Source organism: Roseivirga sp. (assembly GCF_965216855.1).
Taxonomy (GTDB): Bacteria; Bacteroidota; Bacteroidia; order Cytophagales; family Cyclobacteriaceae; genus Roseivirga.
The window spans coordinates 2,291,983-2,349,653 of sequence record NZ_OZ244204.1 but is presented as its reverse complement, the minus strand read 5'-3'; the positions used below and the strand labels follow the sequence as shown (position 1 = coordinate 2,349,653).

The 57,671-nt window shown below is 43.1% G+C and carries 55 protein-coding genes (2 of these 55 only partly in view); 29 read left to right on the top strand and 26 right to left on the bottom strand.

The window, feature by feature from the left end:
• The 3 genes in view from ACOOEY_RS10520 to ACOOEY_RS10510 are tightly spaced (at most 10 nt apart) and all read right to left on the bottom strand, a layout consistent with a single transcriptional unit that may run on beyond the window.
• A protein-coding gene (locus ACOOEY_RS10520) for an ABC transporter ATP-binding protein (RefSeq protein WP_420384667.1) crosses the window boundary here: on the bottom strand, positions 1-422 show its 5' portion. The gene continues 277 nt to the left of window position 1, outside the view; only the first 422 of its 699 coding nucleotides appear in the window; its start codon is at positions 420-422; the stop codon falls past the left edge of the window.
• Between the two features lie 10 nt (positions 423-432).
• Positions 433-1,908 (bottom strand): DUF5687 family protein, encoded by a 1,476-nt coding sequence (locus ACOOEY_RS10515; protein WP_420384666.1) that lies wholly within the window; start codon positions 1,906-1,908, stop codon positions 433-435.
• A gap of 6 nt (positions 1,909-1,914) precedes the next feature.
• Positions 1,915-2,820 carry a M20/M25/M40 family metallo-hydrolase gene (locus ACOOEY_RS10510; protein ID WP_420384665.1) on the bottom strand — a complete coding sequence of 302 codons (906 nt, stop codon included), beginning with the start codon at positions 2,818-2,820 and terminating at the stop codon, positions 1,915-1,917.
• A gap of 82 nt (positions 2,821-2,902) precedes the next feature.
• Between ACOOEY_RS10510 and ACOOEY_RS10505 the strand changes: the two genes are divergently transcribed.
• Both ACOOEY_RS10505 and ACOOEY_RS10500 read left to right on the top strand, forming a co-directional pair.
• Positions 2,903-3,958, top strand: a complete 1,056-nt coding sequence (locus ACOOEY_RS10505; protein WP_420384664.1) for a hypothetical protein — start codon at positions 2,903-2,905, stop codon at positions 3,956-3,958.
• Positions 3,959-4,069: 111 nt separating this feature from the next.
• Positions 4,070-5,584, top strand: a complete 1,515-nt coding sequence (locus ACOOEY_RS10500; protein ID WP_420384663.1) for a M20/M25/M40 family metallo-hydrolase — start codon at positions 4,070-4,072, stop codon at positions 5,582-5,584.
• 156 nt (positions 5,585-5,740) lie between these two features.
• On the opposite strand, the gene yjjX is transcribed toward ACOOEY_RS10500, so the two are convergent.
• From yjjX to ACOOEY_RS10485, 3 genes are all read right to left on the bottom strand, one after another.
• Positions 5,741-6,277 (bottom strand): inosine/xanthosine triphosphatase, encoded by a 537-nt coding sequence (gene yjjX / locus ACOOEY_RS10495; protein ID WP_420384662.1) that lies wholly within the window; start codon positions 6,275-6,277, stop codon positions 5,741-5,743.
• Complete coding sequence (locus ACOOEY_RS10490; RefSeq protein WP_420384661.1) at positions 6,264-7,439, bottom strand: hypothetical protein; 1,176 nt, start codon at positions 7,437-7,439, stop codon at positions 6,264-6,266. Before ACOOEY_RS10490 ends, yjjX begins: the two co-directional genes overlap by 14 nt.
• Before the next feature lie 268 nt (positions 7,440-7,707).
• The gene (locus ACOOEY_RS10485) at positions 7,708-11,016 is read right to left on the bottom strand and encodes a WD40/YVTN/BNR-like repeat-containing protein (protein WP_420384660.1); all 3,309 of its coding nucleotides are present in this window, start codon (positions 11,014-11,016) and stop codon (positions 7,708-7,710) included.
• 184 nt (positions 11,017-11,200) lie between these two features.
• On the opposite strand from ACOOEY_RS10485, the gene ACOOEY_RS10480 reads away from it, so the two are divergent.
• From ACOOEY_RS10480 to ACOOEY_RS10445, 8 genes are all read left to right on the top strand, one after another.
• Positions 11,201-12,250, top strand: coding sequence for a PA0069 family radical SAM protein (locus ACOOEY_RS10480; RefSeq protein ID WP_420384659.1), 1,050 nt, complete (start codon positions 11,201-11,203; stop codon positions 12,248-12,250).
• 98 nt (positions 12,251-12,348) lie between these two features.
• Positions 12,349-14,313, top strand: a complete 1,965-nt coding sequence (locus ACOOEY_RS10475) for an alkaline phosphatase family protein (RefSeq protein WP_420384658.1) — start codon at positions 12,349-12,351, stop codon at positions 14,311-14,313.
• Between the two features lie 152 nt (positions 14,314-14,465).
• Positions 14,466-14,999, top strand: coding sequence for a GNAT family N-acetyltransferase (locus ACOOEY_RS10470; RefSeq protein ID WP_420384657.1), 534 nt, complete (start codon positions 14,466-14,468; stop codon positions 14,997-14,999).
• Positions 14,999-15,865, top strand: a complete 867-nt coding sequence (locus ACOOEY_RS10465; protein ID WP_420384656.1) for an ATP-grasp domain-containing protein — start codon at positions 14,999-15,001, stop codon at positions 15,863-15,865. Before ACOOEY_RS10470 ends, ACOOEY_RS10465 begins: the two co-directional genes overlap by 1 nt.
• A complete protein-coding gene (locus ACOOEY_RS10460) occupies positions 15,862-16,758 on the top strand; it encodes a hypothetical protein (protein WP_420384655.1) in 897 nt (298 codons plus the stop codon). Before ACOOEY_RS10465 ends, ACOOEY_RS10460 begins: the two co-directional genes overlap by 4 nt.
• An 8-nt stretch (positions 16,759-16,766) precedes the next feature.
• Positions 16,767-17,309 carry a GNAT family N-acetyltransferase gene (locus tag ACOOEY_RS10455; RefSeq protein WP_420384654.1) on the top strand — a complete coding sequence of 181 codons (543 nt, stop codon included), beginning with the start codon at positions 16,767-16,769 and terminating at the stop codon, positions 17,307-17,309.
• 34 nt (positions 17,310-17,343) lie between these two features.
• The gene (locus ACOOEY_RS10450; RefSeq protein WP_420388624.1) at positions 17,344-18,195 is read left to right on the top strand and encodes an ATP-grasp domain-containing protein; all 852 of its coding nucleotides are present in this window, start codon (positions 17,344-17,346) and stop codon (positions 18,193-18,195) included.
• Entirely contained in the window at positions 18,192-18,935 is a 744-nt protein-coding gene (locus tag ACOOEY_RS10445; protein WP_420388623.1) for a class I SAM-dependent methyltransferase, read from the top strand. The genes ACOOEY_RS10450 and ACOOEY_RS10445 overlap by 4 nt, the downstream gene beginning before the upstream one ends.
• Here ACOOEY_RS10445 and ACOOEY_RS10440 read toward each other — a convergent pair whose 3' ends face one another.
• Positions 18,936-19,472 carry a GNAT family N-acetyltransferase gene (locus tag ACOOEY_RS10440; protein ID WP_420388622.1) on the bottom strand — a complete coding sequence of 179 codons (537 nt, stop codon included), beginning with the start codon at positions 19,470-19,472 and terminating at the stop codon, positions 18,936-18,938.
• A complete protein-coding gene (locus ACOOEY_RS10435) occupies positions 19,469-21,013 on the bottom strand; it encodes a glycine--tRNA ligase (RefSeq protein WP_420388621.1) in 1,545 nt (514 codons plus the stop codon). Before ACOOEY_RS10435 ends, ACOOEY_RS10440 begins: the two co-directional genes overlap by 4 nt.
• A gap of 136 nt (positions 21,014-21,149) precedes the next feature.
• On the opposite strand from ACOOEY_RS10435, the gene ACOOEY_RS10430 reads away from it, so the two are divergent.
• Positions 21,150-21,692: a DUF2911 domain-containing protein gene (locus ACOOEY_RS10430; RefSeq protein WP_420388620.1), complete on the top strand. Its 543-nt coding sequence runs from the start codon at positions 21,150-21,152 to the stop codon at positions 21,690-21,692.
• Here the strand turns inward: ACOOEY_RS10430 and ACOOEY_RS10425 are convergent, their stop codons facing one another.
• The gene (locus ACOOEY_RS10425) at positions 21,693-23,618 is read right to left on the bottom strand and encodes a cation:proton antiporter (RefSeq protein WP_420388619.1); all 1,926 of its coding nucleotides are present in this window, start codon (positions 23,616-23,618) and stop codon (positions 21,693-21,695) included.
• Positions 23,619-23,759: 141 nt separating this feature from the next.
• Here ACOOEY_RS10425 and ACOOEY_RS10420 point away from each other — a divergent pair, with 141 nt between their 5' ends.
• Entirely contained in the window at positions 23,760-24,242 is a 483-nt protein-coding gene (locus ACOOEY_RS10420; RefSeq protein ID WP_420388618.1) for a hypothetical protein, read from the top strand.
• Positions 24,243-24,349: 107 nt separating this feature from the next.
• Here ACOOEY_RS10420 and ACOOEY_RS10415 read toward each other — a convergent pair whose 3' ends face one another.
• The gene (locus tag ACOOEY_RS10415; RefSeq protein WP_420388617.1) at positions 24,350-25,711 is read right to left on the bottom strand and encodes an amidohydrolase family protein; all 1,362 of its coding nucleotides are present in this window, start codon (positions 25,709-25,711) and stop codon (positions 24,350-24,352) included.
• 11 nt (positions 25,712-25,722) lie between these two features.
• Positions 25,723-26,934, bottom strand: a complete 1,212-nt coding sequence (locus ACOOEY_RS10410) for an alpha/beta fold hydrolase (protein WP_420388616.1) — start codon at positions 26,932-26,934, stop codon at positions 25,723-25,725.
• Between the two features lie 302 nt (positions 26,935-27,236).
• Here ACOOEY_RS10410 and hemH point away from each other — a divergent pair, with 302 nt between their 5' ends.
• Positions 27,237-28,256, top strand: a complete 1,020-nt coding sequence (hemH, locus tag ACOOEY_RS10405; RefSeq protein ID WP_420388615.1) for a ferrochelatase — start codon at positions 27,237-27,239, stop codon at positions 28,254-28,256.
• Between the two features lie 36 nt (positions 28,257-28,292).
• Here the strand turns inward: hemH and ACOOEY_RS10400 are convergent, their stop codons facing one another.
• The 4 genes from ACOOEY_RS10400 to ACOOEY_RS10385 all read right to left on the bottom strand — a co-directional run bounded on the left by ACOOEY_RS10400 (position 28,293) and on the right by ACOOEY_RS10385 (position 31,446).
• Positions 28,293-28,595: a hypothetical protein gene (locus ACOOEY_RS10400; protein ID WP_420388614.1), complete on the bottom strand. Its 303-nt coding sequence runs from the start codon at positions 28,593-28,595 to the stop codon at positions 28,293-28,295.
• Entirely contained in the window at positions 28,595-29,734 is a 1,140-nt protein-coding gene (locus ACOOEY_RS10395) for a cysteine desulfurase family protein (protein WP_420388613.1), read from the bottom strand. Before ACOOEY_RS10395 ends, ACOOEY_RS10400 begins: the two co-directional genes overlap by 1 nt.
• A 10-nt stretch (positions 29,735-29,744) precedes the next feature.
• The gene (glmM, locus tag ACOOEY_RS10390; RefSeq protein ID WP_420388612.1) at positions 29,745-31,130 is read right to left on the bottom strand and encodes a phosphoglucosamine mutase; all 1,386 of its coding nucleotides are present in this window, start codon (positions 31,128-31,130) and stop codon (positions 29,745-29,747) included.
• An 85-nt stretch (positions 31,131-31,215) separates the two neighbouring features.
• Positions 31,216-31,446 (bottom strand): hypothetical protein, encoded by a 231-nt coding sequence (locus tag ACOOEY_RS10385; protein WP_420388611.1) that lies wholly within the window; start codon positions 31,444-31,446, stop codon positions 31,216-31,218.
• A gap of 84 nt (positions 31,447-31,530) precedes the next feature.
• On the opposite strand from ACOOEY_RS10385, the gene mazG reads away from it, so the two are divergent.
• The 4 genes from mazG to ACOOEY_RS10365 all read left to right on the top strand — a co-directional run bounded on the left by mazG (position 31,531) and on the right by ACOOEY_RS10365 (position 35,816).
• Entirely contained in the window at positions 31,531-32,340 is an 810-nt protein-coding gene (gene mazG / locus ACOOEY_RS10380) for a nucleoside triphosphate pyrophosphohydrolase (RefSeq protein ID WP_420388610.1), read from the top strand.
• Positions 32,337-34,106: a chloride channel protein gene (locus tag ACOOEY_RS10375; protein WP_420388609.1), complete on the top strand. Its 1,770-nt coding sequence runs from the start codon at positions 32,337-32,339 to the stop codon at positions 34,104-34,106. The genes mazG and ACOOEY_RS10375 overlap by 4 nt, the downstream gene beginning before the upstream one ends.
• A 600-nt stretch (positions 34,107-34,706) precedes the next feature.
• Positions 34,707-35,189, top strand: a complete 483-nt coding sequence (locus tag ACOOEY_RS10370) for a TlpA disulfide reductase family protein (protein WP_420388608.1) — start codon at positions 34,707-34,709, stop codon at positions 35,187-35,189.
• A 12-nt stretch (positions 35,190-35,201) separates the two neighbouring features.
• On the top strand, positions 35,202-35,816 hold the full coding sequence (locus ACOOEY_RS10365; protein ID WP_420388607.1) for a thioredoxin family protein: 615 nt from the start codon (positions 35,202-35,204) through the stop codon (positions 35,814-35,816).
• 6 nt (positions 35,817-35,822) lie between these two features.
• Here ACOOEY_RS10365 and ACOOEY_RS10360 read toward each other — a convergent pair whose 3' ends face one another.
• From ACOOEY_RS10360 to fumC, 5 genes are all read right to left on the bottom strand, one after another.
• Entirely contained in the window at positions 35,823-37,358 is a 1,536-nt protein-coding gene (locus tag ACOOEY_RS10360; RefSeq protein ID WP_420388606.1) for a GH3 auxin-responsive promoter family protein, read from the bottom strand.
• Positions 37,358-38,089, bottom strand: coding sequence for an LPS export ABC transporter ATP-binding protein (gene lptB, locus ACOOEY_RS10355; protein WP_420388605.1), 732 nt, complete (start codon positions 38,087-38,089; stop codon positions 37,358-37,360). The genes ACOOEY_RS10360 and lptB overlap by 1 nt, the downstream gene beginning before the upstream one ends.
• A 10-nt stretch (positions 38,090-38,099) precedes the next feature.
• Positions 38,100-39,803, bottom strand: a complete 1,704-nt coding sequence (gene recJ, locus ACOOEY_RS10350; RefSeq protein WP_420388604.1) for a single-stranded-DNA-specific exonuclease RecJ — start codon at positions 39,801-39,803, stop codon at positions 38,100-38,102.
• An 87-nt stretch (positions 39,804-39,890) separates the two neighbouring features.
• Positions 39,891-40,544 (bottom strand): Ezrin/radixin/moesin family protein, encoded by a 654-nt coding sequence (locus ACOOEY_RS10345; RefSeq protein WP_420388603.1) that lies wholly within the window; start codon positions 40,542-40,544, stop codon positions 39,891-39,893.
• Between the two features lie 47 nt (positions 40,545-40,591).
• Positions 40,592-41,992, bottom strand: a complete 1,401-nt coding sequence (fumC, locus tag ACOOEY_RS10340; protein WP_420388602.1) for a class II fumarate hydratase — start codon at positions 41,990-41,992, stop codon at positions 40,592-40,594.
• 298 nt (positions 41,993-42,290) lie between these two features.
• Here fumC and ACOOEY_RS10335 point away from each other — a divergent pair, with 298 nt between their 5' ends.
• The 3 genes from ACOOEY_RS10335 to ACOOEY_RS10325 all read left to right on the top strand — a co-directional run bounded on the left by ACOOEY_RS10335 (position 42,291) and on the right by ACOOEY_RS10325 (position 45,040).
• Positions 42,291-42,986 (top strand): LiaF transmembrane domain-containing protein, encoded by a 696-nt coding sequence (locus tag ACOOEY_RS10335; RefSeq protein WP_420388601.1) that lies wholly within the window; start codon positions 42,291-42,293, stop codon positions 42,984-42,986.
• Between the two features lie 174 nt (positions 42,987-43,160).
• On the top strand, positions 43,161-44,216 hold the full coding sequence (locus tag ACOOEY_RS10330; protein WP_420388600.1) for a sensor histidine kinase: 1,056 nt from the start codon (positions 43,161-43,163) through the stop codon (positions 44,214-44,216).
• An 83-nt stretch (positions 44,217-44,299) separates the two neighbouring features.
• Entirely contained in the window at positions 44,300-45,040 is a 741-nt protein-coding gene (locus ACOOEY_RS10325) for a LytR/AlgR family response regulator transcription factor (protein WP_420388599.1), read from the top strand.
• On the opposite strand, the gene ACOOEY_RS10320 is transcribed toward ACOOEY_RS10325, so the two are convergent.
• The 4 genes from ACOOEY_RS10320 to ACOOEY_RS10305 all read right to left on the bottom strand — a co-directional run bounded on the left by ACOOEY_RS10320 (position 45,037) and on the right by ACOOEY_RS10305 (position 46,796).
• Entirely contained in the window at positions 45,037-45,225 is a 189-nt protein-coding gene (locus ACOOEY_RS10320; protein WP_420388598.1) for a hypothetical protein, read from the bottom strand. The two genes, ACOOEY_RS10325 and ACOOEY_RS10320, sit on opposite strands and share 4 nt — an antisense overlap.
• Positions 45,226-45,353: 128 nt before the next feature.
• Entirely contained in the window at positions 45,354-45,563 is a 210-nt protein-coding gene (locus ACOOEY_RS10315) for a hypothetical protein (protein WP_420388597.1), read from the bottom strand.
• A 5-nt stretch (positions 45,564-45,568) separates the two neighbouring features.
• Positions 45,569-46,288, bottom strand: coding sequence for a hypothetical protein (locus tag ACOOEY_RS10310; RefSeq protein ID WP_420388596.1), 720 nt, complete (start codon positions 46,286-46,288; stop codon positions 45,569-45,571).
• Between the two features lie 4 nt (positions 46,289-46,292).
• Positions 46,293-46,796, bottom strand: a complete 504-nt coding sequence (locus ACOOEY_RS10305) for an RNA polymerase sigma factor (RefSeq protein ID WP_420388595.1) — start codon at positions 46,794-46,796, stop codon at positions 46,293-46,295.
• Between the two features lie 200 nt (positions 46,797-46,996).
• Here ACOOEY_RS10305 and ACOOEY_RS10300 point away from each other — a divergent pair, with 200 nt between their 5' ends.
• The 8 genes from ACOOEY_RS10300 to ACOOEY_RS10265 all read left to right on the top strand — a co-directional run bounded on the left by ACOOEY_RS10300 (position 46,997) and on the right by ACOOEY_RS10265 (position 54,263).
• On the top strand, positions 46,997-49,162 hold the full coding sequence (locus ACOOEY_RS10300) for a TonB-dependent receptor (RefSeq protein WP_420388594.1): 2,166 nt from the start codon (positions 46,997-46,999) through the stop codon (positions 49,160-49,162).
• A gap of 12 nt (positions 49,163-49,174) precedes the next feature.
• Positions 49,175-49,609, top strand: coding sequence for a DUF2141 domain-containing protein (locus ACOOEY_RS10295; RefSeq protein ID WP_420388593.1), 435 nt, complete (start codon positions 49,175-49,177; stop codon positions 49,607-49,609).
• Positions 49,610-49,703: 94 nt separating this feature from the next.
• Positions 49,704-50,348 (top strand): tetratricopeptide repeat protein, encoded by a 645-nt coding sequence (locus ACOOEY_RS10290; protein WP_420388592.1) that lies wholly within the window; start codon positions 49,704-49,706, stop codon positions 50,346-50,348.
• A 4-nt stretch (positions 50,349-50,352) separates the two neighbouring features.
• Entirely contained in the window at positions 50,353-51,045 is a 693-nt protein-coding gene (locus tag ACOOEY_RS10285) for a hypothetical protein (RefSeq protein WP_420388591.1), read from the top strand.
• Between the two features lie 20 nt (positions 51,046-51,065).
• Entirely contained in the window at positions 51,066-52,091 is a 1,026-nt protein-coding gene (locus ACOOEY_RS10280; protein ID WP_420388590.1) for a sensor histidine kinase, read from the top strand.
• The gene (locus tag ACOOEY_RS10275) at positions 52,088-52,846 is read left to right on the top strand and encodes a LytR/AlgR family response regulator transcription factor (protein ID WP_420388589.1); all 759 of its coding nucleotides are present in this window, start codon (positions 52,088-52,090) and stop codon (positions 52,844-52,846) included. The genes ACOOEY_RS10280 and ACOOEY_RS10275 overlap by 4 nt, the downstream gene beginning before the upstream one ends.
• 22 nt (positions 52,847-52,868) lie before the next feature.
• Complete coding sequence (locus ACOOEY_RS10270; RefSeq protein ID WP_420388588.1) at positions 52,869-53,588, top strand: hypothetical protein; 720 nt, start codon at positions 52,869-52,871, stop codon at positions 53,586-53,588.
• A gap of 63 nt (positions 53,589-53,651) precedes the next feature.
• A complete protein-coding gene (locus ACOOEY_RS10265; RefSeq protein ID WP_420388587.1) occupies positions 53,652-54,263 on the top strand; it encodes a YkgJ family cysteine cluster protein in 612 nt (203 codons plus the stop codon).
• 61 nt (positions 54,264-54,324) lie between these two features.
• On the opposite strand, the gene ACOOEY_RS10260 is transcribed toward ACOOEY_RS10265, so the two are convergent.
• Positions 54,325-56,670 carry a M1 family metallopeptidase gene (locus tag ACOOEY_RS10260; RefSeq protein WP_420388586.1) on the bottom strand — a complete coding sequence of 782 codons (2,346 nt, stop codon included), beginning with the start codon at positions 56,668-56,670 and terminating at the stop codon, positions 54,325-54,327.
• A gap of 14 nt (positions 56,671-56,684) precedes the next feature.
• A complete protein-coding gene (locus tag ACOOEY_RS10255; protein WP_420388585.1) occupies positions 56,685-57,266 on the bottom strand; it encodes a HupE/UreJ family protein in 582 nt (193 codons plus the stop codon).
• Positions 57,267-57,349: 83 nt separating this feature from the next.
• Here ACOOEY_RS10255 and ACOOEY_RS10250 point away from each other — a divergent pair, with 83 nt between their 5' ends.
• Positions 57,350-57,671 carry the 5' portion of a DUF6702 family protein gene (locus tag ACOOEY_RS10250; RefSeq protein ID WP_420388584.1) on the top strand. The gene runs 170 nt beyond the window's last position, so the window shows 322 of its 492 coding nt (coding positions 1-322); it begins with the start codon at positions 57,350-57,352; its stop codon lies off the right edge, out of view.

Below are 57,671 nucleotides of genomic sequence, written 5' to 3'. Positions count from 1 at the left end.
ACCTTCTTCTGGTTTCCTTTAGAGAGGTCTCTGATATACTTGTTTTTGCCTACAATTTCTCCATTGAATAAGGCTTCGAACTGATTAAGGAACTCTTTCAGGTCGCCCTGAGAATAGTCGTGCAGACTGGCCACAAATTCGAAGTATTCATCAGGAGTCAGGTAGTCGATAAGGAAAGACTCATCAAGAAAAGAGCCGGTGTAGTACTTCCAGTCTTCAGACTTGCTGACATTAACTTCCTTGGTCAATACTTCTCCTGAACTTGGTCTCACCAGGTCTAAAATCATGCGGAAGAAAGTAGTTTTTCCAGCACCGTTGTTTCCTACAAGGCCGAAACTCTCTCCTTTGGCAATACTTAACTCAGGGATGTTGACCACGGTAACTCCCTTATATTGTTTGGTAAGTTGGTTTACTTGAATCATAGTTGAGAAATTATTGTGCCCTGAATCCTGCGGCAATTTTATGTCTGTTTTTAATAAATGCGTTTGTGATATAGTCAATCCATTTGTCCCTTAAAAGGAATCCGACCAGCCCTACAACCCCCAGTAGTAATAAGCCATACTTTCCGATTCCCAATATCAGGAAAGGAGCATAAATGACATAAGGCAATAATAAAACCGGGAGGGCGATCAAAAACTGAGCGGCACCTACTCCTTCATAGTTGAAGGCCGCCCTTTTGCTCAAGTCAATCTTTTTAGGATTGAACAATGCTATTCGCATGACCAGGAATACATTGACACCAATGTTGAATAAGAAGGCTGCCAGGTTGATAAATACAATGTCGATTCCGAAATAGGCGTAGCCCAGGGAAAGCGTGAAAGCAATCGTAGAAGTTGCTACGAACAAATAGTATTTAGCCTCGAAATATTGCTTGAAGGTTACTTTTCGGGTGAGTACGAAATCGAAGTAGCCTCCTTCCCAGCTCAATAAGAATTGTCCATACTGAATGAAAAAGAGTCCTGTGATGAATATGCCGACAAATAGAAAGATCCAGTTCATTTCCTGATAAACCTCCTGTGGATAAAAAATCAATCCATAAAAGAGGAGGAAGCCCGCCAGCATAATGGTGTTTTTGGGCCTTTTATGTCTCAGGATCAGTTTCAACTCAAGCGCAATTAACTCGCCTGTTTTGCCAAACTTCTTCAGGAATGCAAAGTCACCCGAGATCTTAGACTGTTTCTTTTTAGTCGCAATTTCTTCAGGATAAGTATTATTGATGAGAAAGGTATAGTTGGCTCTGTAGATCAAAAACCATAGCACAACCGGAATAGCAGCAAATGCCGGTTGCTCAATAATTGCCTGAAACAAATTTCCTGAAATCACAGAAAGGGAGAAGTATCCATAGAAATCAAGCAGGCCCACCACCAGGAAGAATCCAGCAATTATAATCAATAGGTTAGGGTACTCGTTCAGCTTCTTTTTAAATAGGATCGTCAGGAAGTGTACAGTGAATACAAGACCCAGCATAGTTACTATCCACCCCAAAGCCGGGATCAGCCCATATTCAGGCATGATTTCTACAAAGGCAAAAGGAGTGAATAAGAGTAGTGCCAATAGGTTGAAAACACTGATCTGACTCTTCCTAAGCATGAAATGCACAATCTTTCGCTTGCGCATGGGCAGGTGTAAATAAGGCTGAATAGCCAATACGGGTACATTTTGCAGGAAAAAGCGAATGAAAAATTCAAAAGCAAAATAGTATATGATAATGCCATTGAGCACCTCAATATGGTTACTCTCAGGTTGAATGATTTCTATCAACTTGTTGAGCACCAATCCCAGTAGCAGCACATAAACTGTAAGTACCACAGCGGCAAATCCCAGAAAGACGTTGGCAATCAGATTTTTCGCCCAGACAGGCGACCTGTATTGTTGCTTAAAAGAGTGGCTGATGAGTGTCTTTATCATTTTCTTTTAGTTCAATGAGGCATCAAGTGCCAGAATGCAATCGAGGATGGCATGTGCGGCTTTGATGTAGAAGTCTTGATTTACATTTTCAAAATCATCTGTAGGCTTATGGTAGTTGGCATGATCCTCTACTCCGAAATACAAAAATGGAATACCTTTCTGATGGAAGGGGCCATGATCCGATGCATTGGTCCAGTCATCATTTCCCAGGTCAGGAGTATCGTGGCCAAATTTGAGCTGAAGAGGAAGTACATCTACTTTTTCTATAATAGGCTTTAGATTGGGGTAGTGTGAGGTACCGGCTACGTAAAGTTCATTCTTATCATTCATGCTGATCATATCCATATTGATATTCAGCTTCAGCAATTCCTGAGGAATGCTCATATCGTTTACAAAGGCTTTAGCTCCCTGCAGCCCCATTTCTTCTCCATCAAGCGCTGCAAAAACCAGTGTATGTCGAGGCTTATTGCTTTTGAAGTATTCAACCAGAGCAAGCAGGGCTGCAACACCCGAGGCATTATCATCAGCTCCATTGTAAACCTCTCCATTTCTCACACCCAAATGGTCATAATGCGCTGTGATCACAAAGGCAGTTTGCTCTTCACCCTTGATGTAGGCTACAATGTTTTCTCCCTGAATGGTATCACCTCTGGAAGTGGTAAAAGTAAAAGGATGTCTGTAGTCGTCCTGAAGGCTTTTGGCTCTCATATCTTCCAGCTGCTTAATGATAAATCTTCTCGCGGCTTCGGCTCCTTTAGTGCCGGTTCTTCGGCCTTCGGCAGCATCATGAGAAAGCTTCCTTAAATCTTCCAGCATAAACTCTGTATCAAGCCTGTCCAGTTGGGCATGCCCAGGTAGGTAAATGAGCGTGAACAGAAGAGTAATGAGAATGAAATTTGAATACCTTTGCATCGTTACGTTTGTTAAAGAAAGCTTGTGCTATCTGGTTGTTGAACAGTTACTTTCTTAAACTTAATCAATACCTAAAGAAGATTTGCGCTCCATCACCTACAAATTTGGTCTACTCCTTTTTCTGCTTTGCGGCCCTCTTGGAGCTCTTGCTCAGAGCAGTATTGATGAGTATTTGAAGACACTTAATCTTAATCAGGCTTTATATCCTCCTGAAGATATTCTCAAAACCAGGAGCCTGGTGCTCATTTCTGTGCCGATGGACGATGCTCCAAACGAGTGGCAGGAAATTCTGGATGAGATGCAGCAGTTTTTTGCTGAATACGGAGTTGATGCCGTGGCCTACTTAATGGCAGATCGTTTTGATGTAGCACAGAACATACCCCAGGCCTTTCCTGACTTTACCTTTAAGAGAGGCATTCAAAACCTTATTATTCTTTCAGCTCATCAGGTAGAAGGGCCCATATTCATTGCCATTACGCCATTCAATAATCAGGAGAGCATGTACTCCAAAGGAGCTTCAGCTTTTGCAAGATTGACTTCAGACCTGAGTAGCGTTTGGCAGGAATTAGGCACCTCATTTAGAACGGATCAGTTTCAGCGCACGAATTTGCTGGTGAATGAAAATCCTGAGTTTTTCTATCCAAAGGTTGAACCAGGCATTGTGGCCAGGTCCGTCCCTCCTCAGGTGGCTGAGTTTAAGATAGCTATGAAACCTGTAGACGCGAATAAATATGAGGCTTTGCCTGTCTATAAAATTCAGCATGACTATTTATTCAGGCGAGATTCAATGCTTCAAACAATCCGTGAACAGAACCAGACACTGGAGGCTCTTTCGGTAGATTCTACCAATACTATGTCACTGGTCGCATTGGATGAGAATGATGCTACCTTGAGAAGAGCCGGATTCATCTATGAGTTAAAAATGGTAAAGGGTCCCGAAGCATTGGTTTATGACTGGATTTCATTTCCAGATCGCCCGAAACCATCCAACCGAATGGTCTACAAGTTTTACCTCGATGACCTGAGAACCAATACCATCTTTATTGGCAGGGAGTGGGATGCGGCTGCCAGCTGGCAGGAGGCTTTGGCTGCTTTTGTGGCTCAAATTCGTGAAGCGGCAGCAGCAAAAGGCAACTAATACTCGAAAATCTCCATATATCCCAAATCTGAAGTCTCATTACCTGAGTATGGTTATATTGAGAAAAAACTATTTTCGACAATGAGGACAATCAAAGTATTTTTTGCGTGCATGCTCTTGTGCACTTTCTCTGCATTTGGGTTTCAAAACACCCAAATCGACTATGATGCCCTTTACAAGATAAAGGACGAGGGACTAAACAACAGTCAGGTAATGGATATAGCCTGGAACCTGACAGATAAGATTGGCCCAAGATTAACAGGTTCTGAAGGACTTCAAAAAGCTTATGAGTGGACTTCTTCTCAAATGAGAGAATGGGGTTTGACCAACGTAAAGGTTGATTCATGGGGTGAGTTTGGTAAAGGATGGGATGTTAGAAAGAACTATCTCGCCATGACTGCTCCTTATTATCAGGCCATGATCGGTATTCCAAAGGCCTGGACTCCGGGTACCAATGGTGTATTGAAGGCCGAGGCTGTCTATGTTGATATTCAGTCTGAGTCTGATATGGCTAAGTACAAAGGTAAGCTGAAGGGGAAAGTGGTTTTAATGCCAACCACTGTAGAGGCTACCAACAACTTCGAAGCTGATGCCAGAAGATTGACAGAAGAGGAATTAGATGGCATGACCGAAGAAACTGTAAGAGGTGGAGGCAGTTCATTTAGCGCAGCCAGAATTGCTGAATTCAGAAGAGCGGCTCAATTGAGAAATGCTGCCAGCCAATTCTTTAAAGATGAAGGAGTAGCGATGATCTTAAGCACCAGAAGAGGTGGTCAGGGTACTTTCTTTACTTCAAATGGTTCAAGAAATGATCCGGATGCGCTTCCTGAAATGGAGATTGCTCCTGAGCATTACAACAGAATGGTTAGACTTCTGACCAAAGGTGAGCCTGTAAGTATCGAAGCAGAAACAGAAACAGATTTCCACGATACCGATCTTAAAGCCTACAATGTATTCGGTGAAATTCAGGGTTCTGACCCTAAACTGAAAGACGAAATTGTTATGATTGGTGCTCACCTGGATTCATGGTTTGCCGGAACAGGGGCTACTGATAATGCAGCGGGTTCTGCAGTGATGATGGAGGTAATGAGAATCCTGAAGGAATCAGGTGTGCCGCTCAAAAGAACAGTAAGAATTGGTCTTTGGAGTGGTGAAGAGCAAGGTATTTATGGTTCAAGAAACTATGTACAGAATGAGTTCATGAACAATGGACTTCCAAATAAAAAGCATGAGCAATTCTCAGCTTACTACAACATGGATAATGGTACGGGTGCTATCAGAGGTATTTACCTGCAAGGCAACGAAGCCGTAAGACCATTGTTCACAGAGTGGTTCAAGGTATTTGAAGGAATGGGTGCTAACACCATTACTATCAGAAATACAGGTGGAACAGATCACCTGGCATTTGATGGTATTGGCTTACCTGGTTTCCAGTTTATTCAGGATCCTGTAGCTTACAATACCAGAACACACCACTCTAACATGGATGTGTATGAAAGCCTTGAAGCTGCTGACCTGAAAAAGAATGCAGTGATCATTGCTACTATGGTATTACAAACAGCCAATATGGACGAGAAGCTTCCTCGTAAACCAAAGGTGTTTGAGAACCTGAATAGAAGCAGATAAGAATAAAGGAATAACAGTAAGAGGCTGTTTTAAAAGCTAGTTTAACGTCACCCTGAACTCGTTTCAGGGTCTGCGAATTACAGATTCTGAAATAAATTCAGAATGACGAATCCTGGTTCTTTTAAAACAGCCTTTTCTTTTTGTGGTTCAGTTGACTTAGAAATAAAGCTCCTGATTGACAAAAGGGATCAAAGCCAGAATAACAGCGGGTTCGTAATAGGAGGCCCGGTCAATCAAGTCATGGGTGAGTATGCCCACGGCTCCATTCTTTTGTTTAGAGTTGGAGCGTTTGAAAACCATATCATCTGCAATACCCAGTTCTATGCCTTGATGAATGAGCTCTCTGATCTTTGGTGGAAGGTCGAAACTGGCAGTTCGCGCCTTTCCTGACCCTTCTGATCCAAGAATATAGATCCAGGCAAAGGCTTCCATTTTGTCTTCCGGCTCAGCAATTCCTCCTTCAATACCAATCCAGAAGTCGGCATTTGGAGAGGCAGCCTGAGCATTGGTGGCTCTGTTTTTCGCTCCCTGTAAAGTTTCAGCATCAGTCATGGGCTGGTCAGCTACATGAGACGGAACGGACAGTCCTTCAACCAGAATTTTCGAATGGTTAAATACTTTTTGGAAGCCCTGTAGCGCACATTGAATTTTGACAGGGTTTTTGGAAGCTACAACCAGTTTAATTTCTTTCATTCAGCTTTTCCAGTTTCTCTGTCATCTGGAGTCTTTCGTAATAGACCTTCAGGGCTTTAATTACGTTGGCATCTTCCGGGTTGATTTGCTGAGCCTTTTCCATGTAGGGTAGCGCCCTGCGCGTCCAGTCATGACCGATTTGCTCGGTTTCCTTTCCTCTCAGTTCATACTCCTCTTTGCTCATGAGGTTTACTCTCACATATATCCGGTTAGCTTGTTCGTTGATCATCACCGAGTAGTTGTAATTGGCGGTGAAATCATCAGGGAAACTATTGAGATATCTTTCGTAGCTGGAGGAAGCCATTTCAAAGTACCTTTCTGATCTTTCCGGCTCTCCATTCAAATAGGATTCCTTGAAAATACGGTCGTACAAATCAGCCTGCCTCAAGACCAGCTGTGCATTATTCGGATTCCTTTGAATGGAGGTATTGAGAACCGACTCAGCTGCTTCAAAACGTTTCAGTCTGACAAGGATTCGGATTTCCTGGAGTATATAGGGAAGGTGGTTCGGGTATTCAAAAAGAGCCTCTTCAACTATATCCAACTGCTGAGTATCAGAAAGATTAAGGGCTTGCTGGCAAATGATCAGACCATTGTAGGCGTTTTTCGACAAACGTGATATTTCTCTAAGTGCCATGTAGTTGTCTATGGCTCGCTGGTACTTACCGGAATTCTGAGCACTAAGTGCGGCATATAAGTAACCGGTAGAGTCAGCAGGTTTGGCAATTTGAGCCGATTCGAACAGGGCCGAAGCTGTTTCGAATTTACTTTTCTGGAATTCTGCAATCCCCGCGTTGATATAGTCAGCCCAAAGCAATTCAATCTGATTGCTGGCCAGTATATGAAGGTTGTTACTTGGGTCTGTAAATTCCTTCGTCTTGCTATAGGCCTCTACTACCTGCTGAATAAATTGCTTTTCATCGGCTTTGATACTTTCCAGATCAGGATCGGAAGACTTAACTATTTCATGGTAGATTCTGGCTTTGGTATACCAGGCCCTTGGGTTTTCATTGGCACCTTCTTCCAGAAAGGCCTCGTCTATGGCCGCCTTGGCTTCAATGTAGTTTTTATCGTTGAGGAAAGTATTGGCAACGGATATCAGGTCTTGGGCATACGAATGCTCAGTTAAAAGACTAACTAATATGATGACGACATATTTCAATGATCCAGCCCTGCCGTTGATGACAAATTTAAAGGTTTTGCGAAACTCTAAATAATTAGTTGAGGCTTTTGATGAGAATCAAATATAGCCAGTAACTAATTTGTTTACATACAGAAAATTGTAATTGGTGTCATTTTCTGATGAAAAGCTTAGGTTATCGACAAAAAATGGTTCTCTCCCAGAGCCTGAAGGTGTCATATTATCAGGAAAATCCAAAGAAAAAGGCCTCGATTTAAAAACCGAGGCCTCTTCACTAATTCCAATCTTATTATTTTTTCCAATCAGGCAGTGAACCTGGCAGCAATGGTGCTCCCATATTGCCTAACTTACTATCCATGGCTTCAAATTTTGGTTGAAGCGCCTTCACGGAATTCAAAACCGGAGCAAACTCATCGGCAGCTATCTCATAGTTTTTCAGAGATGTTCCTGTCACATTAGAGAGAGAGCCAAAGATATCGAATGCAGCATTTTGAGCTCTCTGTCTCATGCTGTAAGGTTGGTCTTTGTCTAAACGACCGATGTCTGGATCACCATTCATGGCTATGTTAGCGGCTTCGACTTCTTTTTCCAATGCTTCAATTTCAGCCAGCAGATCCAATGATTCCTGTATAGGGAAGGCTTTTGCAGCGGCCTTATAGTTAGTGATCTTGCTACTCATTTCGGAAAGTACGGATCTGGTAGCATTCATGGCAGAAGAAAGAGCGGCAGCCTTTTTCTTGAAGTCGGCCATCGCAGCCCAATCATCGGCAGGAAGAATTCTATTGTCCAGTTCAGACACTTCGAAACTAACTCCTGATACCAGTTCACTCAACTCTCCTTTAGTCACCTGACTAAGGCTTACAGTGTATGTTCCCGGTACTACGTAAACTCCTGATGATCCCAGGCTTGAGCTTGGGTTGGCCTGACGAGCATTTACGGATGAGAAGTTCATGTAGGTCATATCCCATACGATCTGGTTCATCCCTTTTCTAACAGGACTTCTCAGTTCACTTACAATATCACCCGTGGCATCTTTGATTGTGAATACAAGGTAAGAGGCAGGTTCATTCTGCTCAACCTTATACTCATCTAAGGTTGGGTAAGGAATAGTCTCGCCATTTTTAAAAGCCTCGGACTCTCTTTTCTGACGCTCGGCTTTTAGGCTACTTACGCCATCTTTCAGATAGTATTTAATAGTTACTCCTGTTTCCGGATTCGGAGCAGAGTAGTGCATTTCACCCTGGAAGCCGTGCTCTCTTGAACCCAAAGAACCAAGCGGAGTCCAGGTGTTGAACATTTTGCCTTCAGTAATGGCAAAAATATGTGCGGCCTTTTCAGGAAGCTCAGGAGTCAATTCACGCATGGCACTGTAATCATCCAGCACATAGAAGCCTCTGCCGAAGGTAGCTAGTACCAGGTCGTTTTCTCTTTCCTGAATGGCCATGTCACGAACGTTGGTAGTTGGCAAACCGGATTTTAAGGCTTTCCAGCTTTCTCCACCATTCAATGAAACATGTACACCATATTCGGTTCCGGCAAAGAGGATATTCTGATTGACATGATCCTGCTCTAGGGCGTAAACTGCACCTTCCGGCAGGTTATTGCTGATACTTCTCCAACTTCTTCCCTTGTCATTACTGACATATACATAAGGCTTGAAGTCACCACTTTTGTGATTATTGAAGGCAGCGTAAACCGTATTTACATCATGCTTGGAGGCAATGAGATCATATACATAAGTGTTTTCAGGAACACCCGGGAAACGGTTAATCTTGAACCAGTTTTGACCACCGTCTTCAGTTACGCTGATCTGACCATCATCAGAGCCAACATAGATGAGACCTTCCTGCAATCTCGACTCATCGAGAGAAACACCCGCTCCATAGCGAGAGGTTGAACCGTTTTTGGCAACAGCATCCATCGGCCAGACTTTACCCATTACAGGCAAAAGGTTTCTGTCAATGTCCTGATCCAGCTCACCACTGATCACTTCCCATGAGTCACCTCTGTCAGTACTTTTGAACAGCTTATTGGCGGCATAATAAAGGGTTTTATGATCATGTGGGCTTACCATTAATGGAGCATCCCAGTTAAAATTGTATTCTTCCTCTCCTTTTTCAGGTCTTGGAATAATGGTTACTGATTCGCCACTTTTTAAATCGAATCTCGAAAGACCACCATTCTGATATTGAGCATATACAATGTTAGGATCTTCCGGGTCCGGAACTGACTCGAAGCCATCACCCCCCTGCGTTACAGTCCAGTCAGAGCTGATGATTCCGTGTGCAGAAATCGTCTGAGAGGGACCATGAAGGCTATAGTTATCCTGCGTTCCACCCATAATGTTGTAGAATGGCTCGGCATTGTCTACCGATACCTTGTAGAACTGAGTAACAGGAATGTTAGTGAAGAACTTCCAGGTTTTACCCTGATCGAATGACTCATATACACCACCATCACAACCTTCCATCAGGTGCATTGGGTTTTTCGGGTCGATCCACATGGCGTGGTTATCCCAGTGTTTACTTTGCTCGCCCAGTTGGCTGAAAGTTTTTCCACCATCCTCGGTTACCATAGTAAAGGTGTTGAGCGAGTAAACTCTATCCGGGTCAACCGGGTCTGCTACGATCTCCTGATAGTAGTTACCACTGGTCGTATGACCACTCATCTTTTGCCATGAGGCACCACGGTTAGTGCTTCTGTAAAAACCACCCTGTCCGTTCTGCGCTTCTACAATAGCATAAATGATTTCCGGGTTGGCGGGAGAAATATCCATTCCTATTCGGCCTTTGTCTCCGCCAGGAAGCCCTCTGTTGATTTTTTCCCAGCTGGCCCCTGCATCAGTTGATTTGTAAATGCCTGACTCAGGTCCACCACCCAGGTAAGTCCATTGGCGTCTTCTTCTTTGGTGAGCTGTAGCATAAAGCACATCCGGATTTCTCGGGTCCATGTGTACTTCGTTCACACCAGTGTGCTCGCTAATCTCTAGCACCAACTCCCAGCTTTCACCACCATTAGTGGTTTTATAAAGTCCTCTGTCGCCTCCACTACTCCAAAGCGGACCGGTTGCGGCAACATAGACCACATCAGAATTTCTTGGATCAATGGCGATCATGCCTATGTGCTCAGAGTTTTTCAGGCCCATATGTTTGAAGGAAGCTCCTCCATCGATGGACTTATAAACCCCGTCACCATAGGATACTGATCTTTGGTTGTTGTTCTCTCCGGTTCCTACCCAAATCACATTATGATTATTAGGGTCCATAGCCAGAGAACCAATAGAGTAACTTCCATAATTATCAAATATGGGATCGAAGGTGGTTCCGGCATTGGTGGTTTTCCACACACCACCGGCAGCGGAGGCCACATAAAACTCACTTGGATTGTCAGGGTTAACTGCGAAGTCTGCAATTCTACCTGAGGTAAGAGCGGGCCCTACACCCCTGAATTTGAAGTTGCTGAGAGAGATACCATCCAATGGATCCTTCTTGCTTTCTTCAGCATTGTTTCGATTTCTTCTTTGCGCCAGTGCTTCCGGAGCCGAAAGGCCACAGAAGATAAACACCACCAACACCATCATTTCTAGTCGTATTCTCATCGTTGATTTCGTTTGATTCAGATTTGAATGTTGAATTCAAGATAAGTGATCCCTGCTAATATTTGCTGACGCCCATCAAAAAAGCCACTCTCAACAAAATTTAACTAGTGCACAACTTTATTTCAGCCAACCATAATATTTAGCCAAATACTACATATTTTAGTGATACTAAAAATAATAGAACATGATTAAGGGGCGAGGCGCACAGATGCAGGTGAAAAACCGGTTTTTAATGTATGAATATGTGAAGGAACACCTGGAAGGTATTGATGAGTATGATGAAGGGGCTCCCCCGACCAAGTACGTGCGCATTTTTCCCAAAACGATTGTGAATAAAGTTACGAGCCCTGACGTGGGTATGGACTTTTCATTAAACCCTTATCAGGGTTGTGAACACGGCTGTATTTATTGCTATGCACGAAATTCTCATGAATATTGGGGCTATAATGCTGGCCTCGACTTTGAACGCGTGATATTATATAAGGAGAATGCACCAGCTTTGCTGGAGAAGTACTTTCAACAACCAAAGTACCAACCGGCCACTATTGTGCTTTCGGGAAATACAGATTGTTATCAGCCCATTGAGCGAAAACTGGGGATTACCAGAAAGTTGCTGGAAGTATTTCTGAAGTATAAGCATCCTGTGGGCATGATCACCAAGAACGTATTGGTAACCCGCGATGCAGATATTGTCGCTGAGCTGGCCAAAGACAACCTAGTAACCATTATCTTTTCTATCACTACCCTGGATGAAAAAGTGAGGAGGAAGCTGGAGCCCAGAACTGCGACCACTCAACAAAAACTCAGGGCTATTGAACAGCTGAGCAGACTAGGCGTCAACTGTAATATCATGATTGGTCCGGTAATTCCTGGATTAAATGACCATGAGATTCCGGCTATTATGGAAGCCGCTTCAAAAGCGGGAGCCAGAAGTGCAGGCTTTACCATGGTTCGGCTCAACGGTCAGATTGCCCAGGTTTTTGAACACTGGGTGGAACAGGCATTTCCGGATCGGGCTGAAAAAATACTCAACCAGATTAAAGGGGCTCATGGAGGGCAGTTGAATGACAGCCGCTTTGGCACCAGAATGAGGGGAGAAGGAAATATGGTGGAGTCAGTGCATCAACTTTTTAGTCTCAGTAAAGCCAAATACTTTGCTAACAGAAGCCTTAGGCAGCCATTACGAACTGATTTGTTTGTGAAGACTAATCGAGGGCAGATGGGTTTGTTTTGAAGATGAGCTATAAATGGAAGATTTATAGCTCATGAATTGGTGTTTTCCTGAGCTATAAATTTCATAAATTCATTGCTCGTATTTATAAACCTTACACAATGAACACAAACACAAACCGGGTTTTCGATCATGTTTTGATTATCATGTTCGAGAACCAGTATCGGAGCTATGTGATGGACAATCCATATTTCCGCTCACTTGCCAAACAGGGAATAGACATGGCCAACTACTTTGGCGTCATGCACCCCTCACAAACCAATTACATTTCATCTATTGCAGGAGAGCTCTGTAATATGACCGATGACGACAGGCCTCCTAAACTGCTGACTCAAAGGACCATAGTTGACCTGATAGAAGAATCTCCCTATCGGTTAGATTGGAAGGCATATATGGACAGTTACATTCCGCAAAACCAGGCCTGGTCTTCCGACCTGGTACCTCAGGATGAGTATCCCTATATGATTAAGCATAACCCCTTTTCTTCCTTCTGCAATATTGTGCACAATCAGCAGCGATGGAACAAGATTCAAAATGAAGCAGATCTGTTTTCAGACCTGTTGAACGGGATCTTGCCAGCCTATAGCTGGTTTACCCCCAATATGTGGAATGATGGTCATTACGTAGATGGGACTAATCCGATTGCTATACCCGCTGATAAAAAGAAACAACCCAAGGAAAGAGCCCCTAAACTGGTAAACCAGGCAGCGGAATGGCTGGAAGGCTTTTTTGGTAAACTTAACTTCCCGGGGCCTGACTCCCATTTACCACCTAATACATTGGTGGTGGTTACTTATGATGAGGCTGATTTTGAAGCACTCTACGATAAACCTCAGGAGAAAAAGTATTTCTATGACGGGCCAAACCAGATTTACACCGTATTGCTGGGTGATATGATTGAACCCGGAGCTGTAGCTTATGAAGGGTATAATCACTACAGTCTGATCAAGACCATAGAGCATAATTTTGGACTGGGTTCTCTGGAAAAGAATGATAAGGAGGCGAACTGGTTCAAGTTTCTTTGGGGTGAAACCTTTATCTGGGAAGCTCCGGAAGAAGTACCCATTAAGACTCAAGGCCCTCTGGCCTCTGCAGGGTATAAGGATACGCTATACCTGGTTTTTTCAGATGAAGACGACCAGTTGAATTACACTACGTTTGATGGAGATTATTGGGCTGAATCAAGACTAGTCGGTGCCGGGAACCTTAGCACTGCCGCTATGGCTTCAACTCCTACTTTGCTTTCTCTCGCAGCAGTTGACAAGAAGGGGGAATTGTCTATCCATCATTATACAGAGTCAGCGGGTTGGTCAGTTGCTTGTCAGGCTTTGCAAAAAGGGGTGAGTAAAGTGACAATGGCTGCGATTGATGGCGGTAACCGGCTCATGCTGGCCTATACGAATCAGAATGGTGACCTCTATTCTATGGTGACGGATGATCAGGGAGCATGGCAAGCTGCGGTGAAGGTTGGATTCTCTACAGAAGGAGAGATACAACTAGGCGTTTTAGGACCATCTGTTTACCTGATATTCCAGGATACCAGCACGCATCAAATGATGGTTTGCTCTTACAATACTGCAGATTTCAATGTGGTTACGCTTGACAAATCAGCCTATAATGGTCCTCAGAGCAATACGACCAAGGATAAATGGTCGCCCAATATTTTTCCGGTGGCCCATTTCTCCTATGCTGCCTATCCGGGAACACCTAAGCAAAAGGAGCCCGTCACTCAACCTTACGAGGGCACCGGAGCGATGGCCTGTGCTACACTCGATGGAGTCATGCATCTGTGTCATAATGGTGTCAGTAATGAGCTAATACTAACAGAAGAATTTTCTATTCACGGAATTATGACGCCTGAGCAGCCTATTTCTTATGATGTGAATCAATCAGCTACAACCAACTCTGGTTATGGTACACTGGCACAAGCCGGCTGGTCAGAGCAAACCGCTATTACCGGAGCTTACAATGCAGGCCCGGCCTCTATGAGCCAGGTGAATGGAGAACTCTTGTTGATTTATACTGATAAACATGGTCACCTCAGTTTGGTGAGAGGCGGATACTGATTTTGTCTTTCTTAAAGCAACTTTGATGGAGGTGTAACTCATACATCTCCATTTTTTATGATCCGTTAGACTGAACTGTAGTTGATATCCTTGTCGGGAAATTGATATATTCCCGTATCAGCCAAAAGACCAAACTTAAATTAACCAGAAGCTTGTATCAGGTAAAGGAGTTAACTGACCTTAATCGATTAGATGAGATTTTTCGGTTGCGTGTTGTGGCATATGAACATTCTGATCAGAGGCAATACATCAACAGTGAAACTTACCCCCAAGGATTCTATGATGATCTGGACAAGAAGAGCCGTCATTTCATAATTGAAAATGAGGGTCAGATTATCGCTTGTGCCCGATTGATCAGCTTAGAATCTCTTTCTCAAATACCCTACTATAACCTGAATTCACAGGCATTGCCCATTGGTTGGTCCCCGTTTTGGTACTATTCCAGAATTGCCATTCACCCGGATTTCATGAAAATGGGACTTTCATTATTGATCGATGAATACATCATCAATCAGCTTAAAGGACAAGAGTTCTATCTGGTTATCCTGGCTAAAGTCAAAACCCAGTACTATCGGGAAAACCATGGCTTCCGGTTAGTAGAGACTATAACTGGTTATGACTCTCCAGACTACCCGTTTTCTAAGCAACGACCTACTGAATTACTCATTAAGAAACTCTCAGAATAATGTCTGCCAAATTCTTTTGCCTCTTTAATTCTGTGTCGACAGAAAGCCATAATGTTGAAGACAGGCTGAAACTATTAGATAAAGGATGCCAAAAATTGGGAATTGAGTTTGTTGTTCTCGATCAGGCCAAGTCAGACTTTTCTAGGCTTCCTGTTCCAACCGAAAACGATGGTCTTTACAACTGTGCAAGGGGCAGTTACCTACTGGAATATGCTTTGTTGAACCCACGGGTAAAAACTTTTTACAGAAGCTATAACCCTAATTCAATTAAGGACGATAATGGTATGTTGCAGGCGGCACTTACCATTCAGAACATATCAACCCCCAAAACTATTTTTTGTGGCACCAGTGACAGAAAGTTATTAAAAGACTATGCCAACTACCTTGGAGGCTTTCCATTAATACTGAAAACCTATGGAAAGTCGGGAGGATTAGGAGTTATGTCTGTCGATTCTTTATCTTCGCTTTATAGCCTGGCCGACTATCTGGTTGCTGAAGATGTTGCTTTTCAACTAAAAGAATGGATAGAAGCCGATTCGGTTGAGCGCGTTACTGTATTAGGTAATCGGGTGCTTTATACCATCAGTAGGGCTGTAGGACTTGAGGACTTTCGTACCGACTATTTCAAAAATCACAATGAGCTAATCTCTTTGGATAAGGAGAGTGAGCAGTTAGCGATTCAGGCAGCGCATGCCTGCAATTATAATTTTGCAGGGGTCGACCTGATTAGGAGGAAGAGCGATGGAAAGACATTTATTCTGGAAGTCAACTTCCCGCAAAATTTTGCTCCACATGAAATAGATTTTAAAACCAATTGCGCGGAGGAGATGCTTAGATGGCTTTTCCTTCAAACTAAAGTCCAATGAAAAAATCAGTTGCTGTACTCATTATTGTCCTGTTGGCGGTTAATAATAACCTCACAGAATTTCTGGTGAGCAAGGGGTATACTTCCTCTGTAATCATGCTTTTTAAAGGTTCCCTGGCCTGTGTCGTGACCATCGCATTAATGATTATTTACAGGGAAAAGCCCAAAATTAAAAACTTCAATCTTCTCTTTGTTAGGGTTATCATGGGTGCGGTAAGTATATGGCTGTTTACAGAGAGCTATGAATACCTTTCTGCCGGCTCTGTTGCCCTGGTTCAAAGAATGGATATTGCCTTTTTGGTTTTACTCGCTTATTTGAGTGGGAGAAAGTTGAATAGTCTGCAGTTCTATCTTTCAGTCTGGACTATAATCATCTTGCTGTTCTTTGCTTTTGATGCCAGGTTCAACGATGAGGATCCTGTCGGATTCATTTATGCACTAAGTGGCGTATTGGTTTATTCCGCTACGATTTTGATCATTAAAAGCCAGACGACTTCCGAATCAAAATATACCATTGCGCTTTCCTTTTCTTTCAGTTCAGTTTTGGGTGGGTTCATCATTGGCAGTATCAACGGAGAGACTTTTTCTCTGATGACAGATCTGGACATGGGCTATTTCCTGGGAGGAGCTGGTATTCAGGTAGCCATGGTATTCATGAGCCTGGGGCTATTAAAGAGTTTTAAAGCAGAATATGCCCGATTGCCTTATGTCTTAGGTGCTCTGGCCACATTTATTCTGGAAATGATACTGGAAGGAAAAATCTTCAACTTTAATCAGATTGGACTCACACTCATCATTATTGGGTTAATGCTCACTATTTGTCTGAATCCTCCATCCCCAAAAATCATCAAATGGCAGGTCATTGGTAAGCAGGGTGCGGAAAGCGATAATTGATTGCAACCATGAAAGTTGAAGTTTCTTATGGTGAAGAATATCTGGATCGAATCGCCAGGTTTAGGGTGAGATGCTATGAAAATTCGGCCTATGCCGAAAAAGTCAATTTTAGAACCTATCCTAATGGACTAACAGACGAACTGGATACCAGAAGTAACCATTTCCTTGTTTTGGAGGGAGAAAATCTCGTTGGTTCTGCCAGACTCACCCTTCTGAACAGTATTTTGGAAATTCCCTATATACAGGAGTTTAATCGGCCGAATGAGATTGATGTGCGGGAGCCTTTCTGGTTTTATTCCCGCCTGGCAGTTGATCAATCTTATAGAAGGAAAGGTGTTGGTCGCTTACTAGACCAGAGCCGTTTTGATTTTATGCGCAACGACAAGTCTAAGGCTTGTGAAACCTGGATGATTGCCAAGGGATGGCGATTGCCGCAGCTAATTCAATGGGGCTGTGAAATTGTTCAAAGCAGGGAACAGGATACTAACTCTATATATCCTTTCTCTATCACTGAAACCATATATCTGCTGAAAGCCGGTTTAAACCAATGAAGAAGACCCATTTTAATCTTTCACATAGAAACCTATGAAGAGTAAATTCTATTGCTTGCATGAGGGGTATTACGAAGGAGTGGCATTACGCCTTCAGCAGTTTGAAGAAGCCTGTAATAGGAAGGGGGTCGTTTTTTGTGCTATCGACAGCCTTCAGGCAGACTATAGTGCACTGCCTGAACCAGGAGTTGATGACTTGCTCTACAACTCCTGCAGAGGAAGTGAAATGCTTGAAGACCTGCTGCTGAATAATGAGGTAAAAACTATCTATCGGCAGACACCATCTCTTAGGCCTCATAATGTAGATACAATACCATTTTCACTTCTGCTAGACAAGCATGATATTAAAGCACCTAAAACCATTTATAAGATCAATAGGAATGACTCTTATCTGAAAAAATATGTGGAAGTACTGGGAGGCTTTCCCATCATTCTTAAAACCAGATCGAGTACCAGAGGGATTGGCACCATCAAGGTTGAAAGCTGGCCTTCATTAATTTCTACAGTAGACTATTTAACCTCAATCGGACAGGAGTTCATTATGCGGTCTTTTATCAGAGCCAGGAGAGGTTGTCGTTTGATTGTATTGGGAAATGAGGTGATTGCTTCGGCTGTTTTTCGGATGCAGGAAGGTGATTTTAGAAATGCCGCTACTCCGGGAGCCCCCGTGTATGAGTCTATGAACTTGAGTGATCAACTGAACAATGAGGCCGTAAGAGCATCGCACCTCGCCAATTTTGATTTCTCCGGGGTCGACTTTTTAGAGGATGAAGAGGGTAACTTCTTTCTTTTGGAGGTTAATAATCCTACCGGATTCAGTGCATTGATAGATGTATGTGGCGTTGATATTCCTGGTAAACTATTAGACTATATGCTTGAGAAATGAGTCTTGAAAGAACCTATGATGGTAACTATCTGGAAAGAGTATCCAGAATGTTTGCTTCATCCAAAGAGCTGGGTTATCAATGGTTGAGCCCCGGGGCTGGAGAAACCATTTTAGATGTAGGTTGTGGTATTGGGCTGGATGCTATTGAATTCTCCAATACTGGTGTCAATGTAGTGGCAATCGATGCGGATGAATCATTTATTAAAGAAGCCAAACAAAGGCATGCAACTAATCAACGCATTAACTTTCTGGTGGGGAATATATTCTCATTGCCCCTGGTAGATCATAGCATTGATAAAGTTTGGGTAGATCGGGTTTTTCAGCACTTACCAGACCATGACCTGGCACTGAAAGAGCTTAATCGAGTATTGAAGCCGGGAGGAAAGCTGTTCCTGATGGATACTTATTATAACAAATTGCTCTTGAATTTTCGAGACAGTACTTCAGGAAAGCATCTTATCGACTACATGATAAGAGAAAGATTCCCATACTCCTTAGCCTTAAGTGAACTACCGGTAAATATGGAAATATCGGGCTTCAGCATACTGAGGCAGGGAATTGAGTATCATCGTTTTCTGGGGACTGACCAGGTCCATGAGCTTTTTCGTTTTCATAAACTAATGTCGGAAATGAGGAGGAAAGATTTGATCAGCAAAGAGACTTTTGAAAACTGGGTCAGTGATAAGGATGTTGAGCTTCAACTACCATTGGGCTGGATCTATGCTGAAAAACGATGCTGATTACTTCAAGGCAAGCATAACGAAATAGAAGTCGTCATTTTTGCCTAGAACCTGCCAGCCCGCCTTTTCATGTACTGGCATTTTGGGATTTTGCAGAGAGACTATTGAGAAAATAGCATCATAACGACTGTTCACGCTCTCTTTTAGAAAAGCCGTTAGCCGACCAGAAATACCCATGCCCTGGTACGCTTCTTTGATAGCAATCTGTGCGCGGGGGCAAACTCTTTCTTTTCCAGGCAATAGAGCTTTTAAATGTTGTCGGTAAAGTCTTGAAGTAGGATTGTTGGAGAAGTTGTCTACCAGAAAATATCCAACAACTTCCTTTTCCTGGTAGAGTGCTACAGCAATATCTTCACTTTCAATGATTCTAAGCAGGTCTTCTTCGGTATAAGCTGTACCAAATAGAAAGCCATTAACGTTTTTGCCTTCCGGGTCAAATGCTGACAACCAGGTGCTGGCAATATCCAGCACAGCACTGATATCAGTGCTGTTTCCTGGTCTAATACTTATGGAAGTTTGAATGGATTGGTTTTTCAAAGCTTCTTTAGAAGAGCTTCCAGTGCACAATTCTCCTTCAACTTGCTTTTCAACTCATCGATAGACACTCTGATCTGAGACAGGTCATCTCTATCCCTGATCGTTACCGTGTTGTCTTCCAGGGAATCGTAGTCCACAGTTACACAATAAGGAGTACCAATAGCATCCTGTCTTCTGTAACGCTTACCAATGGCATCTTTCTCATCGTACTGGCAGTTGAAGTCAAATTTCAGGTCAGCCAGTATTTCACGGGCTTTTTCAGGTAGACCGTCTTTCTTTACCAGTGGAAGTACTGCCACTTTGTATGGCGCTAAAGCAGCCGGTATTTTCAGTACGGTTCTTTCGCTACCATCTTCCAAAGTCTCTTCGGTGTATGCGGCAGACATAATGGCCAGGAACATACGATCCAGACCAATTGATGTTTCAATCACATAAGGTACATAAGATTTGTTCTCTTCGTGATCGAAGAACTGTAGCTTCTTACCCGAGTGCTCCTCATGGGCTTTCAGGTCGAAGTCGGTTCTTGAGTGAATACCTTCCAGCTCCTTGAATCCCATTGGGAAGTTGAATTGCACATCGGTAGCCGCATTGGCATAGTGGGCCAGATTGATATGGTCGTGGAATCGGTAGTTGTCATCACCTAATCCCAGGGCCTTATGCCAGGCAATACGCTGTGCTTTCCAGTTTTCATACCAGGTCATTTCTTCACCCGGCTTCACGAAGAACTGCATTTCCATCTGTTCAAATTCTCTCATTCTAAAGATGAACTGACGGGCAATAATCTCATTTCTAAAGGCCTTACCTATCTGTGCAATACCAAAAGGCAGCTTCATTCTACCCGTTTTTTGCACGTTTAGGTAGTTCACGAAAATACCCTGAGCTGTTTCTGGTCTTAAGTAAATCTTACTTGCTCCATCAGCTACAGAACCCAGTTCAGTAGAAAACATCAGATTGAACTGACGTACATCTGTCCAGTTTTTAGATCCTGAAACCGGATCGGCAATGCCCAGTTCCTCAATTAGGGCTTTGATATCGGCCAGATCACCTTTTTCGAGGCTGGTTCCCAGTCGGTTTTCGATTTCATCTATCTTGGCCTGACTCCTCTGTACATTCGGGTTGGTGGCCAGGAATTGTTCTTTATCAAAAGCATCACCAAAACGCTTTTCAGCCTTGGTTACTTCTTTTTCAATTTTGGCTTCGTACTTGGCAATGACCTCTTCAATCAATACATCGGCACGATACCTCTTCTTTGAGTCTTTGTTATCGATCAAAGGATCATTGAATGCATCTACGTGACCGGAGGCTTTCCAGGTAGTAGGATGCATAAATATGGCAGCATCGATACCTACAATATTCTCATTGAGCTGTACCATAGCTTTCCACCAGTACTGCTTAATATTGTTCTTAAGCTCAACCCCATTTTGACCATAGTCATAGGCCGCTGCTAAACCATCATAGATCTCGCTGGAAGGGAAAATGAAGCCATACTCCTTTGCATGACTGGTAATTTTCTTGAGCAGATTATCGTCATTTTGTGCCATGCCGCAAAGATATGGAAATCACCTTCAACAAAACCAATGGGAATTCAAAAATGAAAAACATCATTAAACCTATAAATCCGCAGAATTCGGACGTTTTCTGATAGCAGCTATTTTGAATTGAATATATTTACAAGGCATGAACAGACGAATTCTGTACATATTCGGAGCAATTTTGTTTGCCACACTCATTATTGTGGGCTTCAACCAGTATCGATTGTACCAGACCAAACAGTATAGTCCTGAGGAAACTGCGGAGTACGTCAATTCCGATATTGCTATCAAGGTATTCTATAACAGGCCATCGAAAAAGGGGCGTATGATCTTTGGCGATTTGGTTCCTTACAATCAATGGTGGAGAACCGGGGCCAATGAGGCTACTCAAATTGAGTTGACGAGGGATATTCGGTTTATGAATGGAGAAGTACTGCCTGCCGGAAAGTATTCTCTGGTAACCATTCCTAATCCTGATCGCTGGCAGGTAATTTTTAACTCTGAAATTCCCGATTGGGGCACAGAGTATTATCCCGAATTCAATGTTTTGACGGTTGAAGGAGAAGTGGAAAAGTTACCTCAGACCGTTGAGGTATTTACCATAGACTTCACCGAAGAGAACGGTCAGCCGCAACTCACTATGGCTTGGGATGATACCAAGGTATCTGTTCCTTTTACCGTCCTTTGATTACCTGTCGAACCTGAGGGCTACTTCCTGTAAGCTATCCAACGATCCTACTACCGTTAAGATATCCCCAATTCTCAGCCTGGTATAACCATGTGTAATCAGGGTTTGACCTTTGCGTTTGACAGAAAGAATAATGATGTCTGAAGGCAACCTCAGGTCGCGGAGGGCCAGACCTCTCATGTCTTCGTTCATGACCGCAATATCCATGGTGTCCTGATCTTCCTGCATACCCAAAAGTAGAGTTGCCGCTTGCGGAGAACGTACCAGGTGGTCCATCAAACTTACCATAGCTGTTGATGGATCTACAATGAGACAATCGAGCTTATGGAAGGCATCGAAGTTTTCACGGTCATCAAGTCTTACCACAATGTCCTTGGTACCCACATGGGTATAAAGGGTCTCTGCAATGGCCAGGTTTTCTGGGTCAGTGAGGGTGAGTACAACAGCCTCGGCCTTTTTGATGTCTAGTCCTTCCAGCGTTTTCAGGCTGAAGTCATCTACCAGATGAATGCTTAGACCGGGATAATCAGCAGGATCTACATCTTTTCTTCGGGTGATGATTTCAGCTTCCCATCCATGCTCCTTCAATTGCTTGGCCAGTGCAAGTGATTGGGATTCAAAACCGATAATGAAGGCATCCCGCACCCCATCGAAATGAGGAGTTGTGGCTCTCAAGCGGGCTTCACCCACCATGTTGATTGACCACTTGAACAATGGTGGTCCTACAAACTGGTTGATAACAATCACCGCTACTACCGTTGTCTGAAATTCATTTCCCCATTCCGGAAACTGATTGGCGACTACGGTTGCCAGACCAAGACCAACACCGGCCTGGGTAACAAAAGGCATCCAGCCAATACGCTGAAAGAGGGCCGGGTCTCCTGAAAGTTTGCCTCCGATCAGTGAGCCCAGAATCATGGTGATCAATCGTATAAAGAAGAGCATAAAAGCCACTCCTATTAAAGCAATCAAGGCATCGAGAGAAACATTAGCCCCTGTTAATGTGAAGAAACAGATGTATACATAAGGGCTGAGTTCTTCCAGTATTTTAATGAATTCCTGACGGTATTTGGAGTAGTTGGTAACTATAAAACTACCGATGATACAGATTAGCAGTGGCTCCAGGTGTAATGTCTTTCCAACCCAGTCAATTGAATTGGCTTCAATAAAGTGATTTAATAAATAGACTGAATAACCAATGAGTAATAACAGTGCTGCCTTAATGTATTGGTGCATGTGCCAGCCAAGCATCAGAGTAAGCAATTTTCCCACTACCCAGCCCAGGCCGAAAGAGGCGGCCAATTCTCCAATAAGAATGAGGAGGAAGCTGAGTGTAAATGGATCTCCATTGACCAGTGTAATGGATACGGAAAAACAGATGGCAAAGAGGAGAATGACTAAAAAGTCTTTCACTACAGTTACCCCCATAGCCATTTGCACAAAAGGCCCTTTGGCGCGCATTTCCTGAATTACGGCAATCGCTGATGCCGGAGAACGGGCCACAAAAATGGAGGCCATCAACACGGATATAGCTCCCTTGGCAGCGGTCGACAGGTCGGCCATAAAGGGTATGTATTCTGCGAGGAAGTAGATTAACAGACCACTACCAACAAAGGTCACAAACAGCTGACCGAAGGTCATCCACTTGATACTCTTTAGGCGGCTTCTTAATTCTTTGAGGTATAACTCAGCGGCTGCTGCGAAGGCAATGAATGCCAGAGAGATGTCATTGATGAATTGCAGACCATGACTTGTGCCTTTAGGCAACAACTTCAATACGAAAGGTCCCGCAAACAAACCTATAATCAACAGGCCGGTAATTAAGGGAAGTTTAAGCTTCTGAAAGAATATGGCAATCTGATTCGCAGCAACAGCTACAATAGCAAAGCCTCCCAGAAGTATTAATGTCTGTTCAAATTCTAGCATCAGGGTCTACAAAAATACAAGGCAATCTGAAAGATAAGAGAGAATTATTGTTATCCGAATAAAATACAAGGTATCTGATGACCGAAAGGTTCAATTAAACCTTCAATCCTTAAAATCATCAAAGAACCAAACAGCAGCGAAATGAAAACATTTATTGAAACAATTGTGATAGCCCTGATGGTTTTGATGAGCCAGATGGCGATGGCACAGCAGGAAGAGAAGACTCTGCTGAGAACGGAACAGATAGCGGCAAGACTTGGTCTGTCTGAAGCGCAAAAGACTGAGCTTGATGCTCAATTGAAAGCGACACAAAAGGAGAGGAAGGAAAGAGCTGAGCAGTTCAGAAAGTTGAGAGAGGAAATGAGGAGAGATGCTTTTGTAGAGCGTCAGCAGCAAAGAGAAGCCCTTGAGTCCATACTAACTCCTGAGCAGTTAGAGCAGCTAAAAGCATTGAAAGCGGAGCATGGTGATAGAATGAGAGAGAGGTTTAAAAACCGAAGAGGAGATCAACGCTTCGATAGACAAAGAGTAGAAAGGTTTAAGAATCAGCGCAGAATGATGATGAAGCGCAGATTAGGAAAAGGACAGGAAGAAGGGACGGACAAAAAAGATGGAGGCAATTAAGCCTCCATTTTTATTTTAATGTCATCCTGAATTGAGTTCAGGTGTGGTGGATGAAGTGGAGATCCTGAAACAAGTTCAGATTGACGGTTAGGTTGACAGTATAAATATCACTTCCAGTCATTTTCATCTTTCGGCCCCATGGTACCTTCCACACTTTTCAATAGCTCAGCGCTATTGTACTTAACTCCTCCTTTTACCACCCAAATTACATGACGAGTGTTTTTGATGTCTTGCAGAGGGTCACCTGTAATGACGAAAAGATCACCTAATTTGCCAACATCAATACTGCCCAGTTTATCGCTCATTCTTAGTGCTTCCGCACCATTGATGGTGGCTATACGGAGCACATCTGTATTGGGAATACCTATGGCATTGAGGGCTTCCATCTCCCTGTGAGAACTGAATCCGGGAATATATTCTCCCACTGATGGATGGTCTGTTCCCAGAGTGATTTTTCCACCCATATCATAATATCGTTTTACAGTCTGCTTCTTTACATCGAAGATTTTCTGGAACATGCCCAGCTCCTGCCGGGTCTCTTTTGTGATCTCAAAGGCATATGGGGTGAGGTATTTTCTTTCATTATGCCATTGATCATAGTATTCATTTCTGTGACCGTAGTATCCATAGGCCGTAAGGGTAGCATCGAAATAGACATTATGTGCAATGAACCACTTAATCTCTTTGTCGATTTGCGCCAGCGTTTGTGGGTTGCTTAGGTCAAGGTTTTGCAGGGAGGCATAGGCTGAAACAGAATCGGGGAGCGCATCTCCTCCCAGAAAGTGCTCAATGCGATCAATACCCATGCTGATGGCATCTCTTGGGTTAACAGAGTTTCTAAATCCTGAATCCAGGTGTCCCGTTACGGTTAGCCCATGTTGATGTGCTCTTTCAATCAGCGCCTGTAACAATACAGGGTTAATTCCCTTGGCTTTAAAGCCTGCAGCACCCAGTTCGGCCCATTTGTCTACCGTGGCATATACATCTTCAATGGTTGTACTTCGGTCCCAGGCCGGAAAGGCTGTACCGAAATACGGGCCTGAGCTATGTATTCTGGCTCCAATTTTCTCTCCCCTGTTAATGGCTCTTCTGGCTTCCAGCATTAATTCAGGCTGGATTTCTCCTCCCGGAAAGGTAGAAGTAACACCATTGGCCAGGAAGATAACTGGGTTGGCCTCCACTTCATCTCTTCTTACCCCATCAAAAGTTACCCGGTAGTGGGCATGCAGATCGAAGATGCCTGGTAATATGAATTGATCGTCTCCCAGTACAAGTACTTCGTAGCCTTCGGTATTGGCCAGGGATTGGTTGACTGCGACAAATTTTCCTGATTTAATAACTATGCCCTGGTTGGGAATCATTCTACCTGAAGGCGTGTCGAAGTAATGTCCCCCTGTTATATAAAGGTCTTGAGCAGAGAGGCTGCTCATAGCCACAGAAAGTATGAGCAGGATGAATAGCTTTTTCATAAGATTGAAGATTACTCTTTTAAGGTAGTATTAACTTTCAATCCATTGGTCAATGTTTTATGAACGGGGCACTTGTCGGCTATTTCCAGAATACGTTGTCTTTGCTCATCGGTTAAGTCTCCGGTGAGTTCAACATAGCGATCAATAAACTCCAGTTTGTCTTTTTCACCGAGTCCGGTCGCATCTTCTGCATGTCTTTTTTCCCGGGTTAGATGGACCTTTACTTCTTCTAATGGCCACTTTTTATGATTGGCATACATCCGGATGGTCATGGCAGTACAGGCACCCAGACCTGAAATCAATAAGTCATACGGAGTTCCTCCCAGGTTAGTGCCACCAAGGTCTTCCGGCTCATCAGCCAATAAGAAATGACCATTGGCCATAATTTCAGTTTGCAAGCCTTTGTCAGCTTCATTGCGAACCACAACCTGCTCTTCGGTTTTGAGATCATCTGCCGGTTCAACCTTAATGTATCTCGATGCCCAGGCCGCTACCATTTGTCCCGCATATTCGGCATCATCTCTATTGGTGAGCAGGTGGTCTGCCCCATCAAGTGAGATATAGCTTTTGGGGTGCATGGCTGAGACATAAATCTTTTCGGCATTTTTAATGTCTACTATCTCGTCCTGTGGAGAGTGCATCACCAATAAGGGCCTTCTTAATTCTTTAATGACATCAAGCTTTTCGTATTCTTCCAGATCTTCCACAAACTGTTTGGTAATGGTAAAAGGCCTTCCTCCTAAAGAAACCTTTGCTTTGCCCGAAGCTTCGATTTCTTCCAGCGAGCTTTGGAAGAGGTGCGTGACATGAACAGGATCGGCCGGAGCGCCTATGGTGGCAATGGCTTCAATATGCTTTAATTGAGCTGCGGCCATTAATACTGCAGCTCCTCCCAAAGAGTGACCCACCATGATTTTAGCTTCACCATAGTTTTCCTTCAGGTATTCTGCCGCGGTAATGAGATCGCTGACATTGCTGGAAAAGTTCGTGTCTTCAAAGTCTCCCTCGCTTTCGCCAAGTCCGGTAAAGTCGAAGCGAAGCACAGCTATCCCCTTTGAAGTAAGGCCTCTACTGATATGGGTGACTGCGATAAGGTTTTTAGAACAAGTAAAGCAATGAGCGAATATGGCGTAGGCGTTTACTCTTTTGTCTACTGGCAACTCCAGCCTCGCGGCCAGCATTTGCCCTTCCTTGTTTGGAAACTTAAGCTTGATGGTTTTCATAGATTACAAGTTAACCTTTCGAGGGGTGAAATTTGTTCCATACGGGGTCAATCAGCCGACAGTCAATGGTAATACTAAGGGTATTCAATATTTACACTGTTTAATAAGCAACTACCTTACAATGCACTCTCTACAAAAGGGTCAAAAGCTCAGGATTGGAGGAGATGACTGGATTAGAGCCTTATTAAGAGTGTAATAGATGGGAAGCTGTCTTCGGGCAGCTTCTTTTGTTTGTTCTTTTTCCTCCCCCTTTTCAAAAACAAATATCTTTGCCCCCGGTTTCTTCTGAAGAACAATTCGATATGTCGAAAAATAAGACTGGAGTATTGCTGGTAAACCTGGGCACCCCCGATAGCCCTGCTACTGGTGATGTGAGAAAATACCTAAAGGAATTCTTAATGGATGGCAGGGTAATCGATATCCCTGTAATTCCTCGCACCTTGCTTGTTAAAGGAATAATTGCTCCTTTCAGAGCACCTAAAAGTGCTAAGGAGTATGCTAAGCTTTGGGAAGACAGAGGTAGCCCATTGAAGTTCTACGGATATGATGTCCGCGACATGCTCCAGGAGAAGTTGGGTAATGATTATCAGGTGGCTTTAGGTATGCGATATCAAAGCCCAAGTATTGAAGAGGCTTTAAATGAGTTGAAGGAAGTGAATGTATCGCGGATTATCGTGATTCCATTGTTCCCTCAATATGCCTCTGCTACTACCGGATCAGTTTCAGAAAAGGTGAATACCATTGTGAATCAGTGGCAAATCATTCCTTCAATTACCCATATTAACCAGTTTATGGATCATCCTAAATTCATTGAGGCCTTTGCTGCTAATGGTAAGGAGATGATGGATAAGCAGGAGTATGACCATGTGGTTTTCAGTTATCATGGCGTGCCGGAAAGGCATATCAAAAAAGGTTCTGTCGGCAATCAATGTCAGCTGGGAACATGTTGTAATGCATTCCATGAGAGAAACCGCTACTGCTACAGAGCTCAGTGTTTTTATACCTCAAGGCTTCTGGCAGAGGCCCTTGGTCTGAAGGAAGAAGAATACACAACTACTTTCCAGTCGAGATTAGGGAAAGATCCTTGGATTCAACCGTATACTGATGAGTTTTTGAAAACCTTGCCTGCCCTGGGTAAGAAAAAGGTACTGGCTTTCTCGCCTGCCTTTATTGCTGACTGTCTGGAGACTACACTCGAAGTAGGAGAAGAGTTTAAAGAGGAGTTTCACGAAGCGGGTGGTGAAATTTGGGACCTGGTGCCCAGCCTGAACGATTCTCCGGTTTGGGTAGATTGCCTGGAAGATTTAGTGAAAAAGGCTTAATACTCTCCACAATCGGTCTTCTCCGATTGATGATAGTTAGTTAGCCGGAGAAATCTGTTCGATACGGATCAGGTTCAAACTGCCGTTGCAATTGGCTGTTTCTGACAGTAATTCCACTTTGGCATAAACCTGTAATCCATCAACCTGATAGCTTGGGGGTAAATAAGATGGTTTATAGCGGGTTCCATTAAAGGAAATGAGCCACTCGCAGCTTTCGAAGCCTGCTTCATTGCTCACATCCTCAATGACAGCCTCTACTTCAATCACATCAATATCCGAGTCTGAGCAAGCAAAACCTGCCAGTGTCAGGAAAATGAAAATGACTGTTTTTTTAATCATCAGGCCATTACAGGAGAAAAGATCTCAACCAGTTTGTCAACAGTATAGTCTACTTCTTCAGCAGTACTGTATTTACTAAAAGAGAAACGTATTCCTTGTCTGTCCGGATCTGCCTTGATACCATTTAATACATGCGAGCCTGTATTGGCTCCGCTGGAACATGCACTGCCACCGGAAGCAGAAATACCATTAATATCCAGGCTGAACAACAACATGCCATTGTTTTCATGTGGAGGGAAGCTTGCATTGAGTACTGTATATAAACTTCTGGCAGGGTCAATGTCTCCGTTAAATTGAATGTCAGGGAAGTTTTCTCTCAGCTTGATAATCATTCTGTCCTTTACAGATTGAATGTGTTTTGTATGCTCGTCCATATGACTGTAGGCCAGCTCAAGGGCTTTGGCCAGTCCTATGATTCCATAGACGTTTTCAGTTCCACCTCTGTGGTTTCTCTCTTGTCCCCCACCTTCAATGAATCTTCCAATCGATCTGCTTTTACATACTCTGAGGAAGCCAACACCTTTCGGTCCGTGGAATTTATGGGCGGCACCCACCACAAACTGACACTTCAAAGACTTAAGGTCATGCTTGAAGTGACCCATAGTTTGAACTGTATCGGAATGGAAGGTAGCACCATACTCATCGGCCATTTCACCGATTTTCTCAATATCGTTCTTAGTACCTATTTCATTGTTGGCGTGCATAATGCTTACCAATGAATTAGGATTGTTTTTCATTAACTCTTCCAGGTGGTCCATATTAACATGGCCCAGCGCATCCAGCTCCACGTAGCTTGCCTTTACTTTGCCTTGTTCCACCAGCTTTTCAACAGTGTGCCCTACAGCATGATGCTCTATGGAAGTAGTAATGATGTGGTTGATTCCATAAGCGTCTACCATGCAGCGAATAGCAGTATTGTCTGCTTCTGTACCACCAGAGGTAAAGAAAATCTCACCGGGAACAGTATTCAGTAGTTCTGCCACCGTTCTTCTGGCGTATTCAATCTTGGTTCTCACTTCCCGGCCATGGCCATGGGTTGAAGATGGATTACCATACATGTCGAGCATGAGTGGCTTCATGGCTTCAAACACCTCTGGATCAAGAGGAGTAGTGGCTGCATTATCAAAATAGACTCTCATGATTAAAAAATTAATTAGCTACAATTTCCCTGATATCAGACATGATTTTCTGAGCCAGGTGCTCTGCGGTTGCCGCTGATTCTGACTCTGCATAAATTCTGATAATAGGCTCTGTATTCGACTTTCGAAGGTGTACCCACTCTTTGTCGAACTCTATTTTTACCCCATCAACTGTATTGATGGGCTGCTTTTTGTATTGCTCTTTCATACGAGCCAGCACCTTGTCAACATCGATCTCAGGAGATAGCTCAATCTTATTTTTAGAGATATGATAGCTTGGGTATTTAGCCCTCAACATCGATATCCTTTTGCCGAATTTAGCCAAATGTGTCAGGAATAAGGCAATTCCTACCAATGCATCTCTACCATAGTGAAGTTCAGGGTAGATAATACCTCCATTACCTTCACCACCAATCACGGCATTGATTTCTTTCATTTTCACTACCACATTCACCTCACCTACAGCCGATGGTTCATAAACACAACCATATTTTTCGGTTACATCACGCAAGGCTCTGGTAGAAGAAAGGTTAGAAACGGTATTTCCTTTGGTTTGGCTCAATACATAGTCAGCAACAGCTACCAAGGTGTACTCCTCACCAAAAACATTACCTGATTCGTCAACGAAGGCCAGGCGGTCTACATCCGGATCTACCACAATACCCAGATCATACTTGCCACTTTCCAACACTGAGCTGATTTGCCCAAGGTGTTCAGGGAGTGGTTCAGGATTATGGGGGAAGTGTCCGTTAGGCTCACAATATAAAGGCTCAACCTGCTCAACACCTAGAGCTTTTAACAGGGGAAGAACAGAGATACCTCCGGTTGAATTAACCGCATCGACTACTACTTTGAACTTTGCTTTTTTAATGGCTTCCACATCAACCAATGGCATAGCCAAAATCATTTCAATGTGTTTGTCAATGTAGCTGTCGTTGGTAGTGACTTTACCCAGCTTTTTTACTTCAGCAAATTTGAAGTTGTCTTGCTCGGCAATTTCCAATACCTGTTGGCCATCGTCACCACTGATGAATTCACCCTTGTCGTTTAGCAACTTGAGGGCATTCCATTGTACAGGGTTATGGCTGGCGGTGAGAATGATTCCTCCTCCGGCATTTTCTAAAGGGACAGCAATTTCTACTGTGGGTGTAGTAGACAAGCCAAGGTCTACCACATCGATACCTAATCCGATCAAGGTGGAAGAAACAAGATCGGAGATCATTTGTCCTGATGGACGGGCATCTCTTCCGATAATGATTTTTTTCTTTCCTGTCTTTTCAACTACCCATGAACCAAAAGCAGCTGCAAACTTTACAGCATCTACGGGAGTGAGGCTCTCACCAACTGCTCCACCTATGGTTCCTCTAATTCCTGAAATTGATTTAATCAGTGTCAACGTCCTATATATTTGGCCCCGACAAAATTAGTAAAAAGCCCCTAACAAAAAGGCCTTTTCGAATGCTATGTATGAGAGGTTGGGATTATTTAAACTTGGCGAGCACCTTATCTACTTCGTTGTCAGGATTTCCACAAGATTCGCCCGGCTTTACATCTTTACCGCAAAAACCACAACGAACACCTTCCTTATTCAGAAATGGACTCTGAGAAGCACAAGTGCCTTTGAATTCACCATTTTTCAGAAGCAGAAGTCTTACCGACATCCCCACGAAGAACAGCCCTACTAAAACCAGTGTCAGAATTAACGTTGTCATATCGACTTATTTGGTGCAAATTTAATATTACTCCTAGCATAACACTACCTTTACGGCAGAAGTTTCTGATCACACCGAAGGCTTATGATTAACCCTCCCCAAGACGAGCGAAGAAAGGAAAAACTAGAAGCATTTGACAGGTTGCTGACCATAATGGACGAACTGAGGCTGAATTGTCCCTGGGATAAAAAACAGACATTAGAATCTATCCGTCATTTAACCATAGAAGAAACCTACGAGCTTTCAGACGCCATTCTCAATGAGAATCTGGAAGAAGTAAAGAAGGAGATCGGTGATTTGATGCTGCATATGGTTTTCTATTCGAAGATAGCGGATGAGAAAGGAGCCTTCGATGTAGCAGATGCGCTGAATGCGATCGGGGATAAGCTCGTTCATCGGCATCCACATATTTATGGAGATGTAGAGGCGAATGATGAAGAGGCTGTTAAGGCCAATTGGGAGAAGATTAAGCTGAAGGAAAAAGGAAATCAATCTGTTTTGGGAGGAGTGCCTACTTCATTACCGGCCCTGGTTAAAGCGGTCCGCATTCAGGATAAGGCAAGAGGTGTTGGTTTCGATTGGGAAAAGAAAGAGCAGGTTTGGGAGAAGGTAGAAGAGGAGATGCAGGAGTTTAAGGAAGAATTCAATGCTGAAGCAGAAGAAATAAACAAGGAAAAGGCTACCCTTGAGTTTGGCGATTTACTCTTTTCGCTGGTGAACTATGCCCGTTTCATAGACATTGATCCCGAAGAAGCTTTAGAACGCACGAATTTGAAATTCATCAAACGCTTTCAATATTTGGAAACAGAATCCAAAAAGGACGGAAAAAGCATTGGAGAGATGACTTTGGCAGAAATGGATGAATATTGGGAAAAAGCCAAACAACTGAAATGACACTTAAGCGACTATTAAGCAAATTTCTGGTCTGGCGAATACGCCACCTGAGTACCAAAAACTTTGTAATTATAGTAGGCGGAGTTGTTGGCATTGTGGGTGGCTTTGCTGCCGTTTCACTCAAGAGCACGGTCCACTTTATTCAGGAGCATATCAGGGAAATCAATGTTGACTATTCTTATCTCCTTTTCCCTGTTATTGGTATTGTATTAACTGCTATACTGGCCAAATATGTACTGAGAGAGCAACTGGGTCATGGCATCACTTCCATTCTCTTTTACATATCGAAGAAGTCGAGTATTATCCATCGCAATAAGATGTTCAGCCGAATGATAACATCCGGTATAACCGTTGGCTGTGGTGGTTCGGTTGGATTGGAGGCTCCTATTGTAGTGACGGGTTCTGCCATTGGTTCCAACATAGGCCGCTTAATGCACCTGAACTACAAGCAAAGAACATTAATGATCGGTTGTGGAGCTGCGGCTGCTATTTCCGGGATATTTAACTCACCGGTAGCAGGGGTTATCTTTAGTATAGAGGTAATTCTAACCGATGTGACCATTGGAGCATTTATTCCCTTGTTGATTGCCTCGGTATTGGGTTCATTAGTCTCTATGCTTCTTTTGGGAGATGATGTTCTGTTCTCTTTTGAGCTGACAGATCCTTTTGAAGCCTCTGACTTTATTTACTTCCTGTTTCTGGGTGCTATTTGTGGATTGGTTTCCGTCTATTTCACACGGGTTACATTGTGGACTGAAAAGCTGATCTCTAAAGTGAAATCAGTGTTTCCCAGAGCAGTCATTGGTGGTATTGCTCTGACCGTAATCATTTTTGTGCTGGCACCTCTTTATGGTGAAGGTTACGACTCCATCAAACTCATCCTTCAGGGAAAAGCTCAGGAGATCGTTTCATCCAGTGCGCTATTCTCAGAGGTTTCGAATCCCTGGTTTATTGTAATCTTTGGACTTGGCATTTTATTGATGAAGCCTTTTGCTACAGGCTTAACCATTGGAGCCGGAGGTAACGGAGGTATTTTCGCTCCTTCCTTATTTATTGGAGGAATCACTGGCTTTCTGTTTTCCCAGGTAAACAACCTGCTCAACTTCAATCAGAATATATCGGTGAGCAACTTCACTCTGGTAGGTATGTGTGGTGTAATGAGTGGAGTACTACATGCTCCATTAACCGCTATCTTCTTAATCGCAGAAATTACCAGTGGCTATACACTATTTCTTCCATTGATGTTGGTTTCGGCAGTAGCCTATAGTACCAATAGCTACTTCGAGAAATATTCCTTTTATACCTCTAAACTCATTAAGTCGGGAGACCTGATTCCATCGCATGATAAAGACAAGCAGGTACTGAGCCTTATCAGCATTGAGAAGATGATTGAAAAGGACTTGCTTACTATTCACCCGGAGCAGAGTCTTGAAGATTTGGTGAGCCTTATCAAGAAGTCCAGAAGAAATATATTCCCAGTAGTAACGGAGAAAAACGAGCTTAAAGGCATTATTACCCTTGACGATGTACGGGAAATCATGTTCAATGTGGAATCCCAGAAAAGTGTAATTGCCGAAACATTAATGCACAGACCGCCTGAAACGGTACAATCGAACGAAAAAATGTCTGAAGTAATGGCCAAGTTCGAGAAAACCGGGGCCTGGAACCTTCCGGTTATTGATCATGGCGAGTATGTGGGCATTGTATCCAAGTCGAGAATATTCAATGCCTACCGCACCAAACTCAGAAGACAACATAAAGAATAGGTCTGAAAACGCGCTAGAGGGGAGACTATTGGCCGTTTACCTATTGCTCCTTAACAACCTGAAAATCAGCAGGGGGGCTGAAGTTATCAACAAAAACCGATCATTGTATTTTCATTATAAGTGACTGAAAAACAGGTCCTTAAATTAGGTCAGTGGAAAACTGTGGATAAATTCCCGAAAATGTGGAAAAAAAAGAGCCGAAATTTTTGATTCTTTTTTTTGTCTAAAACCAGTGCCTTATGTCGGTGTACAGACATATTTTTCTTGTTTAAGAAACGGTATAAATTCTTAAACAAGAATAAGCCAATTGGTATTCGATATATGTTGAATCTGGCAACTGAGGGCACTTCGGTTTTTAAGAGATAGTGTTATGTCAACATTAACTCAAAATTTTACAATCCGTTGGTTTCATGGAGCCTGACTTAACATTGGCTTTACATAAGGATTGGCCAAAATCTATGATGTTGGAATAATACAATTTGTGGGCTTGACTGATTCTCATCTCTATCACGAATTCAACGGTTTCTTCCCTGACTTTTGGAGTGGGGGTTATTCTATCAGCGGTTTAACTTTCTGAGACTGGATGCGTTTATTAGGTCCATGCGATACTTGAGTCTTACAGCTATTTCAATTCTTCTGGTGAGTTGTTCAGGTAGTACTGGTCAACGTTTGGAAGTAGTAGAATTTGATGCACTTGAAACGCTCATAGAACAGGATTCAGAGCAGATTGAAGTCATCAATTTTTGGGCAACCTGGTGCAAGCCCTGTATTAAAGAGATTCCATATTTTCAGGAGCTTCAGGAAACTAATGAAGAAGTGAGCGTTACACTGGTATCGCTAGATTTTGCAGATGAGTTCCAGAACAAGGTGGTTCCATTTGTGAAAGAGAAAGGATTAACAACAGATATCATTTTGTTGGATGATCTGGATTACAACTCATGGATAGACAAGATAGACCCTTCGTGGAGTGGTGCTATTCCTGCAACCCTAATTATCAACCACAAGAATGGAAAAAGAAAATTCGTGGAGAAGGAACTTGAGGAGGGAGAAATAGAATCAATGATTAAAGAAATATCGGACTAAAACCATAAAAGCATGCAACTACTAAAATCAATCTTACTACTAAGCGGACTGCTGTTCTTTTCAGCGATGGGAGAAAAGGCAGACGGACTCAAAGTCGGTGATACGGCCGTAGATTTTAACCTGAAGAATATCGATGGGAAAATGGTGTCCCTGAATTCGAACAAAGGGGCGAAGGGCTACATTCTTGTTTTTACCTGTAATACCTGTCCATACTCTCAGCTTTACGAAGACAGAATTATAGCTTTACATGAGATGTATGCGTCTCAAGGATATCCTGTTTTGGCTATTCAGCCCAATGATGCAGTGAAATCTCCCGGTGATTCTTTCGAGAATATGAAAGTCAGAGCTGCTGAAAAGGGATTTACCTTTCCTTATGTAATGGACGACAGTCAGGAAACCACCAAAACCTATGGAGCCACTAATACGCCTCATGTTTATGTGTTGAATAAGCAGTCAGATAACAGCTTTCGAATTGAATACATTGGTGCTATAGATAATAATAGCAGAGATGCTGCTTCAGCAAGTAAGCATTATGTTCAGGCTGCAGTAAATAGCCTGATTGCAGGAGAAGAGGTAGCCACCAAAAGTACTAAAGCCATTGGTTGTACCATTAAATGGGCGGATTAATCGGTTTTATTGGCTTAGCTCTGAAGAATTAATGAGCAAAAGAATATCGTCCAGATACTCTCTTGAATTGGAGAGTCTCGGTACTTTGTTTTGTCCTCCCAGTTTACCCCTTCGTTTCATCCACTCATAGAAAGTACCTGGTTGAGCGATATGAACAATGGGAAGTGTCAATGCCAGATTTCTGTGTCTTTTAGCATCATAGTCTGAGTTGATATTCCTCAGTGTACTGTCCAGGATTTTAGAAAAGGATTCCAGGTTATCCGGAGCCTTTTCAAATTCAACGATCCATTCGTGGGCTGCTTTTTCATTCTCACCAAAGTATTTGGGAGCTGCCGTAAAGTTATTGATCTGCGCTCCGGTCTGTTCGCAAGCCGTTGCTATGGCTCTTTCAGCATTTTCAACCACGACCTCTTCACCAAAGGCATTGATGTAGTGTTTGGTTCTGCCGGAGATTTTAATCTTATAAGGATTGGTAGATGTAAAGACTACAGTGTCTCCTATTTTATATCTCCACAGACCAGCATTAGTGGAGATGAGCATGGCATAATGTTCGCCTTCCTTCACTCCGTCAAGGCCTACAACTCTTGGACTCTCTTTGTGTATTTCAGCATAAGGAATGAACTCATAATAGATACCGTAATCAAGCATGAGAAGCATATCTTCAGACCCTGGCTCAAACTGAATTCCAAAGAACCCTTCTGAGGCATTGTAAGTTTCCATATACCTCATCTGATTATCAGGAATGAGGTTTTTGAAAATGGAGCGGTATGGGCCAAAGGCTACGGCACCATGGAAGAATACCTCCAGGTTAGGCCAGACTTCAGTTATGTCTTTAGCGCCTGTGATTTCCAGAATCTTTTGCAACAGAATAATGGTCCAGGTAGGTACTCCCGAGATACTCGTTACATTCTCAGTCATGGTAACCTCTGCCATTTTCTCGATTTTGGATTCCCACTCATCCATTAGGGCAATGTCTAATGTTGGCGTTCGAACAAATCGGGTCCAATAGGGAAGGTTGGACATAATAACGGCCGAAACATCTCCATAGAAGGATTCCTGATTACTATCATGCTGATTGACCTGCTGGCTTCCACCAATGGTCAACCCCTTACCATCAAACATCTTCGTATCAGGGAAGTGATTGCAATATATGGAGAGCATATCCTTGCCTCCTTTGAAATGACAATCTTCCAGTGCCTCGTAAGAGACGGGGATGAATTTACTTCTGGCATTGGTGGTACCCGAAGACTTGGCAAACCACTTGACATCTGAAGGCCAGAGCAGATTCTGCTCCCCTGCCATATTTCTCTCTATGTAAGGACTGATTTCTTCGTAGGAAAAAACCGGAATCATGCTGCGATACTGCTCAGGGGTATGAACATCTGCGAAACCGTGCGTTCTACCAAACTCTGTATTTCTGGCGGTGGTGATTAACCTTTTAAACAACTCTTCCTGCACTTCATGTGGGTATTTCATGAAGAGCTCTATCTGGTGCATGCGTTTTTTCATGACCCAGGTTAGAATAGAGTTGATTATGGCCATTAAATCTTTCTTTTTAGCTCGAAGTGTTTGCCAAGATACACTTTTCTCACTTGTTCATCAGCAGCGAGTTCTTCTGCTGTCCCTGCCTTCAATAGTTTTCCTTCAAACATCAGATAGGCTCTATCTGTAATGGACAGTGTTTCCTGCACATTGTGGTCAGTTATGAGGATACCTATATTTCTGTTTTTCAGCTGGGCAACAATGGTTTGAATTTCTTCTACGGCAATGGGATCTACACCGGCAAAAGGCTCATCGAGTAGTACAAACTTAGGATCAACCGATAGGGCCCTGGCGATCTCTGTTCTTCTTCGTTCCCCTCCGGAAAGTACACGGCCCAGGTTCTTTCTCACATGGGTAAGGCTGAACTCTTCCAGCAAAGACTCCATTTTCTCCTTCTGCTCTGCCTTACTCAATTTGGTCATTTCCAGCACAGCCATGATATTTTGCTCTACCGTGAGTTTTCTGAAAACAGACGGTTCCTGCGCCAGGTAGCCGATACCTAATTGAGCCCTTTTGAACATGGGTAAAGGAGTAATGTCTTCTTTGTCAAGGTAGATGGTGCCTTCATTCGGCTTGATAAGCCCAACAATCATATAGAAGGTTGTAGTTTTACCCGCTCCATTAGGACCAAGCAGTCCGACTATTTCTCCCTGATTCACTTCCACAGAAACGTTGTTTACAACTTTTCTCTTTTTGTAGGTCTTAATCAGGTTCTCTGCAGTAAGCTTCATTCAATCTTAATTAATCGTCAAACTTGATGTCTTTGACAAAAAGCTGCAGGGTTTTCTGACCCCTGAAATCATTTTCTTCAATGGTAAAGGCCATGTGAAACTTAAGTCCGCAATTTACCAGGTCGAAGTATTCTCCCAGGCCAAAACCAATGGCGTCATAAGCAAGATTAGTGCCTTCCTGTTTGGCGGTGAACTTAAGGTGCTGATCTTTTAAAAGTTTAACATTACTCGCCTGAACATTCTCAGCTACGAACATGGGCTGCATATTCTGCGGACCGAAAGGTGCCATTTGAGATATAATGTTGAAAAACTTCCTGTCAATTTCTTCGAGCGAAATGGAAGTATCGATATAGATGGAAGGGATCAGCTGTTCATCTTTAATCTGTCTGGCCACTACCTCTTCAAACTTTTTTCTAAAGGCACTCACATTTTCAACCGCCATGGTCACTCCGGCCGCATACATATGTCCTCCGTACTGGTCTAAAAGGTCCGAACATTCGGAGATAGCGGCATAAACATCGAAGCCATCTACCGATCGGGCTGACCCGGTTACTTTGTCATTAGACTCAGTGAGAATAACAGTAGGTCTGTAGAATTTCTCAATACAGCGAGAGGCTACAATTCCGATTACTCCCTTGTGCCAGTCTTCCTTATAAAGCACAGTTGATTTGGCATTGGAAAGATCGGCATCGGTGCTAATCATGTGAATAGCCTCCTCTGTAATGGTGTTATCGAAGTCTCTTCGGGCATCATTTTTATCATTCACCATTTGTGCCAGCGCATTGGCCTCCTCTTCGTTCTTGGCCAGAAGTAGTGCCACAGCCGAGCCGGCATGATCCATTCTGCCAGCCGCATTGATTCTCGGTCCAATGCCAAAAACGATGCTGGAGATGGTAAGGTCACGACTGGTTTTGCAAAGCTCTTTCAGTGCTTTCAAGCCCGGTCTTGGTGCCTGATTCAATTTTTTGAGGCCATAATAGGCCATGATTCTGTTTTCACCGGTAATGGGAACAATATCCGAGGCGATAGAGACCGCTAATAAGTCAAGGTAGTCATAGAGCTTTTCCAGCTCGATTCCACTTTGAATGCAAAAGCCTTCAAGTAGCTTAAAGCCTACTCCACAGCCAGACAGGTCTTTGTATGGGTAAGGGCAATCTTCCTGTTTGGGATCCAGTACAGCGTGAGCCCTGGGCAAAGTCTCTCCGGGGGTATGATGGTCACATATGATCACATCAATGCCCTCATTGGCGGCCAGGTCGACCTTTTCTAAGGCTTTAATACCGCAATCGAGAGTAACAATTAAAGTATAGCCGTTGGCCGAAGCATAACGAATGCCTTCTTCAGACACTCCATAACCTTCTTTGTAGCGGTCGGGAATGTAGTATTCTATTTTATGGTATATCTGAGACAGGAAACCATAGAAGGTGGCTACTGCCGTGGTACCGTCTACATCATAATCTCCATAGATAAGAATATTCTCTTCATTGGAGATGGCCTCTGTCAGACGGTTTACGGCCTTGTCCATATCCTTCATGAGGAAGGGGTCATGCAGTTGTTCCAGAGAAGGTCGGAAGAAGGCTTTAGCCTCATCGAATGAATTGATGCTCTTCTGATTTATGAGTTTAGCGATGGTTGCCGTGACACCTAATTCCTGCTGTAATGTATTCATTACAACTGCATCCGATTCTTCATTAAAAATCCACCGCTTCTGCATTTGCTAAAATTAAGGGATATTCGGGTTTTTTGTATAAAAAAAGCAGTGTCTGTCAGGGACACTGCTCTGTTTTCAGGTAATATTCTATTACTTGGAGCCTGCTCCGGCAGGTAGAACGTCTTTCAAAGGAACGCGTTCTCCATCTCTGTAAGGAACAATCCAGGCATCATCTACTCCCATTTCGCGAAGATATCTTTTCAACACATTGGCATCTTCGTAATTTCTGAAGTTACCGATGACATATTTTCTCAGATCATCAGCTCCTTCAGAATCAAATTCTTTAGAAGTGTTGGCATATTTTTCCAGATCCATTTTTCTAAAGGCTCCTACTTGTACCTTGAATACAACTCCTTTAGAAAAATCCTCTCCATTAATCAGGTCAGGGTTGTAGGCCGGAGGTTGAGGTTTAGACTTCAGGTTTTCAATCTCATTTTGTGCAGCCTGATAAGCCGCCTGCATACGGGTAACCTGTTTTTGAAGATCACTGATTTGATCATCTTTAGCGCTTACCTGAGCTTCAAGTGAGCTGATTTCACCTTCCATACTGGCTATCTGAGCTTTTTGACTGGTGTTTTCATCGTACATAAGGCGGAAGTCTTCAGCAGACATTTTGCGCTTCATCTTCTTCCACTCTCTCTTCTCCTTTTTGGTGAGCGGACGCTCATCAGCGGTTTGGGCTAAGGCCACACTTGCGACCAGAATTCCCAAAACCAGTGTTAACAATACCTTTTGTGGTTTCATAGGAGTCTTTTTTTCGGGTTCAATGTTTACAAATTAGCTTATTCTTATCAGCTTTTCAAACTACCAATCATATCCTCAGGCCTTACCCACTCGTCAAACTCTTCGGCTGTCAGGTAGCCCAGGTTCACGGCTTCATCTTTTAGGGTAGTACCGTTTTCATGTGCTGTTTTAGCGATTTTAGCGGCTTTTTCGTATCCGATTTTCGTATTCAAGGCTGTCACCAACATGAGAGAGTTATTCACATGTTGCTCAATACTCTTGTAGTTTGGCTCAATACCTACCGCACAGTTTTCATTGAATGACATGCAGGCATCGCCAATTAAACGAGCCGATTGTAATACATTATATGCCATTACCGGTTTGAATACGTTCAGTTCATAATGTCCTTGTGTTCCACCAACGGTTACGGTTACATCATTTCCCATTACCTGAGCACAAACCATAGTCATGGCTTCGCACTGTGTTGGGTTCACCTTACCGGGCATGATTGAAGAACCCGGCTCGTTCGAAGGAATAATGATTTCACCAATACCAGATCTTGGACCAGAGGCCAGCATTCTGATATCATTGGCAATTTTATTGAGTGATACGGCCAGCTGTTTCAATGCTCCATGTGTTTCTACCAGGGCATCGTGTGCAGCCAGTGCTTCGAATTTGTTTTCTGCTGAAACGAAAGGCAGGCACGTGAACTCTGCAATCTTGCTGGCCACCAGATCTGCATATCCTTCGGGAGTATTGATCCCCGTTCCTACCGCAGTTCCACCTAGCGCTAATTCTGAGAGGTGATCCAGCGTATTTCTTAATGCTTTTAGTCCGTGGTTCAATTGTGAAACATAGCCAGAGAACTCCTGACCCAGCGTTAATGGTGTAGCATCCATTAGGTGAGTTCTACCGATTTTAACCACTTTCATAAAGGCCTCAGACTTGGCCTTTAAGGTATCACGAAGCGTTTCAACGCCCGGAATGGTGTTTTCTACAATGAGTTTGTAGCAGGCAATGTGCATGCCGGTGGGGTAGGTATCGTTAGACGACTGTGATTTATTCACATCATCGTTTGGGTGAACAAGGCTTTTACCTTCACCAAGTTGATTTCCGGCCAGTACATGAGCACGGTTAGAAACCACCTCGTTCACGTTCATATTAGACTGAGTACCCGATCCGGTTTGCCAAATCACCAGTGGAAACTGATCGTCATGCTTTCCTTCAAGAATCTCATCACAAACCTTAGAGATGAGGTCTCTCTTTTCTTCAGAGAGTACTCCTAACTGGCAGTTGGTGTGGGCTGCCGCTTTCTTTAAATAAGCGAAGCCATAAACAACTTCTAAAGGCATGCTGGCCTCAGGTCCTATCTTGAAATTATTTCTGGAACGTTCGGTTTGTGCACCCCAATACTTATCGGCAGGTACTTTTACCTCGCCCATGGTATCTTTTTCAATTCTGTATTCCATCGTGATTTGTTCGTTTTTTCAGAGGAAGCCAAAATTAGGCATTGGAAGGCTGTAATTGAAACGAATTCCATCTTATTCACCGATAAGGCTTCATTTCTAAAATTTTTGATCGAATGGTTCTGAAGTTTACCGATAGCTGGCGTGCGTTTACCGATTTCATTAGTCAGCAGCGTACGAAACCCACGTACATTTGAACAGTCAAAAACAAAAACAACGATTTGGATACGGGTTTGGTCGCCCGGAGCCCAAAGGTCAAAACTCAAAATAACAACAAAAACACTTAATCATGGACTCAAATATGAACAGACGCGTTTTAATCGGTACCCTGTTCCTCCTCATAGGAGCAGTACTTACGCTGGACAATCTGGATGTCTTAGACTTTGATTTACCCTGGTACGTTTTCAGGTGGCATACCTTTTTGATTGTCATCGGTATTTTCATCGCCTCGGTCAGAGAAAAGGTTGGCTTTGGAATTACACTGATCATTATCGGTGGTATTTTCTTGCTGGAAGATATGGCAGATTACTACTGGTGGGACTTTGACTTCAGAGATATTTTCAGGCTATGGCCATTGGTATTTGTAGCTATTGGAGCCTCTCTGATTATGAAGAAAGCCAGTCACAAGGGTTACGAAAAAAAAAACATTGACGGAGACCTCGACTTCGTTGATGAACTGGCCGTATTCGGAGGAGCCGAAAGAATGGTTACCTCCAAACAATTTAAAGGCGGCAAGCTCACTTCAATTTTTGGAGGAACAGATCTGAATCTGATGAACGCAGACCTTAACCACGGCACGAATGTTTTGGATGTATTTATTTTATTTGGTGGTTGCGATATCCGTGTACCTTCTGATATGAATGTAAAGGTGAAAGTAACTGCGATTTTCGGTGGTTTTTCTGACGAGAGAAAGATGATAGCCGAAAACGAAGCGAACAACGGCAAGGAACTCATCGTACAGGGGCTGGTGCTCTTTGGCGGTGGAAGTGTCAAATGATTCAGGAGCCTCTTCACAAGAAGGGGCTCTTTTTGTTTCACCTTATCTGATAGAAGTTGAAGCACATGCCAACAGCCTTTCAGGTTCGGAACGGGAACCAGGAACACTTTGAAAAAGCATTTTAACGAAACAGGTTTCTAATTTTCTTAAATTCCGCCTTCGGGCGGTTTTTTTATGCAGCATCCATTTTTAAAGAATAATAACTTCATTCCTTACATCATCACCTGGCTGCTGATTGCGGCAGTGTTTGGATTTGCTCTTTACAACTTTTATGAACTTTCCTGGCAGGCTGCCATTATCGACTCTGTCATTTTTCATACCCTGTTCTTGGGGCTCGGTTTAGCCTACTGGTTCAATGTTCGGTATAGCTCTTTCGACAAGTCTCAAATGATAAACCAGTTCGCCAGCCATCTGGCAGCGGCAGCCATTTCTATACTGGTTGGTGTATTTCTGTTTAAGATGATTATTACTCCTCTGATTCAGGATGAACTATACCTGGAGTTTCTCGAAGCGTCAATTCCTTTAAGGGCGGCTCTGGGGGTGCTCTATTATGCTATTGTGGTATTGATCTACTACCTCATTCTTTATTATGACGACCTGAATACCAAGTCTCAGCGTCAGGCTCAATTGGAAACTATGTTGAAAAGTTCGGAGCTGGAGATGCTCAAATCCCAAATTAATCCACACTTTATATTCAATAGCCTGAACTCGATATCCTCTCTGACCATCATAGCTCCGGACAGGGCCAGAGAAATGGTAGTGAAGCTATCCGATTTCCTTCGCTATTCTTTGGGTAAGGAGAATGATCAAATGAACACCGTTGAGGATGAGATCAACAACATCATGCTCTATCTCGATATTGAAAGGGTCCGGTTTGGTGAGCGATTGAAAGTTGAAAAGGAAGTTTCGGCTGATGTGAAGAAGTGGAGGTTACCGAACCTCATCTTGCAGCCACTCTTCGAAAATGCTATCAAACATGGTATTTATGAGAGTCTGGGAGAAATAACCATTCAACTCAAAGCCTGGAAAGAAGGGCAGATCCTAATGATTGAGGTGAGCAATGAATTCGACCCCAATGCCGTCTCCCGAAAAGGTAAAGGGATAGGCCTGAAGAATGTGAGAGAGCGACTATCATTGATATATGGAGTTGCTCAATTAGTTGAAGTACACAAAAGCGATCGTATTTTTACAGTCAGACTGGATATTCCACAGATTGAAACAGAAACTTAAGATGAGCCATAACCCATGTCTATATCGGATAGAGGTTAACAGGCCCATTACATCTGACCAGCGAAAATAAATTGAGACAACAGATGAAAGCCATAATTATTGATGATGAAAATCTCGCCCGTGAGCTGATTAAAGCTTACCTGAAGAAATTTGAGGCCATTGAGGTAGTGGCAGAATGTGCTGATGGATTTGAAGGTCTTAAGGCTATTCAGCAACACAGTCCTGACCTGGTTTTTCTGGATATTCAGATGCCTAAAATAACCGGCTTTGAGCTGCTCGAGCTCTTAGAACAGCCCCCAGTTGTGATTTTCAGTACCGCATTCGATCAATATGCGATCAAGGCTTTTGAGTTAAATGCTACTGACTACCTGCTCAAACCATATTCGGAAAAGCGATTTGCCGAGGCAGTTAAAAAAGCCATGACCAAAGTAGGACAGAAAGAAAACAACCATCAGGAGCTGGAGAACCTGAAGGAAACCAGAACAGAGCAGGAGGCACTGGATAGAATTGTGGTTAAGACCGGCAATAAAATTCATATCCTTGGTCTTCCGCAGGTTCATCACTTCGAGGCACAGGATGATTATGTAGCCATTCACTCCGATCAGGGCAAGTTCCTTAAGCTTATGCGTATGAAGGCCCTGGAAAATGGTTTGCCTTCCGATGATTTTGTCAGAATCCATCGATCGCATATTGTCAATGTCAAGCAAATTGAAAAGCTGGAGCTTTACGAAAAAGATTCCTACATTCTTTACCTCAAAACAGGGCAGCAACTACCTGTAAGCCGTAGTGGGCATGGCCGATTGAAAGAGGTTTTGAAATACTAAGCTGTAGCTATCATCATTATAAGACCAATAAAGGCATAGAGATAAACACCCGCTAAAAGGTACTTTCTAAGTAGTTGATTAAAGGAGCTTTCAGGGTTTTGTTGAAAACCGCTATAGTAAATCATGGAAAGAGGAATCAACATGGCAAAGACAATGAGAAAACCCCTGTATAGTCTGTTGTTCATCTGAAAAGCTTATTGTTGAGAAAGAAGACCGGTGAAAACAAAGCCATTCCATATAGTCGATAAATGTTCCGCCAATATCAATGATAATACACAAGCGGAATAGAGTAGAGATCTGGATTTAATAGCGATCATGGCTGCTTACGTCTAAATCTTTTGATGACTCCAATTGTATCCAATACGGCTATTAATAGAATACCATAACCCAGATAGTTCTTCCAGGTGCCTTTATCTTCCTGCTGAATCAAAACAGTATTGAATAATCCGATCAGGTAAAAGCCCAATGTGCGAATGATCGTCCATATCAGGTTGTTCTTCGGTTTTTCTGTTTGCTTTTTCATGGTCTTTAGATGATCTGTTGAGCAAGGAATAGCAGGCTGACCAGTCCAATCAGAAATAGAAGACCATATATAATTAGCTGCCTTATGCGTAATGCATTTTCTTTCTTCAGTTGAAGGCTAAAGGCTTCGTCATCTTCAATAGCCAGAATATTGTTTTGCAGCTCATAGGTTATCGTTTGATAAGAAGGCCATTGGGCGGTAGCGGAAATAATGAAAGACAAGGCTATGAAACCGATCAATACAGGGTCTGTCAGAAAGCCTATCTGGAACCCCTCCCCATACTTCTGAAAGTCATAGAGTAAAAAGCCGAGTGTTACGAACAATGAATTTGACAATGCATTGGTTACAATGAATGTTCTGTAAGAACCCTTCATAAATGAAAGCTGAGCCATCAGACAACCAAGCACTGAAGAATCTAAGGCAATTAAATTCCATCGTTTTAAAAACCGATACTCCAATCCTAATAGAGGGAGCAGAACAATTACTGCGATTATTGAGGCTATCGGAGCCCATGGTTGGCTGATTAGAAGAGATACGCTAAGCCATCCAAGGCTAAGAATGACTTTCAACACAATGCTGAATATCAAAGTTGCCTTGATCGACTTGGCCACTTTAACAGGTTTCTTCTTTCTATAGGCATGGATTTCCTCAATAGAGTATTTCGGAACCTCTTCCAGCAGATCATGGTGACCTTTCCATATTGCTTTTAAATCTGTTGTTTCCATTTTCTTAGTTTTTGACTTGTTTGGGCTTGATTAATTTTTCGAGTTTTCTTTTGAGCCGAACCAGTTTCACACTCACATTGGACTTACTGATTCCCACAATCTCACTAATCTCTTCATAGCTCTTATCTTCCAGATACAGTAGTACAATGGCTTTTTCGGCAGGTTTGAGTTTATCGATAGCCTGATAAAGAGCACGGATCTGGTCGTTATAAGGGTCGGATTGAGGACCTGCTATATCGGGAACAGCGGCAGTATAGAAGAGCTTGTTCTTTTTCTGCTTTCTCGACCTTGAAATCGCTGTGTTTAACCCCACCTTATAAATCCAGGTGCTCAATTGGGAATTGCCTTTGAAGCCGTGTATACCCTTCCACAGGTTGATCACTATTTCCTGAAATAAGTCTTCCTTATCAGACTCAGTGGAGGTATACAAGCTGCAAATCTTAAGGATTAAAGGCTGGTTCTCATATATGATTACCTCAAACTCTCTATCTGTTATTTGCTTTGCCATTTTTTTCACTCTCAATGAGTTAGACTCAAAGGCCTTCAGAAAACTACAGTTTTTACCATAAACTTTTATTCCGGTCTGGCTTGAGTTGGTATTGAGAGCAATGGGCTACAACTCATCCCCCCAATTCTACAGTTCGGTAAGACTTATTTAGTAAAGGGTTGAGTTCGCGTCACCTTTGGTTCAACAAAAGCCCAACGGTCATGCAAAAACTCTTCAACATTATACTACTGCTTGTAATCGGTCTGCAAGCATATGGTCAGACAAAAATCAGAGGTAAAGTATGGGATGGTCAAGGTCAGACCATCCCCGGAGCTAATGTTTACCTCAAGAACACTTTCGATGGTACAGTTACCATAACAGATGGTAGCTTTCTCTTCGAAACATCAGAAACAGGAACCCAGGTATTAGTGATAAGTTTTATCGGCTTTAAAACCCTGGAGAAAACCATAGAGCTGGACAGCAGCGAGCTTTCACTAGATATTCAACTGGAAGAACTTATTAACAAAATTGATGGTGTAACCATCACGGCAGGGTCCTATGAAGCCGGAGACATCAAAAAGAACACGGTACTGAAGCCGCTGGATATTGTCACCACTGCCAGTGCAGCCGGAGATATTATGGGAGCCATCAACACTCTGCCCGGAACCGCTACGGTAGGAGAGTCAGGGAGACTTTTTGTACGTGGAGGAGAAGGCTACGAAACCAAAGTATTTATAGATGGTCTGGAAGTTAGAAATGCTTTCGGAGCTACGGCCCCGAACGTTCCTACCCGTGGTCGATTCAGTCCTTTTCTCTTCAAAGGGACATCATTTAGTACTGGTGGTTATTCGGCTGAATATGGTCAGGCCCTTTCTTCAGCATTGGTGCTAAGTAGTAATGATATGCCGGAGCAAACACAGGCAGATATTTCATTGATGTCTGTTGGGGGTGATGTTGCTTATACCAAGAAGTGGGATAAAACCAGCATTTCCGGTAAGGCACAGTACACAGACTTAAGACCCTATCAGGATTTGATTCAGCAAAATTTCGACTGGGACGAAGCGCCACACTCAGCAGTCACAGAACTGGTCTTTAGACATCAGCTCAATAAAGACGGCATGTTCAAAGTCTATCTTAATGTCAATAACTCAGACTTTACGATTCGCCAACCTAACATCAACCGTGATTTTCAAAAAGACACATTGGGTCTTGAGAATAAGTACCTATACCTGAATGCCAGCTACAAAGATATTCTCAACAAGCGCTGGACGATGAAGGGTGGCATTTCCCTCACCAACAACAAAGATATTCTCGACTTCAATCGCAATGATATTTTTAGCCAGGAACTGGGTATGCACTCAAAAGTCTCTTTTCAATGGGATGCCAACGAAAAACTCTCAGTTAATATGGGAACAGACTGGTTCAGCAGAGAATATCTCCGCAGAGTCAATAATATCAATGAAGCACCCTTTAAAACCAGCTTCAAAGAGAATATACTCGCCAATTTTGTGGAAGCAGATTACTATGCCTCCAATAAGTTTGTTGTAAGAGCAGGTTTGAGAAGTGAGTACACTACCCTAAAAGATCAGTATTTCCTGAGCCCAAGGGTAGCCATGTCCTACAAACTGAGCAATGAGGGACAGTTCTCTCTGGCCTACGGACGCTTTGTTCAGGCTCCTCAGAATGATTACAGCATTATTCAACCCAACCTCAAGCCTGAGCAGGCCACACACTACATCCTGAACTATCAGCTCATAAAGAATGACCGAATCTTCAGGATAGAAACCTTTATTAAGGACTATGATGATCTGGTAAAGTTTGATGAGCCAAGAGACTTTGACCCGGCCAACTACAATAACAATGGCTATGGTCAGGCCAAAGGCTTAGACATCTTCTGGAGGGACAATAAAACACTGAAAAATACTGACTATTGGGTGTCTTATTCCTACGTAGATTCTGAAAGAGACTATCAGAATTTCGAGCAAAAGGCAACCCCTTCTTTTCAGTCAGACCATAACTTCTCCTTTGTGATCAAACATATGATTGATCCGATCAGAACACAGGTTGGAGCTACCTATAACTATGCTTCGGCCAGGTCATACCATGATCCGAATAAACCGGGCTTTCAGAACAGCCAGACACCTCAATATCACGATGTCAGCCTGAATGTAGCGGTATTGCTGAAGCAGAACATTATTCTCTACTGCTCTTCTTCCAACATTTTCGGACGAGAGAACATTTTCGGCTATGAATATGCCAATCAGCCTGATGTTAATGGGGTATACGAAGGCCGTGCGATAGGTCAGGCAGCTAAACGCTTCGTGTTCGTTGGCCTGTTCATCACACTCACAAAAGACAAACAAGCAAACCAATTAGACAATCTTTAAAAATCACATATCATGAAAACCTTATTAACACTCATCTTAAGTATAGCATTACTTATTCCGGTTACTCAAAAACCTAAAACCATCACCCTTACTGTAGTGGTAGATGGTATCAAAAATGATAATGGCTATATAGGCGTTGCCCTATTCGATGGCTATGGCGATTTCCCCGAAGGAGAAGCGTTAGCCAGTAAGTATGTCGAAGCAGACGGTTCCAGCATAGAAGTTACCTTCGAAAACCTGGAATCAGGAGAATATGCCCTGGCCATTATTCACGATGAAAATGGTAATGAAGAAATGGATTACAACGAATATGAGATGCCGACTGAAGGCTTTGGGTTCTCCAATAATGCCATGGGTGAAATGGGTCCTCCGGATTTCTCTGATGCCTCATTTACCCTTGCTTCTGACAATACCCACACCATTGATTTAATCTACATGAACCGATAGTCAACAGTTCATCTGTCAGATTCGACAGTTCGGTAGCTTCTTTTTCCAGAAGCTTGACGGTCGATCTACCTTTCGGTCACAAACTCAAGAAGAAATGAAAAAGCTCGTATTAATTATCGGAATCATAGTTGCAGGATTTAGCCTTCAGGCTCAAAATCAGCAGGCGTATATCAATGCCATGGCCAAAGGCTTAAGCTCTCTTGGCTCCGCCCAGTCATTGGAGGAATTTCAAAGTGTAGCGGGACAATTCGAAAGAATTGCTGCTAATGTTCAGGATCAGTGGCACCCACAATACTATGCTGCGCTGACTTACATTAACATGTCATTCAGGGTAGAAGGCATAGACAAGAAAGATCAGTTAACAGATCAGGCTCAGCCCTTCATCGATAAGGCCCTGGCCCTTTCGCCAAACAATGCTGAAATCATTGCACTGCAAGGGTATAAGTATATGATCGAATTGTCTGCGGATCCTTCAACGCGTGGTCAGCTGCTATCTCAGAAAGCCATGCAACAGTTTGGCAAGGCTTTGACCATAGACCCGAATAACCCAAGAGCCAATACCTTTTTAGCTCAGATGGAAATGGGCATGGCGCAGTTCTTCGGTTCACCAACAGACAAGGCCTGCGAAAGAGCACAACAAGCCCTCGATCAATTTGATGGTCAGTCGGAAGAGCAGTCTTTCGATCCTAAATGGGGGAAAGAAATGGTAGCTGGTCTGATTCAACAATGCGGTCAATAAACTCATGCCGGATAAAGCATTAATCATATTGCATGTGGTGGCAGGAGCCACCACGCTTATTTCGGGGCTGATTGCTGCCTTTATAGGAAAGAAAGGAGGAAAGTTGCACAGACAAGTAGGTTCTGTTTTCTACTGGGCTATGTTTGGTGTTTTTATCACGGCATTACTCATCATCAGCTTCGTTAGGTTCAGTGCTTTTCTTATGGTCATTGCAGTATTTAGCTGGTATATGACTTTCTCCGGAGTGAGGGTACTTAAGTTGAAGAAGACACTCAAACCTTTGACTATCGACTGGGCTGCGGCAATCATTACCATGGCCTTTGGCCTGTTTAGTTTTGGTATGGGCATTCACTATCTACTCAAAACAGATTGGTCTTCCGTATTGGGTTACCTCTGTATGTTCTTTGGTTTCTTCACCACGCAAACCGGATGGCAAAACTTCAAGGGATTCAGAACACTGCATAAAGCAGAAAAAATGTGGTGGTGGTTCGCACATATGAACTCCATGTGTGGGGCGCTGATCGCCAGTATTACCGCTTTTGCCGTTCAGAATGGAGAAATATTCAGGTTGCCCAATGAAATGATGTGGTTACCCTGGGTGCTTCCAGCTATTGTTGGCCTACCCTTGGTTTCCTATTGGGCAGCGAAGTATCGCAGACAGTTTAAGGTAGGCAAGTATTCACCTGCTCAGAATTGATTTTTGATTAGATTTAGAAAATGAGTTATCTGAAAACAATTAACTGGAAGAAGGAGGCGAGAAACGGCCTGCTCATCTTCCTTTTCGGTGGAGCTACAAATTTCTTATGGTGTCCTGATTGTTTCGATAACACATTTGCCCTGATTTTCTCCTGGTGTTTCACAGGGCTTATGTGGGTGTTTCTCTGGCTGGGAAACGGTTATGTCTCTGACTATATCTCTACCCAAATTTCCTGGTTGGAACAGCCGGTTAAGCGATTTATTTGGGGAAGTGTTGGTGTAATTATTTACTCCCCGGCCGCAGTGTATTTCCTTTACCTGATGGCCTATCTTATCACTGATGTAAAAGTCAATGATATTACAGATATCGCTATTACAGCCATAGGCATCACCTTTGTCATCAGCTTTTTTCTGAATGCCGCCAGCTTTCTCAAAAACTGGAAGCAGACGGCTCTCGATGCGGAAAGGTTGAAAAAGGAGCAAATGGCTACTAAATATGAATCGCTAAAGAATCAGGTCAACCCTCATTTTCTCTTCAACTCATTAAATGCCCTGACCAACCTGGTCTATGAAGATCAGGATCAGGCGGCCAAGTTTATCAGGCAACTTTCCAAGGTGTATCGCTATGTTCTGGATACGCGCTCAAAAGAAGTGGTCAGCTTGGAAACCGAACTTCAGTTTGTTGAATCTTATCTCTTTCTGCAGAAAATCAGGTTTGATGACAAGCTCAAGGTGAACATTGATGTAGAGGGCTATCAGGATAGAATGATTCCACCATTGGCTTTACAGATGCTATTGGAGAATGCCATCAAGCACAATACAATTGCCAAAGACGAACCTCTGACCATTGACATAAAGGTAGAAGCGGACAGGCTGATAGTGAGCAATAACCTTCAGATTAAAAACATACCATCAGAAGAAAGCTCTGGAATGGGGCTGGCCAATATAAAAGCCCGATATGAGTTCCTGAGTGACCAACCAGTGGTCATTGAAAAAACAGATAAAACATTCAAAGTAGAACTTCCTCTCTTAAAAATTTCTGAATGAAAGTATTAATAGTAGAAGATGAGTCGATGGCGGCCAAAAGGCTTTCCTCTTTGCTGAACAAGCTTGAACCTGAGATCGAAATTCTGGATCAGCTCGATTCTGTAAAGACCGCGGTTAAGTGGCTATCAGAGCATCAGGCCGACTTATTATTCTTTGATATTCAGCTGGCCGATGGTCTAAGCTTTGAAATCTTTAATCAGATTAAGATCAGCACACCCATTATTTTCACCACGGCTTTCGATGAATATGCCATACAGGCATTCAAGGTGAATAGCATTGATTATCTGCTTAAGCCGATAGATCCCGAAGAGCTCCAGAATGCATTGGATAAGTTTCACCAAAACTTTAAAAAGGCGGTACCTCAGCAACCTAACCTCGCTCTACTAGAGCAGGCCATGCAGATGATGACCAAACAGTATAAGGAAAGGTTTGTGGTGAAAATTGGCGAGCATATCCACACCATTCCGGTGAGTGAAGCCGCTTATTTTTTCAGCCAGGACAAGGCCACTTTTTTGGTCACGGCTGAAAAGAAAAGGTATATCATAGACTATACACTGGAAGAAGTGGAGGGGCTGATTAACCCGCAAGAGTTCTTTCGCATCAATCGTAAGTACCTTATTTCACTTCGGGCAGTCAAAGACATTGTCAGCTATTCCAACAGCCGGTTGCGCATAATCCTCAGTCAATCAGACGACATGGATGCCATTGTGAGCAGAGAAAGAGTACAGGATTTCAAAAAGTGGCTTGATCGCTAGCCGATTAGCCCTATTTTCGTGTATGCGAAATTGGGCCATCATCACCATATTGTTGTTTTCTCTACAACTGGAGGCACAGGAACCTTCCGGAACCTGGGTTATGGCTCATATTAAGGCCAAACAGCCGGTGCTCTCTGCTACTATGGAACAAGGAGAACTGGTCTTTGATGAAGGGCTACCTTATGATTCCTCTGAAGTTTATACTCCCGGATTGATGGTGGTTGAGTTCGACAAGGATCAAACCGCAAGAAGTTTTTCCTGGGATGGGGATGAAAACTGGAACTGGTCGCTCATGCAGGACAGCCTATTAATGTTTGGGAAGAAGGATACGCTTTATGGTCACTTTGAGGCCAGCCGCATAGTTTTAAGCTCTACTATCGATGCTGTTCCGACCGAATATACTTTTCTGAAAATTGAAGATGGCCTAGAAATGGGGCCGGTAACTCCAGGCAGTCAGGCCCAGATGCTGGCAGAGGGTCACCCCTTCGACCAGCTTAAGATTACCTTTGAACAGGATACCGTGATTGCGGCAGCCAATAACATTCCCGGCCTTGAGCTTTATCTCACTACTATTGGACCGCTTCAGGTGATTGAATATGCCATGGACAGAGACTATGGAAAGGTGGAATTGGGAATGATCTACCTGTTTAGAGAGAAGAGAAAAAAGTACAGAGGTTATTTTTACCCGGTCATTGATGATTTTAGAAAACCGAAAGAAATGGAAATGGAGCTTCGCTTCTGATAATTATTTGATTTCAGACAGCATCTTCAAACACTTTTCTGCTATATCTTTGCAGCCCTAATCATGTCAGTGGTTCGCAAAGTGAGAGCGGTGGAAAAGGTTTTCATGGCTCTGGATAGTGAAATCAGCTCCTTTCAGGAGTATTCAAAAATCAGTTGTCTTGCCGGTTGTGGAAAGTGCTGCTTCAAACCAGATATTGAAGCCACACCTTTGGAATTCCTCCCTTTAGCTCTCGATTTACTGGAAAACCGTGAAATTGAGTCTTTCTATGACAGGCTTATTTCCAAGGAAGACAGTTACTGCATTCTTTTCAATCAACACTCCAAAGCGACAGACAAGGGCGCTTGTGGTCAGTACCGCTACAGGGGGCTGATCTGCAGGCTGTTTGGCTTTTCAGCGATGAAGGGCAGAGATGGTCTGAAGAAATATGTGACCTGTAAAGTGATCAAAGAATCACAGGCTGATCAGGTAGCTCAGGTTCAGGAAGCTATTGTTGAAGGGGCTGAAATTCCTCTGATGAGCGATTACTACTTCAGGCTGAGATCTATTGACCCGGACCTGGGCACCATACGCTATCCCATCAATGAAGCCATGAAGAAGGCACTTGAGCATGTAATGGCTTATTACTCTTATAGAAAAAGGCCTTCCACCAGAAAGAACAATCAGGCTGAATAGGCTGATAACAAAACAGCCTGAGTTTCCCCAGGCTGTTCATCAATGATTTTCTTCTTATGGCTTAGTTACCGCCACCACCGCTGGTTGCTCTTTGCATTGGGTTAGAACCGGTAGACTGACCTCTGGCTGCTCCACCACCAAATCTGAATAGCTCAAATCTTGAGGGCTGATTCACTCTTGGGAAGTAGTTGTTGCTTTCGTCAGTATCAGCTGTTTCTCTGTAAGGGTCAATTCTGATCTGCGCTACTTCTTTATCTTTCATGAAGGCCTTGGTGAAGCTTTCTTCATTCTTTCTCCAGATGTAGGCAGGAATTCTCTCTACTTCTTTGGTGTCATCAACATAGGTCCATTCGATAATAACAGGCATTACCAAACCACCTTTGTTTTTGAAATCAATTTCATAGAAGTTTTTATTGTTACCCAGCAGCGCTCTTTCCTCTGCAGAAAGTGAAGCTGAGAATCTCTGGTAAGCTCTTTTCGCTTCTTCAGTTACTTCGAACTCATCGTAAGAGTAGTAGAAGTCCTGTAATTCAGGATCTTCCTCTACCAGAAATTTCATACCTTCTTCTCTGTTTCGGCTGTCTGCAATATCGGTGTTCTCCAACTTGTCTTCAGCCGCTACGATCGGGTATTCAACTTCAGGATTCTGAGTATCCAGCTTATACCATTTTACATCTTCTATAGAGATATCTACATTATCGATAGTGAAGTACCATCCTCTGATGAACCAGTCAATATCAACGGCAGAAGCATCTTCAAGCGTTCTGAACAGATCGTCCGGAGTCGGGTGTTTGAAGGCCCATCTTTGCGCATATTGCTTAAAGGCGAAGTCGAACAACTCACGACCCATGATGGTCTCACGAAGAATGTTCAGTCCGGTAGCTGCTTTTGCATAAGCGTTATTACCGAAACCAATGATGTTTTCAGAGTTAGTCATAATCGGCTCCAACTGATCTTTTGGTAAAGCCATGTAAGGAGCAATTTTGTAAGCAGGACCTCTTCTGTGAGGATAATTATTGTCAAACTCCTGCTCGGTCAGATACTGAACAAAAGTGTTCAAACCTTCATCCATCCATGTCCACTGACGTTCGTCAGAGTTCACAATCATCGGGAAGAAGTTGTGACCTACTTCGTGAATGATTACTCCGATAGCACCGTACTTAGTAGACTCTGAGTAAGAACCATCAGGCAATGTTCTACCATAGTTGAAGCAGATCATTGGGTACTCCATACCATTAGAAGCCTCCACAGAGATAGCTACGGGATAAGGATAAGGAATAGTATATTTAGAGTAAGTTCTCAGGGTATGAGCTACTACTTTGGTAGAGTATCTGTCATAGATACCGTAAGCCTCTTTAGCATAGTAAGACATAGCCATTGGCTTGTTATCGCTGCCCTGAATATTGGTAGCCATAGCATCCCAGATAAACTTTCTTGAAGAAGTCCAGGCAAAGTCTCTAACGTCTTCAGCTTTGTAGTGCCATGTCTTTGTGGCCGATGTGCCTTCTTTCTCGTTTTCTTTAGCTTCTTCTAAAGTCACGATTTTCACAGGCTCATCGAAAGTCTTTTGTGCTAGCTCCCATCTTCTTTGTTGTTCAGGAGTCAGCACTTCTTTAGTGTTCTGCAACCATCCTGTTGAACCCACAACGTGGTCGGCCGGTACGGTCATTTTCACATCATAGTCACCGAAAGTAAGGGCAAATTCTCCTCTGCCGGTAAACTGCTTGTTGTTCCAACCCTGGAAGTCAGAGTAAACAGCCATTCTTGGGAACCAACCAGTGATGGTGTAGATGTAGTTGCCATCTTCAGGGAAGTACTCATGTCCACCACGAGCACCAGATTCACTTCTGGGAGTGGTGTTGTACCACCATCTGATGTTGAAAGAAGTTTTTTCTCCCGGCTTTAACGTCTGCGGAAGATCGATTCTCATCATAGTCTGATTGATGGTATGTTTCAGGGCATTGCCCCTTGAGTCAGTTACCTCAGTGATGTGGAATCCCCAATCATTATCATGTCCATCCAATGCATCGATTTGACCATAAGTCATTCGAGGTCTGATGCTGCTAGGATCGAACTTGTAAGAATCATTGTCAGGCTGTCTTACGTTCTCATCAAGTGCCAGCCAAAGGTAGTTGAGTGGATCAGGAGAATTGTTGAAGTAAGTGATGGTTTCATAGCCATCTAGCCTTTGGTTATCGTCATTGAGCGTAGCCTCAATTTTATAATCAGCCTTTTGTTGCCAGTACTTAGGTCCCGGGGCTCCGGAAGCACTTCGGTACATACTTGGGTCACGCAGCATTCGCTCCAATTGCTCAAATCGCTTTCCATGGTTGCTGTTTACTACCTGGGCCATGGTGTTGCCACCCAGAACAAAAACAGCCATGAGAGCAAAAATTATCTTCTTCATAGTAGTTTAGTTTATTACCAAAATTTCGTTTCAATCATTAAAGTAATGGCTATACCTGCAACGGCTGATGAGATCACCAGTATCCAGTCGCGTCTAGACACGTTAAACAATCCCACAAATACAAATGAGATTATCGTAAAGAAGCCAACAATTATGATTTGCCCCAGCTCCAGGCCAAGGTTGAATCCTAATAGTGGCATCAATATGCTTTCCTCCCTTCCCAAAAGACTTTTGAGATAATTTGAGAAGCCCAGTCCATGAATCAGGCCAAAAAACAAGGCATAAAAGTAATTACTGCTGAATCTGGACGGTGTTGAACCTTGCTTTTTCAAAATATTGGAGAAAGCAGTTATGAAAATGGTCACCGGAATCAGGAACTCAATGATGTCAGTCCTGAAATTGACCAGGTTCATGGTACTCAGGGCCAGCGTAATAGAATGGCCAATGGTGAAGGCCGTCACCAGAATCAGAATTTTTTTCCAGTCTTGTAATTGGTACAAAACACAAAGCGCTAATACAAAAAGGATATGGTCATATCCATTAACATCGAGTATGTGTTCGTAACCTAATTGGAAGTAAGTATTGAACTGGCTCATTCTTTGTGCTAATTGTGATTGCTGTTCACTAAGGATTGCAATAATAAAGCTTAATTTTGAAGGAGCATAGAAAAGTGTTTGGCATGAATCTCAAGCTTACATCTTTGGCGTTTTTCTCATTTGTACTTTGGCTGCATCCTTTTCACGTGAGTGTGATGGATGCTGAGTATAATCAGGAAAGAAAATCGCTGCAAATTAGCCATCGCCTCTTCCTGGATGACCTGGAAGATGGACTAAAGGACTATCATGGTCTTGACTATATAGATACCGTGGAACCGGAAGACCCTGCCCGGTTGGATAGCCTTATCTCTGATTATCTCAAACATAAAGTGTTTTTCGTCATTGATGGAGAAGATAGGGCATTCAGCTACTTTGGTTCTGAATTGGAAGGAGATGCCCGCTGGT

Bases quoted from the DNA above. Each gene is read 5' to 3' on its own strand.
- ACOOEY_RS10515 (WP_420384666.1), bottom strand. From the start codon at position 1,908: ATGATAAAGACACTCATCAGCCACTCTTTTAAGCAACAATACAGGTCG.
- ACOOEY_RS10510 (WP_420384665.1), bottom strand. From the start codon at position 2,820: ATGCAAAGGTATTCAAATTTCATTCTCATTACTCTTCTGTTCACGCTC.
- ACOOEY_RS10500 (WP_420384663.1), top strand. From the start codon at position 4,070: ATGCTCTTGTGCACTTTCTCTGCATTTGGGTTTCAAAACACCCAAATC.
- yjjX (WP_420384662.1), bottom strand. From the start codon at position 6,277: ATGAAAGAAATTAAACTGGTTGTAGCTTCCAAAAACCCTGTCAAAATT.
- ACOOEY_RS10485 (WP_420384660.1), bottom strand. From the start codon at position 11,016: ATGAGAATACGACTAGAAATGATGGTGTTGGTGGTGTTTATCTTCTGT.
- ACOOEY_RS10480 (WP_420384659.1), top strand. From the start codon at position 11,201: ATGATTAAGGGGCGAGGCGCACAGATGCAGGTGAAAAACCGGTTTTTA.
- ACOOEY_RS10475 (WP_420384658.1), top strand. From the start codon at position 12,349: ATGAACACAAACACAAACCGGGTTTTCGATCATGTTTTGATTATCATG.
- ACOOEY_RS10465 (WP_420384656.1), top strand. From the start codon at position 14,999: ATGTCTGCCAAATTCTTTTGCCTCTTTAATTCTGTGTCGACAGAAAGC.
- ACOOEY_RS10460 (WP_420384655.1), top strand. From the start codon at position 15,862: ATGAAAAAATCAGTTGCTGTACTCATTATTGTCCTGTTGGCGGTTAAT.
- ACOOEY_RS10455 (WP_420384654.1), top strand. From the start codon at position 16,767: ATGAAAGTTGAAGTTTCTTATGGTGAAGAATATCTGGATCGAATCGCC.
- ACOOEY_RS10450 (WP_420388624.1), top strand. From the start codon at position 17,344: ATGAAGAGTAAATTCTATTGCTTGCATGAGGGGTATTACGAAGGAGTG.
- ACOOEY_RS10445 (WP_420388623.1), top strand. From the start codon at position 18,192: ATGAGTCTTGAAAGAACCTATGATGGTAACTATCTGGAAAGAGTATCC.
- ACOOEY_RS10435 (WP_420388621.1), bottom strand. From the start codon at position 21,013: ATGGCACAAAATGACGATAATCTGCTCAAGAAAATTACCAGTCATGCA.
- ACOOEY_RS10430 (WP_420388620.1), top strand. From the start codon at position 21,150: ATGAACAGACGAATTCTGTACATATTCGGAGCAATTTTGTTTGCCACA.
- ACOOEY_RS10425 (WP_420388619.1), bottom strand. From the start codon at position 23,618: ATGCTAGAATTTGAACAGACATTAATACTTCTGGGAGGCTTTGCTATT.
- ACOOEY_RS10420 (WP_420388618.1), top strand. From the start codon at position 23,760: ATGAAAACATTTATTGAAACAATTGTGATAGCCCTGATGGTTTTGATG.
- ACOOEY_RS10415 (WP_420388617.1), bottom strand. From the start codon at position 25,711: ATGAAAAAGCTATTCATCCTGCTCATACTTTCTGTGGCTATGAGCAGC.
- ACOOEY_RS10410 (WP_420388616.1), bottom strand. From the start codon at position 26,934: ATGAAAACCATCAAGCTTAAGTTTCCAAACAAGGAAGGGCAAATGCTG.
- hemH (WP_420388615.1), top strand. From the start codon at position 27,237: ATGTCGAAAAATAAGACTGGAGTATTGCTGGTAAACCTGGGCACCCCC.
- ACOOEY_RS10400 (WP_420388614.1), bottom strand. From the start codon at position 28,595: ATGATTAAAAAAACAGTCATTTTCATTTTCCTGACACTGGCAGGTTTT.
- ACOOEY_RS10395 (WP_420388613.1), bottom strand. From the start codon at position 29,734: ATGAGAGTCTATTTTGATAATGCAGCCACTACTCCTCTTGATCCAGAG.
- ACOOEY_RS10385 (WP_420388611.1), bottom strand. From the start codon at position 31,446: ATGACAACGTTAATTCTGACACTGGTTTTAGTAGGGCTGTTCTTCGTG.
- mazG (WP_420388610.1), top strand. From the start codon at position 31,531: ATGATTAACCCTCCCCAAGACGAGCGAAGAAAGGAAAAACTAGAAGCA.
- ACOOEY_RS10375 (WP_420388609.1), top strand. From the start codon at position 32,337: ATGACACTTAAGCGACTATTAAGCAAATTTCTGGTCTGGCGAATACGC.
- ACOOEY_RS10370 (WP_420388608.1), top strand. From the start codon at position 34,707: ATGCGATACTTGAGTCTTACAGCTATTTCAATTCTTCTGGTGAGTTGT.
- ACOOEY_RS10365 (WP_420388607.1), top strand. From the start codon at position 35,202: ATGCAACTACTAAAATCAATCTTACTACTAAGCGGACTGCTGTTCTTT.
- ACOOEY_RS10360 (WP_420388606.1), bottom strand. From the start codon at position 37,358: ATGGCCATAATCAACTCTATTCTAACCTGGGTCATGAAAAAACGCATG.
- lptB (WP_420388605.1), bottom strand. From the start codon at position 38,089: ATGAAGCTTACTGCAGAGAACCTGATTAAGACCTACAAAAAGAGAAAA.
- recJ (WP_420388604.1), bottom strand. From the start codon at position 39,803: ATGCAGAAGCGGTGGATTTTTAATGAAGAATCGGATGCAGTTGTAATG.
- ACOOEY_RS10345 (WP_420388603.1), bottom strand. From the start codon at position 40,544: ATGAAACCACAAAAGGTATTGTTAACACTGGTTTTGGGAATTCTGGTC.
- fumC (WP_420388602.1), bottom strand. From the start codon at position 41,992: ATGGAATACAGAATTGAAAAAGATACCATGGGCGAGGTAAAAGTACCT.
- ACOOEY_RS10335 (WP_420388601.1), top strand. From the start codon at position 42,291: ATGAACAGACGCGTTTTAATCGGTACCCTGTTCCTCCTCATAGGAGCA.
- ACOOEY_RS10330 (WP_420388600.1), top strand. From the start codon at position 43,161: ATGCAGCATCCATTTTTAAAGAATAATAACTTCATTCCTTACATCATC.
- ACOOEY_RS10325 (WP_420388599.1), top strand. From the start codon at position 44,300: ATGAAAGCCATAATTATTGATGATGAAAATCTCGCCCGTGAGCTGATT.
- ACOOEY_RS10320 (WP_420388598.1), bottom strand. From the start codon at position 45,225: ATGAACAACAGACTATACAGGGGTTTTCTCATTGTCTTTGCCATGTTG.
- ACOOEY_RS10315 (WP_420388597.1), bottom strand. From the start codon at position 45,563: ATGAAAAAGCAAACAGAAAAACCGAAGAACAACCTGATATGGACGATC.
- ACOOEY_RS10310 (WP_420388596.1), bottom strand. From the start codon at position 46,288: ATGGAAACAACAGATTTAAAAGCAATATGGAAAGGTCACCATGATCTG.
- ACOOEY_RS10305 (WP_420388595.1), bottom strand. From the start codon at position 46,796: ATGGCAAAGCAAATAACAGATAGAGAGTTTGAGGTAATCATATATGAG.
- ACOOEY_RS10300 (WP_420388594.1), top strand. From the start codon at position 46,997: ATGCAAAAACTCTTCAACATTATACTACTGCTTGTAATCGGTCTGCAA.
- ACOOEY_RS10295 (WP_420388593.1), top strand. From the start codon at position 49,175: ATGAAAACCTTATTAACACTCATCTTAAGTATAGCATTACTTATTCCG.
- ACOOEY_RS10290 (WP_420388592.1), top strand. From the start codon at position 49,704: ATGAAAAAGCTCGTATTAATTATCGGAATCATAGTTGCAGGATTTAGC.
- ACOOEY_RS10285 (WP_420388591.1), top strand. From the start codon at position 50,353: ATGCCGGATAAAGCATTAATCATATTGCATGTGGTGGCAGGAGCCACC.
- ACOOEY_RS10280 (WP_420388590.1), top strand. From the start codon at position 51,066: ATGAGTTATCTGAAAACAATTAACTGGAAGAAGGAGGCGAGAAACGGC.
- ACOOEY_RS10275 (WP_420388589.1), top strand. From the start codon at position 52,088: ATGAAAGTATTAATAGTAGAAGATGAGTCGATGGCGGCCAAAAGGCTT.
- ACOOEY_RS10270 (WP_420388588.1), top strand. From the start codon at position 52,869: ATGCGAAATTGGGCCATCATCACCATATTGTTGTTTTCTCTACAACTG.
- ACOOEY_RS10265 (WP_420388587.1), top strand. From the start codon at position 53,652: ATGTCAGTGGTTCGCAAAGTGAGAGCGGTGGAAAAGGTTTTCATGGCT.
- ACOOEY_RS10260 (WP_420388586.1), bottom strand. From the start codon at position 56,670: ATGAAGAAGATAATTTTTGCTCTCATGGCTGTTTTTGTTCTGGGTGGC.
- ACOOEY_RS10255 (WP_420388585.1), bottom strand. From the start codon at position 57,266: ATGAGCCAGTTCAATACTTACTTCCAATTAGGTTACGAACACATACTC.